Here is a 55,662-nt window from a genome sequence, read left to right on the forward strand (position 1 = left end):
CGGTGCCGGGTCCATGCTGGGATGGATCTCGGTGGTGCCCTTCCACACCAGGAACAGGCCACCGGCAATCAGGATCATGTCTTTCCAGGAAAACGCGTGGCCGAGAATCTCGATCACAGGATTGGTCAACTGGACGATGAACGCGATGGTGCTCAGCAAGCCCAGACGCAGGATCAACGCCATGCCGATACCGATGCGCCGTGCCCGCTGTCGATTGTGCAAGGGCAGCTTGTTGGTCAGGATCGAGATGAAGATCAGGTTATCGATGCCGAGCACGATCTCCATCACGATCAGGGTGGCAAGGGCGACCCAGGCGGTGGGGCTGGCGGCAAGTTGTAAAAGGTAGTCCATGGGTCTGTCCTGACTCGTTGTAATACGGTTTAGATTTCCTGGGAGGAAGATTCGGTTTTTTCCGAGTCTTTTTCCGATGATTCTTTCTTGCTGATCAACCCGCTGGTGGCGTCATTGAGTGCTTGCTCGGCGGCCTTGTGGGTATCGTCAATCGCCTGCTTGGCGCTTTCGGCAGCCTTGCCCATCAATTGTTGCGCGCTTTTCTCGGCCTGGTCGCAACCGGCCAGTACCAGTAAAGACGTGATCAGCAATGCCGTGGCTTTAAGCTTCATGATGCTTTCCTCGATAGAACGAACGGGACCTAAACGATGGCCCGTTGATAGCGATGCATTCTAGGGAAGTGAATACTTCAGTAAAATTCGTATTTTCAGCGGCTATACTTCGGTTTTTACGAACTGTAGATCGCCATGCTCAACTATCGGCAATTGCATTACTTCTGGGTGGTGGCCAAGACCGGCAGCATCGTGCGCGCCTGTGAGCAGCTCAATCTCACGCCACAAACCATCAGTGGGCAGATTTCATTACTGGAACAGACCTTTGGCATCGAGTTGTTTCGGCGTGTCGGACGGCAACTCGAACTCACCGAGGCCGGCCGGCAGGCACTGCCCTACGCCGAACAAATGTTCCAGCTGGGTGGCGAACTGGAACTGATGCTGCGGGCACAACCCAATGAGCAGCAGATCCTGTTTCGCGTCGGCGTGGCTGACGTGGTGCCCAAGTCCATCGTCTATCGCCTGATTGCACCGACCATGGAGCTGAGCGAACCGCTGCGCATCACTTGTCGCGAAGACAAGCTTGAACGTTTGTTGGCCGACCTGGCGATCCAGCGCCTGGACCTGGTGATATCCGACAGCCCGATGCCATCGCACCTGGACATCAAGGGCTACAGCCAGAAACTTGGTGAGTGCGGGATCAGCTTCTTCGCCACCCCAGAGCTGGCGGCCCGTTACGGCCACGACTTTCCGCGCAACCTGCACGGTGCGCCGCTATTGATTCCCGGGCCGGAAACCGTGGTGCGCAGCCGTTTGCAACGGTGGTTTGCCGAGCAGCAGATCCAGCCGCAAATTGTCGGCGAGTTCGACGACAGCGCCCTGATGCAGGCCTTCGGCCAATCCGGCAGCGGGATCTTCATCGGCCCGAGCGTGATTGCCGATGAGGTGCGACGCCAATATGGCGTGCAGGTGATCGGCCAGACCGACGCGGTGAGCGAGTCGTTCTATGCCATCTCAGTGGAACGCAAGGTCAAGCACCCCGGCATTGTCGCCATTACCGAAGGTGCCCGACGCGAGCTGTTTACCGAGTTTTAGGACACTCAGGCGCAGACTTCCCGGGGTTTGAAGGTCATCAGCGCAATGGCCAGCAGGATCGAGGCGAGAATGAACGCCGCCGCGGCGAAGCCAAGGCCTTGCAGCCCGACGCTGTCGATTACCCGGCCACCGATCATCGCGCCCAGACCGATACCGAGGTTGGCCCCGGCGATGTTCAGCGAAGCGGCGAACGCTGGCGCCTCGGGCGCCGCTTTCATCAGGCGCACATGGCTGACCAGGAACAACGCTGCCTGGGTCACGCCCCAGATGCCCATCGCTGCTGCCAGACCCAGCGGCGAGTGGATGTTCGGCACCAGCGCCACCAGGCCGGCAATCATGAACGCACAGAACATCATAGACGCCATCAGCGGATGACGATCCACCGCACGGCCACCCAGTGAGTTGCCGATCAGCCCGACCGCGCCAAAGCCCATCAGGCACCAGCCGACCACGGTGCCGTTGAAACCGGCCAGACGCTCAAGGATGTCCGCCAGATAGGTGTACGCGGTGAACATGCCGCTGAACACAATCACCGACAGCAGCACGTGACCGAGCATCAGCGGGCTGCGCAGGATCTTGAACTGCGACCGCAAGCTCACCTGATGCTGGTGCAGGTTGGTCTTCGGCAGATAGATAAACAGCAGCAGCGCCTTGGCAAAGGCGATGACCGCCAGAATCGCAAAGGCACTGCGCCAGCCGAACGCATCGGAAATCAGCGTGCCCACGGGAATGCCGAACACCGTGGCGCAAACGATGCCGAAGCCGATCTTGGCGATGGCGCGACCGGCGTAATCCGGCCCGACGATGTCCACCGCCGTTTCGCTGGCCAAGGCCCAGAACACTGGCAACCCCAGCGCCGGGATCAAGCGGGCAAACGCCATCACCCAGATGTTCGGCGCCAGCGCCGCGACCGTGTTGGCCAGGCCAAACATGATCAGCACCGAGATGAACAACTTGCGACGCTCGAAGCGGGCGAAATACGCCGTCAGGAACGGCCCGAACGCGGCCACGGTGAAGGCGAACAGGGTCACCAGCAAACCGGCCTGCGGGATGCTGACCTCCAGGTCCCTGGCGATAGCCGGCAACAGGCCAACAATGATGAATTCCGTGGTCAGCACCGTGAAGCCGGCGGCGGACAACAGAAGAATGGGCAGCAGCATGCAAAACTCCAGAAAACGAAAACACCAGCGATAGCCCGAAGGCCCACTGGCAGACATGAAAATGAGGATGGCGAATCTTAACAGAGTGTTTTCGGATGCGGTTGCACGAACCTGCAATTCGCGTTGAAGACCAGGGTGGCAGTTCGTCACAGGTCTGAAAGATCGTTCCTGCGCTGTGATAAAGTCCGCGCCCTGAAAAACGTACACCCTGTGATCAATGCCGATCATTTAAGGGGCAAAACCTGTGGGAGCGAGCTTGCTCGCGATGGCGGACCGTCAGACAACGCAAGTGTCGACTGTGCCAGCGTCATCGCGAGCAAGCTCGCTCCCACAAGGAATGCGGTGTTCTACACCCTGTATTCCCCTCCCGGTTTCCCGTCTGCGGCCTGCCCTGCTTGTTGCTGCAACTGCGACGAAACCATGCACTTATAAAAATTCAGAGATGCCGTTTTATGACAGCTTCATCCCCTTCTCTATTGCAACGCCTTAAACGCCTGAGCCTGGTCACACAGATCGTGATCGGCCTGATCGCCGGTATTGCCCTGGCGCTGATCGCCCCCGACATGGCGAAGTCCACGGCGTTCATCGGCAAAGTGTTTGTCTCTGCGCTCAAAGCCGTCGCGCCGATTCTGGTGTTCGTGCTGGTCATGGCGTCGATTGCCAACCACAAGCACGGCCAGGAAACCCATATCCGGCCGATTCTGTTCCTGTATCTGCTGGGCACTTTCGCCGCGGCCGTCGTGGCGGTGGTTGCCAGCATGACGTTCCCGTCGAGCCTGGTGCTGTCGACCCAGGACGTCGCGGTCACAGCGCCTGGCGGGATTGGCGAAGTGTTGCAAAGCCTGTTGCTGAGCGTGGTCGATAATCCGGTCAGCGCCCTGATGAATGCCAATTTCATCGGCATCCTGGCGTGGGCCATCGGTATGGGTATTGCCATCCGCCACGCCGGCGACACCACCCGTGAAGTGCTGGGCGACCTGTCCAACGGCGTGACGGTGATCGTGCGCCTGGTGATCAGCTTCGCCCCGCTGGGCATCTTCGGCCTGGTGGCCTCGACCCTCGCCACTTCCGGCTTCGGTGCCTTGATCGGCTACGCGCAGCTGCTGGCCGTGCTGTTGGGCTGCATGCTGTTCGTGGCGCTGGTGATGAACCCGCTCATCGTGTTCTGGAAACTGCGCCGCAACCCGTACCCGCTGGTGCTGACCTGCCTGCGCGAGAGCGGTATCACGGCGTTCTTCACCCGCAGCTCGGCGGCGAACATTCCGGTCAACCTGGAGTTGAGCAAGCGTCTGGGCCTGCACGAAGACACCTACTCGGTATCGATCCCGCTGGGTGCGACCATCAACATGGCGGGTGCTGCGATCACCATCACCGTACTGACCCTGGCGGCCGTGCACACCCTCGGCATCACCGTGGACGTTCCGACGGCGATCCTGCTGAGCGTCGTCGCGGCGATCTGCGCCTGCGGTGCTTCCGGTGTAGCCGGTGGTTCGCTGTTGCTGATTCCACTGGCGTGCAGCCTGTTCGGCATCCCGAGCGAAATCGCCATGCAGGTGGTGGCGGTCGGTTTCATCATCGGCGTGTTGCAGGACTCGGCGGAAACCGCGCTCAACTCGTCCACCGATGTGCTGTTCACCGCGGCGGCTTGCCTGGGCGAAGAGCAAAAAGCCGAGCGTTTGGCGTAACGCCGCCACCCCATGTGGGAGCGGGCTTGCTCGCGAAGGGGCCGTCAGCTTCAACATTAGCGTTGGCTGACACACCGCTTTCGCGAGCAAGCCCGCTCCCACAGGATTTGTGGTGTAGCTGAAGACTGGGTACCCATGAAAAAGCCCCCGCAGCCAAAGGCTCCGGGGGCTTTTTTGTACCCGGACGGTTTAGAACGCGCCCATGTAGTCGCGCTTGCCCACTTCCACGCCGTTATGGCGCAGCAGTGCGTAAGTGGTGGTGACGTGGAAGAAGAACTGCGGCAGGCCGTAGGTCAGCAGGTAGGACTGGCCGCTGAAGCGCTTCTCTTTAGGCGTGCCCGGACGGGTGACGATCTCGATGCCTTCCTTGCCGTTGATCTGCTCGGGCTTGATCGAGCCGATGAAGGCCAGTGCCTTGGCAATCAACGCTTGCAGTTCGGCGAAGGTGGTTTCGCTGTCGTCGTACTTCGGCAGCTCGACTTCAGCCAGACGACCGGTAACACCCTTGCTGAAATCAACGGCGATCTGCACCTGACGCACCAGAGGGAACATGTCCGGGAACAGGCGCGCTTGCAGGAACGCGTTAGGGTCGATGTTTTTTTCGGTGGCGTGAGCCTCGGCCTTTTTCAGTACATCGCTCAGGGCGTTGAGCATTTGCTGGAAAACAGGCACGGAAGCGTCGTACAGGGAAATGGTCATGGCAGGTCTCGTGTGGTGACTGGAGGGATCGCAGGTAACCTGTAGGAGCGAGCTTGCTCGCGATGGACGTGAACGATAAAGCGTTCTGTCTGAATAAACGCGTAGCGCTGGAGTCCATCGCGAGCGAGCTCGCTCCTACAGGTGATCAGCGTTGGAACGTGGGCCGATTATAGCCATGCACAGGCCTCCCGAAACCGGTCTTTTTCAGCTGCCGTAAACTTTGGCCGCAGGAACCGCTTGCGTCATCAGTTGAGCGACGGCATCGCCCATCTCGCCGACCGCCCAGCGGCCCTGGCGATCCAGTTGCGGACCACGGCGCCAGCCGTCGGCAATCGACAACTTGCCGCCCTCGACTTCGAACATCTGCCCGGTCACCTCGGCGGAAGCCTCCGACCCGAGCCACACCACCAGCGGCGCAACGTTTTCCGGGGCGAAGTAGTCAAAGCCCTCTTCAGGCTTTTTCATGGTGTCGGCGAACACTTGCTCGGTCATCCCGGTGCGCGCGGCCGGCGCCAGGGCGTTGGCGGTGATCCCGTAGCGGCGCAGTTCAGCCGCCTGCACCAGCGTCAGCGAAGCAATACCGCCCTTGGCCGCCGCGTAGTTGGACTGACCGATGGAGCCCTGCAAACCGGCGCCGGAGCTGGTGTTGATGATCCGCGCATCGACCCTGGCGCCGCCCTTGACCTGCTCACGCCAGTACTTCACGGCGTGGCTGGAAATGCAGAAATGGCCCTTGAGGTGCACGGCCACCACGGCATCCCAGTCGGCTTCGCTGAGGCTGGCGAACATGCGGTCGCGGCAGATGCCGGCGTTGTTGACCACCACGTTCAGGTCGCCGAAGGTTTCGATGGCCTGGCGCACGATCAACCCCGCCGAGTCATAGCGGGTAATGTCATCGCTGTTGGCCACGGCGCTGCCGCCCTGGCCGAGGATTTCGCCGACCACGGCCAACGCCGCTTCACGATTGATATCGTTGACCACCACTTTTGCACCTTCGGCGGCGAAGGCCAACGCGTAGGCACGGCCCAGACCACCGCCGGCACCGGTGATGATCACGACACGGTTTTCACAGATTTTCATGTTGCTCATCCTTCAAATTCATCACTCGTTGCCACAATCCCTGTGGGCATCTTGAAATCACAGGCGTTCGATAATCGTCACGTTGGCCTGACCGCCGCCTTCGCACATGGTCTGCATGCCGAAGCGTCCGCCGCTGCGCTCCAGTTCATGCAGCAAGGTGCACATCAAGCGGGTGCCGGTGGCGCCCAATGGATGTCCGAGGGCAATCGCGCCGCCATTGACGTTGGTCTGTTCGTGGGGGTAGCCGGTCTCTTTCAACCAGGCCATGGCCACCGAGGCGAAGGCTTCGTTGATCTCCACCCGGTCAATGTCTTCGAGCTTCATGCCGGCGCGCTTGAGTGCGTAAGCGGTGGCCGGGATCGGCGCGGTGAGCATCCAGATCGGGTCTTCGGCGCGCACGCTCAGGTGATGGATGCGTGCCCGTGGCGTCAGGCCATAACGTTTGAGCGCCGCCTCCGAGACGATCAGCATCGCACTGGCCGCGTCGCAGGTCTGGCTCGACACCGCGGCGGTGACCCGGTCACAGCCAAACAGGAATTCCAGCTCGGCCATTTTTTCCAGGCTGGTCTGGCGCGGGGTTTCGTCATGCAGCACACCGGCCAGCGGCACGATCTCGCGGTTGAAGCGGCCTTGCTCGATGGCCTGCAAGGCACGTCGATGGGACTCAAGCGAATAGGCTTCAAGTTGTGCCCGGGACAGGTCCCACTTTTCGGCGATCATCTGCGCCGAACGGAACTGCGTCGGTGGTTGCGCGCCATAGCGCCGCACCCAGCCTTCGGAACCGCTGAACGGATCAGTGAAACCCAAGGGCTCGGCGGCGATCATCGCCGAGGAAATCGGGATCTGGGTCATGGTCTGCACGCCACCGGCGATGACCACGTCCTGAGTCCCGCTCATCACCGCCTGGGCGGCGAAGTGCACCGCTTGCTGGGACGAGCCGCACTGGCGATCGATGGTGGTGCCCGGCACCGATTGCGACAGGCCGGCCGCCAGCCAACTGGTGCGGGCGATGTCACCGGCCAGCGGGCCGATGGTGTCGACACAGCCGAAGATCACGTCGTCGTAATCCTCGTCGGGAATGGCATTGCGCTCGACCAGCGCGCGCAATACGTGGGCGCCCAGGTCGGCGGCGTGGATCTGGCTCAGACCACCCTTGCGCCGCCCGGTGGGCGTACGCAGGGCGTCGACTATGTAGGCTTCAGGCATGGTCTACCTCGGAATCAGTTGAAGTCAGGCACATTCGCCAATACCCGTCAGTAGGAGCGCCGCACTACCTGGGGGAGCGGGCTTGCTCGCGAAGGCGGCATGGCAGGCAACATCAATTTTGAATGTGCCGGCCTCTTCGCGAGCAAGCCCGCTCCCACAGGTTTCACGGCACCTTACTGACCGGTATCAGCCACAGTTGCCGTCAGAAAGTACTGCCAGCACCCAGCGCAGTTTCGCCGCCAAACAAAGCCGCACGAATCCGCCCCTTGTGCACACCGCGATCGCCCCAGACCTTGTCCAGGGCCCAGGCGCGCTTCATGAACAGATGCAAGTCGACTTCCCAGGTGTACCCCATGGCGCCGTGGGCCTGGATGGTGTTCTTCGCCGCAAGCATGGCCGCTTCCGCCGTTGCCAACTTGGCGTGGGAGACGAATACGTCCTGATCTGCCTGCTGCTCCGCGAGAGCATAGGCGGCGCGATACAGCGGGCCTTTAGCGAACTCGATCTGCACCGCGACGTTAGCCATCAGATGCTTGACCGCCTGGAACGACCCCACCGGTTTGCCGAACTGCTTGCGCTCGAAGGTGTAGTCCACCGCCAGGTCGACCATGCGCTTGGCCAGCCCGAGCAATTGCGCGGCACTGGCGAGGGCGCCACGGTTGAAGGCTGCGGCCCACAAACGTCGGCCCTGTTCACCGCTGGCAACACAGGTGTCCGGTGTAGGCGTCCACTCGACCTGGTACAACTGACGGCTCGGGTCGACCGACTCGTTGCGGGTCAGGCGCACGGCATCACGCTCCAGCGCATGCACTTCATCGCCATGGGCCAGCAACAGCAGATCGGCGACATGGGCATCGCTGACCAGTGGGTTGCCCGGCTCGGAAACCGCGAGACGCGCGCGGCCCTCGGCCACTCGCGACAGCCATTTTTGTTTGAGCGGGGCGTGTTGCTCATCCAGGGCGGCGAGCAACGGCACGCCGACCAGCATGGTGTCCACCAGCGGCTCAGGCAGACCGGCGTAACCGCATTCCTGGGCAATCAGCACGAAGTCCAGCTCATTCATGCCCATGCCGTCCTGTGCCTCGGGCACGGTCAGGGCGGTCAGGCCCAGTTCCACCAATTGCGCCCAGAGTTGCTCACTGCGCCCGCTGTCGCTCTGCCACAGTTCGCGAATGCGTTCCGGGGTGACTTCGTTGATCAGAAAGCTGCGGACGTTGTCCTGAAACAGCAGTTGGTCGCGGCTGAAACTAAAGTCCATGGTCTATTCCTCAGGCACGCGGCATGCCGAGCATGCGTTCGGCAATGATGTTGCGCTGGATCTCGTTGGTGCCGGCGTAGATCGGCCCGGCCTGGGCAAACAGGAAACCTTCCAGCCAATGGCCGACGTCACCGGCGGCAGGGGCATGCGGCAGCAGTTCGCCACGCAAACCGAGAATGCTCATGGCGGTGTCGTGCATGCGCTGGTCGAGTTCGGACCAGAAGATCTTGTTGGTCGACGATTCCGGCCCGATCTTGCCGCCCTGCACCAGCTGCGAGGCGGTCATGTAGGTGCCCAGGGTGTAGGCCTCGGCATCGAGCCAGGCGCGCATCACTGCTTCGCCAATGGCCGGGTCGCGGTCGGCCTGCTCGCGGTTGGCCAGGTACAACTGCACCAGGCGCCTGGCGGTTTCCTGGAAACGCGCAGGCGAGCGCAGCAACAAACCGCGCTCGAAACCGGCGGTGGACATCGCCACGTGCCAGCCCATGCCTTCACCACCGAGGGCGTTCTCCACCGGCACCTTGACGTCGTCGAAGAAAATCTCGGCGAAACCCGGCAAGCCGTTGAGCTGCGGAATCGGCCGCACGGTGATCCCCGGCGTGTTCAGCGGCAGCAGGATGAACGTCAGGCCGTGATGGCGCTGGGACTGCGGGTCGGTGCGGAAAATACCGAACGCCCAGTCAGCCCACACCGCGCGGGTCGACCAGGTTTTCTGGCCGTTGATCACGTAGTGGTCGCCCACCCGCTCAGCCTTGGAGCGGATCGCCGCCATGTCGGAACCGGCACCCGGCTCGGACCAGGCCTGGGCCCAGATGTCTTCGCCGGTGGCCATGCGCGGCAGGAATCGCGCTTTCTGCTCTTCGCTGCCGTACTCCATCAGGGTCGGGCCGAGCAGGAAGATGCCGTTCTGGTTGACCCGTGCCGGCGCCCCGGAACGGTAGTATTCCTCTTCGAAAATCAGCCACTCGATCAGGTCGCAACCACGGCCGCCGAGTTCGGTCGGCCAGGTGACCATGCCCCAACGGCCTTCATTGAGCTTGGCTTCCCAAGCGCGGTGCTCGGCAAAACCTTGCTCGGTGTCGAACGATTGCAGCGGTTCACTCGGTACATTGGCCGCCAGCCAGGTCCGCGCATCAAAGCGAAAGGCCTGCTGGGCCGGGGTATAGGTCAGGTCCATGGATATGCCTTCAGCCGTTGAATCGGGCATCGCGTTTCTCGACGAACGAGTCGCGTGCTTCCTGAGAGTCCAGTGAGCGGTAGGCTTCGAGGGTGAAGCCCTGCTCCCAGCGGTATTTGTCTTCCAGATTGCCGTCTTCGATGCCGCTCAGCGCTTCCTTGGCCAGGCTGATCATGCCCGGGCTCTTGGCGGCAATGGTGCGGGCGATCTGCAACGCGGCTTCGCGCAAGTCTTCGCGCTTGACCACCCGCTCCACCGCGCCCAGGCGGTAAGCTTCGGCGGCGTCGATGGCCTCGCCGGTGAAGTACATGTGGCGGACTTTCTGCACCGGGAACAACCGCTGCAAATGCGCACCGCCGCCCATGGCCCCGCGATCCACTTCCGGCACGCCGAAGGTGGCGCACTCGGACGCGACGATGATGTCGGCGGCGCCGCAGATACCGATGCCGCCACCGAGCACGAAGCCGTGCACGGCGACGATCACCGGTTTCGGATTGCGGTGGATCGCCTTGAAACTGTCGTAGTTGCCCTTGTTCACCGCGACGATCAGGTTGCCGTCGGCGGCCAGTTCCTTGATGTCGACCCCGGCGCAGAAGCCGCGCCCTTCGGCCCGGATCAGGATCACCCGCACCTCGGCATTGCGCCCCAGGCTTTCGATTTCGCTGGCGATGTCGGCCCAGCCCTGGCAGTTGAAGGCGTTGACCGGTGGCCGGTTGAAGACCAGTTCGGCAATGCCGTTATCGATGCTGACGCTAAATGGTTTCATGGTTTCCTTCCTTCACAATACATGGCCCCTTCACGACACACGGCGGCACAGTTCGCCCAGGCGCGCTTCGGCGTCGCGGACGATCTGTTCAATCAATTGGGCGCAGCTTGGCAAGCTGTCGATGGAGGCGGCGATCTGCCCGGCGGGCAAGACGCCCGCGGCCGGTTGCCCGTCGACCATGGCTTTCTGGATCACCATCGGCGCGTTGGCGGCCATGATGCTTTGCGCGGCGGTCAGGTCCCCGCTGCCGCGCATCTTCAGCGCGCTGGTCAGCAGTTGCATCAGGCTCATGCCGGTGTGGCGGCGGTAGGCCAGGCCACTCTGCAATGCCAGCAACAGGCGCTTGAGGCCGCCGCTGTTTTCCAGTTGGTTGAGCAATTCGTTGCGGATCATCCGTTGCGGCATGCCGTCGATGGCGCGGCTGATGATGATCGCCGCCGGGTCCTTGACCGCCAGGTAACGCGCCAGGGTCGCTTGCGGCACCGGGCTGTCGGCGCACATCAGGAAACGCGTGCCCATGGCGATGCCCTCGGCGCCGTAGGCCAGGGCCGAAACCAGGCCCCTGCCGTCCTTGAAACCGCCGGCCGCCACCACGGGCACCGACACCGCATTGACCACTTGATCCAGCAGCATCGAGGTCGGCACGGAGCCGGTATGCCCACCGCCCTCGCCGCCTTGCACGGTCACCGCATCCGCGCCCATTTCCACGGCTTTCTGTGCATGTTTGAGCGCGCCCACCGTGGGAATGCACACCACGCCGGCGTCCTTCAGGCGGCTGATCATCTGCTTGCCCGGCGAACGGCTGTAGCTCACCGCCCGGACTTTATGGCGCAACACCAGTTCGACGATCTCGCTGGCATTGGCCTGGTACATGTGGAAGTTCACCCCGAACGGCTGATCGGTCAGGCGCCGGGTTTCGATGATCGCCGCTTCCATCTGCTGCGGTTCGATGGTCGCCCCGGCGAGAAAGCCGAAACCACCGGCATTGCCCGTGGCCGCCACCAGTTTCGGGTCGGCGACCCAGCCCATGGCGGTCTGGATGATCGGATAACGGCAACCGAGCAGTTCGGTCAATCGGGTATTCAACGAGATCGCCATGCTCACGCCTCGCCCGTTTTGCGTTGGGAACTGGCCATGGCCTTGGCGTCGTAGCCACCGAGGCGGTCGCCGGACACCAGTTCGTTGTGGGCATGGGCGAAGTGATGCAGGCCGAACACCATGTCCATGGTCGCGCGCTTGCCCATCAGGTCTTCGGCGTTGTTCACCGCCTGCTTGCTCAGCTGCAGGCCCAGGCGCGGCATCTGTGCGATGCGCCCGGCGATGTCGAGGGTCTGTTGTTCCAGCTCGTCGCGAGCAACCACCCGATTGAGCATGCCCATCTGATAGGCACGCGGTGCCGGCATGCGCTCGCCGAGGAACAGGAACTCCTTGGCGATGCGCGGATTGAGTTCATGCACGTGGGCGAAATACTCGACCCCGGGAATGCCCATGCGCACCACCGGATCCGCGAAGTAAGCATCCTCGCTGGCCACGATCAGGTCGCAGACCCAGGCCAGCATCAACCCACCGGCAATGCACGCGCCCTGGACCATGGCGATGGTCGGCTTGGGCATCTCGCGCCAACGGCGGCACATGCCCAGATAGACTTCCTGCTCACGGGCATACAAAAACTCGCCGCCCGGTTTGTTCACATGGTCGTACCACAGGCTGGCGCGGTCGAACGTCTTGTCGACGTCGCGGCCCGGGGTGCCGATGTCATGCCCGGCGGAGAAATGCTTGCCGGCGCCACGCAACACAATGACCTTCACTTCATCGTCATCGCAGGCCCGGCGAAACGCCGCGTCCAGCGCATAGGTCATCTGCGAGTTCTGCGCGTTGTGGAACTCGGGGCGGTTCATGGTGACCAGGGCCACCGCGCCACGCACCTCGTACAGCACCACCTCGGCCTGATTGTTATCGTTATGTTCAGCCATCACTTTTCTCCGCAACGCGTTGCTCAGCGTTGGCCTGGCGGGTTGTCTTTGAGTTGCAGGGCGCGCAGGTTGTGCGGGTCCAGACGCTGGATCAGCTGCAACTGCTCGGCCGTCGGCGCGGCTGTGGTCGGGCAATCGTCCGGCACGTGCAGCTCGAAGCCGGTGTTGTCCTGGACTTGCGCCGCCGTCACGCCGGGGTGCAGCGAACGGATGCGCATCTGCCGTTGCGGGCCCTGGAAATCCAGCACGCAGAGGTCGGTGATGATCAGGCGGATGTCGATGTCGTTCAGCGACCAGCCCCGTGCCAGTCGGGCCGGGTTGTAACCGACCGAGGCGACCATATCGACCTCGCCTTCGACGAATACCCGGCGGTTGTGGCTCGGCACGCAAAACGAGTTGGCGTGGCTGATCGAGTTGCCGGGAAAACCGCGTACACCGAGCATCTGCGCCTTGGGTCTGGCGTAGTCGCCGATGCAGGAAATGTTGGCCTGACCAAAACGGTCGATCTGGGTCGGGCCCACCAGGGCATGGCGCTTGCCGCCCCAGACGTTGTCGAAAATCCGCGAGAAACCCATCCAGCTGTCGCGCTTGGGTTCATAGCCTTTGCGCGCGCCCAACGGCACCGGCTCGGCGACCATGTAGGCTTCGGAGTCGGTCATCAGCAGTTGCGGGTTGCTGGTCAGCATGGCCAGCGAAGCGGCCAGACGCGGGATCACGCCGATGCCGGAAGCCAATACTTCGCCGTCTTCGCGCCAGGCTTCGGAGGCCGCGCAGATCATCAGTTCGGCGAGGCTGTAATCAGTAGTGCTCATCGGAAGGTTCCCTTAGAAAATCGGCAACGGCAGTTCACGGATCGCAGCCAGGCCGCCGACCTTTTCCAGATACTGTTCGTGGGTGCAGTCGACGTAGTCGCGCACGTAGCCCTGCCAGCCATCGGCCGCCTGGACCGTGGCGTTGTAGGCCTTGAAGTGCGAGACGTCGAAACCGTACAGCGGCGCGCACGAAGACGGATGCGCCCCGCCCGGCACATGGGCCACGGCGGTGGTCAGGTTGCGTTCCCAGAACACTTGATGCGCGTGGGCGCTGTCCTGATGGAAATACTCGCTGTCGACCAGTTCATCGCAGGTCACGTAGCTGTGGGTCGCGGCCCGCACGAACAGGTCGTCCATGTAGTGATCCGGACCGCTGATCTGGCACACCCCGCGTTTATCGGCACGGTCGACGTGCACCAGCGCCGCGTCGAGCTTGAGCGCCGGCATCGCCACCCAGTCCTTGCCATCGGCATAAGGCGAGGCAATCAACTTGATCTGGCGGTTGTGGCGCAGCACATCGGTGCCCAGGCCCACCGCCGTCGGAATGAACGGCACATTCATCGCCGCCGCGCGCAGACCGAGCAGCAGCATGCCTTCGTCGATCTCCATCACTTCCAGCGCCGCTTCCTGGCGCGCCTTGCGGAAGTATGGTTCCAGCGGAATAAAGTCCAGGGAAACGAAGGCGAACACCAGTTTCTTGATCTTGCCGGCCGCGCAGAGCATGCCGACATCGGCACCGCCGTAGGCAACCACGGTCAGGTCCTTGAGGTCCGAGCGCAGGATCTCTCGCACCAGCGCCATCGGCTTGCGCCGCGGGCCCCAGCCACCGATACCGATGGTCATGCCGTCACGCAGTTGGCCGACAATCTCGGCGGTGCTCATTTGCTTGTCCATCGTCATGTTCCTCATTGGCGACCGACACTGAAGTCGTGGCCCCAGTGGCTGACCACGGTGCTTTCGAACGGCGTGTGGCGGTCCCAGTCGACCACCAGGCCATCGCAGCCGTATTCCAGGTCAAACCCGGACGGGGTCTTGATATAGAAAGAAATCATCTGGTCGTTGGTGTGCTGACCGAGGGTGGCCGACAGCTTCACGCCATTGGCGTGGACGCGGTCCAGGGCGCGGCCGACTTCGTCCAGCGCGTTGACCTCGACCATCATGTGCACGCAGCCGTGGGGCATCGGGCACTCGAAAATCGCCAGCGAGTGGTGGCGGCCGTTGTTGCAGTGCAGGAAGTGGATACGCTTTTGCGGCTCGGCCGGGTCCGGGGTGAAGCGGACTTTCATCAGGTCCGACAGGCCAAAACCCAGCACCTGTTCGTAGAAGTCGCGGCAGCGCTCGAAGGCAGGTGCCGGCAGCACTACGTGGCCCATGCCCAGTTCGTTGGTAACGAACCCTTTGACGCCCACCGGCGAGACGAAACGGGCGAAGTCCTGCAACGGGCCCCAGAAGATTTCGTGACGGTTGCCATCCGGGTCGCTGAAATGCACCAGCTCCTGGACCTTGCGCAGCTCGGCCTCGGCCGCGGTACCACGGGTCACTTGCACATCGGCCTGTTGCAACTCGCTGACCGCCTGTTCCAGCGCCGCCTTGCCGGCCACTTCCCAGCCGCAGGCACCGAAGCCGTTCTCGGCGTTCTTCTGCACCAGGATGCGGTAGTGGCGCTCGTCCATCTTCAGGTACAGGTGCGCGTCGTCATCAGAGCCGATGACCATCATGCCCAGCACCTGGCTTGCGTAGTGGCGCCATTGCGCCAGGTCGCTGGATAACAGGGTGACGTAACCCAGACCACGGATATCCATGGATGCACTCCTCGTTTTTCTCAGGCGGTGCCGCCCTTCGGCGACTGCCGGGGGAGACTTTATGTAGGGCCTATTCAAACGGGTTCGGGCAGGGGCAACATCGTCCAATGGGACTAGCGGAAATGATGGCGCGGAACATGAAAAACCTGTGGGAGCGAGCCTGCTCGCGATGGTCGCCAACGATAACGCTGCAAGCCTGGCACCCCGTGGCGTTCTCCGGTTTATCGCGAGCAGGCTCGCTCCTACAAGGGGTATGCGGTGTTCAATCTTATTCGGCAAGCATAAAAAAACGGGCCTTGGGGACCCGTTGGAAAGTTGGCCTGACGTCCGTGCCAGGCCTGAAATGCGTTCAACTGTAGGAGCGAGCCTGCTCGCGATGGTCGCCAACGATAACGCTGCAAGCCTGACACCCCGCGGCGCTCTCCGGTTTATCGCGAGCAGGCTCGCTCCTACAAGGGGTATGCGGTGTTCAATCTTGTTCGGCAGGCATAAAAAAACAGGCCTTGGGGACCCGTTGGAAAGTTGGCCTGACGTCCGTGCCAGGCCTGAAATGCGTTCAACTGTAGGAGCGAGCCTGCTCGCGATGGTCGCCAACGATAACGCTGCAAGCCTGACACCCCGTGGCGTTCTCCGGTTTATCGCGAGCAGGCTCGCTCCTACAAGGGGTATGCGGTGTTCAATCTTGTTCGGCAGGCATAAAAAAACGGGCCTTGGGGACCCGTTGGAAAGTGGGCCTGACGTCCGTGCCATGCCTGAAATGCGTTCAACTGTAGGAGCGAGCCTGCTCGCGATGGTCGCCAACGATAACGCTGCAAGCCTGGCACCCCGCAGCGTTCTCAGGTTTATCGCGAGCAGGCTCGCTCCTACAAGGGGTATGCGGTGTTCATGCGTTTAGCGTCAACTATCACGCCTTGCGGAAATGCGGAATCACCTTCTCGCCAATGTTCTTCAAGGTCTCCAGCTGCGCCCACTGCGGCACTGTGCCCATCTGGCAGATGAACAGGATTTCGTCGGCGCCGGCATCGATCAGGCGCTGCACGTAGCCGATGCAATCTTCGACGGTGCCGTAGGCGTGGTTCGGGTTCATCATGGCCATGGTCGGGTCGGAGAAGTCGACACTGACTTCTTCAGAAGCGAAGCGCGACTTGATTACGCTCTGGCCATTGCCATCGACGAAGGTGTCGTCCTTCCACTTCTCCGGATCCGGACGCTCGCCACCGCCGTACCAGTAGCCCAGCGACTCCATGAAGTAACGCTGGCCACGGATACCGATGCGGCGCGCTTCTGCGTTGTCGTCCAGCACGATGGCCGGGCACAGCGCAGCGATGTGGCGGTTAGGGCGGAAGCCCACTTGCTTCTTCTCATCGCGATTGTCGTAGGCCGTGTGATACACCTCAACCTTCTTGGCGATCTCTTCCGGGCCACCGAAGCCCAGCACCAGCGCGCCCATGCCACGACCGCCGGCATTTTTCAGCGACTCGGTGTTGGTGCACGCCAGGTACATCGGCGGGTGCGGGTCCTGATACGGCTTTGGATGGATCGGACGCTTGGGGATCTGCACGAAGTCGCCGTTGTGCTCGATCTCGTCCTGCACGAACATTTTCGGGATCAGGTACATCATCTCGTCGATCTGCGGCTGCAAGGTTGCCAGGTCGTAGCCGAAGGTGCCGGCTTCCTGCTGGGTACCGCCCTTGCCCACGCCAAAGTGCACACGCCCCTTGGACAGCAGGTCGAGGGTGGCGATGCGCTCGGCGACCTTGACCGGGTGGTTCATCGCCGGAGGCAGGCAGACCACGCCGTGGCCGATACCGATGCGCTCGGTTTTACCGGCCACGAAAGCCAGCATGGTTTCCGGCGCGGACATGTGCGAGTAGTTGCTCAGCGCCGTGTGTTCCACGCACCAGAAGGTGTCAAAACCCAGCTTGTCGGCCAGCACGGCCTGCTCGACGGTGTCTTCGAAAATCTTGCGGTCGCCTTCGCGGCTGGAGTCCACCGTCTGGGCTTCGTAAATCAGGGAAAATTTCATGGTTGATCCTTGTGCTTATTTGGATGCGCAGTCGGCGCCGTAGACCTTCGCCTTGCCGCCAATGCTCGGGCATCGGCGGGGCGCTCGAATCACGCAAACGGACTAGCCCGATTCATAGAAAAGAGCTGTACGCCAGCGTCAGAGGAAAAAGTCGCTGCTGTCCTGCCCCATGCTGACCCCGCCGAGGTTCCAGGCGTACTTGGCCGGGCTGTTGGCGACGTGGGCGCGACCGGTGTGAATATCACGGAACGCTCGGTTGATCGGGTGGCTGCGGAAGATCGTCGAAGCACCGCTGTTGAACATCAGGTCACCAGCGGCCTTGGCGCACTTGTCGGCCACCAGCGCCGAGTCGTAACGCATCTTCACCCGCTCGGGCATGCTCAACGGCTCACCCTTCTGCGCGCGCTCCAGCATCAGGGCGAAGTTGCGATGCAGCACGGTCTTGCACTCGTCGACGCAGACCATGGCGTTGGCCAGCGCCGATTGCGCGGCCGGGTCCTGGACCATCTTGCGACCGTCATTGACCCCGACCCGGGCGCGGTTGTGCTCGACAAACTGATCCACCGCGCCTTGCAGCGCACCGATGGCGGACGACGAAACGGCACGCACGAAAATCTGCCCGAACGGCAAACGGAACAACGGCGCGGTGTTCACGGCGTTGCCCGGACTGTTCTGCATGAAACCGTCGAGCGCGCGATGGGTGCGGTATTCGGGAACGAAGGCGTTTTCCACCAGAATGTCGTGGGAGCCAGTGGCTTCCAGGCCCATGACGTTCCAGTTGTCGAGAATCTGATAGTCGCTGCGCGGCACCAGGAACGTCCGATAATCCGGCGCCCCGCCCGCCTCTGCCGGCGGCACCAGCGCACCGAGGAACGCCCACTCGCAATGCTTGCTGCCGGAGGAAAAGCCCCAGCGACCGCTCAACTTGAAACCACCCTCGACCCGCTCGACCTTGCCCACCGGCATATAGGAAGAGGAGATCAGCACGCTGGAATCACTGCCCCAGACATCCTGCGCGGCGCGGTCGTCAAACAGCGCCAGTTGCCAGTTGTGGATCGCTACCACCCCCAGTACCCAGGCCGAGGACATGCAGCCTTCGGCAAGGGTCATCTGTACGTCGAAGAAATCCTTGGGCTCCAGCTCATAGCCTTCCCAACGGGACGGTTGCAGGATGCGAAAGAATCCGGCGTCCTGGAAATCCTTCAGGGTTTCTTCGGGCAACTGGCCTGCTTGCGCGGCATTCAGGGCACGTTCACGCAGGATCGGCACCAACTCGCGGGCACGTTGGCTCAGACGCTGGCGAATCAGGTCTTGGTTGAGCATTTTTATTGTTCTCCTTTGTTCACCCCATCCGCCGGGGCGCGCGTGCAACGGGGCGGGTGTAGCGCCCCTACACTGGCATTCAAGCAATGCGCAACAGAGTGGACATCCCTCAAACGGACCATGTGGGATTGGGGAACAGGTATCTGGGGGGGGTGTATCAGAAAGGAATGTGTTGCTTGGCAGGCTGCCATCGCGAGCAGGCTCGCTCTCAGGTCTCCGCTTTTACTCGGGACTTGTGGCCACTGAAGATCCCTGTGGGAGCGAGCTTGCTCGCGATGGCTATATGGCAGGCGACATGGATTTTTGAGGGTGTACATATCCATTGCTGCGGTAACGGCCACTCAGGGTTCCGCCCTTACGGCGGGTCACTTGGAAAAGCCCCAAGTAACCAAGGGCTCTTGCCCCTTTCGTTCGGTGCCTCGCCTAGGCTCGGCATGCCCTCGCTCCGGTCCTGCTCCGTGGGCCCGCCGCCATCGGCCATCCATGGCCGGGGGCGGCTAACCCGGCATCCATGCCGGGTTGCCCACTGCGCAGAACCTCCACTCGGCCTCACGAGGGGGCAAGAAGATCAAAAGCCAAAGCCAAAGCCAAAGCGAGGCGGCCTGATCGCAATTGAACGCGTTTCCCTGTAGGAGCGAGCTTGCTCGCGAAAAACGCCAGGACAACGCGGGCATTCAGGCAGCACGCGTTATCGTTGACGTCCATCGCGAGCAAGCTCGCTCCCACAGAAGAGCAGAGCAAAAGCAGGGCCGCGTACCCCCACGCTCTTCACCACTCATCAGGCCGAGCGTTAGCTCGCCTGCAGCTTTTGATCTTGATCCACCCGCCCCCTCGGCAGGCTGAGCGGAGGTGTTCATCCGGGGATTGGCGCGCAGCGCCGTTCGACGCAGTCGAACTCATTGCATGTAGGTCGAAGCGAAGCCGACCGGAGGGCAATGCCCCCGGATGAATGCCGCAGCGAAGGAACCCCGAGCCTCAGCGAGGGGCCGTACGTAAGGGGCGAGACTTTTTGGTTCCTTTTGTGTCGTTTGACAAAAGGGACTCGCCGTAAGGGCGAAACCGCCAGCCGCCATTACCGCAGAAACGGATATGTACTCAATCAACCAAGAGCCTGGTCGGCCCAGAGGCCGCCAAGGCCTAGTCCCCTCGGACGATGCTCCAGACAAGAGCCAGAGCAAGAATCCATCGCACCCAACCCCCAACAAAAAAAGGCCCAGTGCGATGAACGACGTCAATCTCAAAGCCGACATGCTCCAGGCCATGCGCCGCCTGGCCAAGTCAGTCACCATTATCAGCACCAGCAACGGCACCGAACGCTTCGCCATGGCCGCCACGGCCGTCGACTCGCTGAGCACCGAGCCTCCCTCGCTGCTGATCTGCGTCAACAAGACCGCCTCGCCCCACGCCGCACTGGCGACCGGCGCCGACTTCTGCGTCAACATCCTCGGCGTCGAACAACAAGACCTGGCCAACCTGTGCAGCGGCGCAATCAAGGGCGAAGCACGTTTCGACCGCGGCAACTGGCTGACCAGCCCCGGCGGCATTCCATACCTGGGTGACGCACAGTCGGCGATCCTCTGCCGCCAGGACGGCCACTTCAGCTACGGCACCCACACCGTGTTCATCGGACGCATCCTGCAGATCCACACCACCGCCGAAATCACCCCGCTGGTCTACCTCGACGGCAGCTACACCACCACCGCCAAACCCGCACCCTCTCTCGCTGCTGCTGGCTGAGGCCCGAACATGGACAGCCTGAACGGGTTGACGGCGTTGCGAGTGAACAGCGCCGACCAGTTGCCATGGGATGACCGTTGCGACTTGCTGATCGTCGGGTTTGGCGGTGCCGGCGCCTGTGCCGCCATCGAAGCCAGCACTCGCGGCCTGTCAGTGCTCGCACTGGATCGCTTCGAAGGCGGCGGCGCCACGGCGCTCAGTGGTGGCGTGGTGTACGCCGGTGGTGGCACGTCGTATCAGCGTCAGGCCGGCTATGAAGACACCAGCGAAGCCATGTTCAATTACCTGCGTCAGGAAGTCGGCGAAGCCGTCAGCCACGCGACATTGCGCAATTTCTGCGACGGCAGCCGCGAACAACTGGCCTGGCTGGAGCGACAGGGCGCGGCGTTCGAGGCCAGCGTGCCGCCGCATAAAACCTCGTACCCGAGTGACCAGTACTACCTCTATTACTCCGGCAACGAAGCCGTGCCGGCCTATGCCGCCAGCGCCAAACCGGCACCCCGTGGCCACCGCACCAAAGGTCCGGGCATGTCCGGCGCCAGCCTGTTCGCCCCGCTCAAGGCCAGCGCCTTGCGTCACGGTGCGCGCCTGCGCAGCCAGTGCGAAGTGCGGCGACTGGTGCTCGACCTCGACGACAAGGTCATCGGCGTCGAAGCCTGGCAGTTGCCTTCCGGCAGTCGCGCAGCCCGACAACATGCGCGTCTGTCGCGCTGGGCCGCCGCCATTCATATGTACGCCCCCGCATTGGCTGACCGCTTGCGCGCCCGTCAGCGTCGCATCGAGCAGACCAGCGCCATTCGGCAATTGATTCGCGCCGAACAGGCGGTGCTATTGAGCAGCGGCGGTTTTATCTTCAATCGCGGCCTGGTGCGCCAACACGCGCCGCAGTACCTGGCCGGGTTGCCCCTGGGCGCCACCGGGTGCAATGGCAGCGGCATCGCCCTGGGCCAGAGCGCCGGTGGCAGCGTGGCGCGGATGGACAAGATCAGCGCTTGGCGCTTCATCAATCCGCCACTGGCCTGGGCCCGCGGGCTGATCGTCAATGCCCGCGGACAGCGTTACGCCAACGAAGAAATCTACGGCGCGACCCTCGGCCACGCCATGGTCGAAGAACAAGACGGTCGCGCGATCCTGGTGCTCAACCGTGAGCTGATGCGCGAAGCGTTGCGTCAGGTGGGCCCGGGCAAGGTGTGGAATTTCCAGCGCCTGCCGGTGCTGCTCAATCTGTTGTTCAACGCCAAACGCAGTAGCAGCCTGGCCGGGTTGGCCAAACGCTGCAATCTGCCGCCGGAACTGCTGCGCCAGAGTGTCGAACGCTATTCCCGGGCGGCACGCGGTGAGGTCGCCGACGAGTTCGGCAAGTCCTCGGCGATGCTCGCCAATCTCGAACAAGGCCCGTGGTACGCCCTCGACCTGTCGTTCACCAGCCGCCTGTTCCCCTGCCCGGTCATCACCCTTGGCGGGTTGAAGGTCTGCGAGGGCAGCGGTCGGGTGCTGGACCACGCCGGTCAACCGATCCAGGGCCTGTACAGCGCCGGTCGCAATGCGGTCGGGGTCGCTTCCAACCTGTATGTCTCCGGCCTGTCCCTGGCCGATTGCATTTATTCCGGTCGCCGGGCTGCCGCCCACGTGGCCGACCAATTCGCACTTCAAACCGCACGATCAGGAGAACAACAATGCAACGTGTAGAAGGCAAAGTCTGCCTCATCACCGGCGCCGCCAGCGGCATCGGTCGCGAAGACGCCCTGCTGCTGGCCCGCGAAGGCGCCAAAGTAGTACTGACCGACCTCAACGAAGAGGCCGGTCGCCAGGTGGCTGCAGAAATCGGCGCCAACGCGCTGTTCATCCGCCACGACATCGCCAGCGAAAGCGATTGGCAACAGGTGATCAAGACCACCGTCGAACATTTCGGCCGTCTCGACGTACTGGTCAACAACGCCGCGATCCTGGCCCTGGGCAGCATTGAAGACACCACGCTGGAGCTGTGGCAGAAGGTGCAGAAGATCAACGGCGAAGGCTACTTCCTCGGCTGCAAGTACGCGATCCAGGCGATGAAGGAAACCGGTGGCGGGTCGATCATCAACATGTCGTCGGTGGCCGCGTTGGGCGCGATGCCGATGTTCTGCGCTTATTCGGCGTCCAAAGGCGCGGTCGCGGCGATGACCCGTTCGATTGCCCTGCACTGCAAGCAGCAGGGTTACCGCATCCGCTGCAACAGCGTGCACCCCGATGGCGTGAACACGCCGATGACCCAGGCCCTGGCCGGTGGTCAGCCGATCCCGCAGGAAGCGCTGGACCAGGACCCGATGAACCGCATGGCCGCGCCACGGGACATTGCCAACGTGGTGCTGTTCCTGGCCACCGACGAGTCGCGATTCGTCAACGGTGCCGAGATTCGCGTCGACAACGCCCAACTGATCAGCAGTCTCTGAGGTCGAGGTGAACATGGGCACGCAACAACAGAACCTGACCCCGGCCGAGCACACGACGGCAAGCGTCTCATTGCAAGTGTGCGCGGTGATCGACGAGACCCTGGATGCGCGCTCGCTGGTGCTGGACGTACCGCCAGCCCTGCGTGAGCGCTTTCGCTACAAACCGGGCCAGTTCCTGAGTTTTCGCGTGCCCTTGGCCGGCAAACTGTTGACCCGCTGCTACTCCATGGCCAGCTCGCCCCTCGCGGACGCGCTGCCCAAGGTCACGGTGAAACGGGTCGACGGTGGCCGGGTGTCGAACTGGATGAACGAAGTGCAGGTCGGCGACTGGCTGGAAGTGCTGCCACCGGCCGGGCATTTCTGCCTGGACCCGCAGGCGGACACCGAAAAGCCCCTGGTCTTGTTCGGGGGCGGCTCGGGCATCACCCCGGTGTTTTCCATTCTCAAATCGGTGCTGCACAGCAGTCGGCGACCGATCAAGTTGATCTACGCCAACCGCGATGAGGCGTCGGTGATTTTCAAGGACGAGCTGTGCCAGTTGATCAAGGCGCATCCTGATCAACTGCACGTGGTGCACGTCCTCGATTCGGTGCAGGGTTTTTTGACGGACCATCAGGTCCGTCATCTGCTGCGCGGATCGGCCGGCGGCGACTACTTCATCTGTGGGCCGGGACCGTTCATGGACACCGTGGAGCGCACGCTGCTGGCAGTGGGCGAAGCGGCCGAGCGGATCCATGTCGAACGCTTCGTCTCGCCGCCGGACCCCGATGAACTGCTGGCCGAAGAGGCCGTGGCACGAGCGGCGGCCATGGATTCGCAATGCGAAGCGCTGATCGTCGAGCTCGATGGTCAGCAACACGAAATTGCCTGCAAACCCGGCGACACCCTGCTGCAAAGCTGCAAGGCCGCCGGTCTGGACGTGCCGTCGTCCTGTGAAGAAGGTTTTTGCGGGGCCTGCATGTGCGTGGTCCAGGAAGGCCAGACCCAACTGGCCCGCAACGACGTGCTGACCCCCAAGGAGCTCGCCGACGGCTGGACGCTGGCCTGCCAGAGCCGCCCGACGGGTGCCCGGGTACGCCTTAAATTCCCGGATTGAGGTTACGCTCCTACGGGGGAATACGGTCAATTGTGGGAGCGGGCTTGCTCGCGAAGGCGGTGTGTCAGACAACGATGATGTCAAGTTTGCCGCCCCCTTCGCGAGCAAGCCCGCTCCCACAGTTGAATTGTGCACGCCGGAGGATCTGTTGCTTAGTCTCAACGGACGATCACTCGGGCCCGGTCTGCGGTTAGACTCGACCACAGCATTAGCCCACAACAATAAAGAGGTGCAGTTATGGCTCGTTTGCAGAATAAGGTCGCGGTGGTCACCGGCGGCGCTTCGGGTATCGGTCTGGCCTGCGTGCGCCGTTTCGCGGCCGAAGGCGCGCAAGTGATTGGGCTGGACATCGGCAGCGCACCGGCAGACTTTCCCGGCCTGTTCATGACCCTGGACGTGCGCGACGAAGCGCAGGTGCAGCAGGTCATGCAAGAAGTCATCAGCCGCTTCGGGCGCATCGACGTACTGGTCAACGCCGCCGGCGTCGCCGACCAGGGCAGCGTGACCCAGACCACCACCGCCAACTGGCAACGGGTGATGGACATCAACCTGACCGGCAGCATGCTCACCAGCAAATACGCGCTGGCGTCGATGGTTGAACAACGCAATGGCTCGATCATCAACGTCGGTTCGATCTTCGGCCTGCAAGGCTGCGACGGCAACGTGGCCTATAACGTGTCCAAGGGCGGCATCAACCAGCTGACCCGCTCGATGGCCATCGACTACGGCTACGCCAACATTCGCGTCAACGGTCTGTGCCCCGGCCTGATCGAAACGCCGATGACCAGCATGGTCCGTGACAATGACGCGTTCCACGCCTTCTTCGCCTCGCAGCACATGCTCAGCCGCTCCGGACAACCGGAAGAAGTGGCCAACGTTGCGCTGTTCCTGGCGTCCGACGAAGCCTCCTTTGTCAGCGGCCAGATGATCGCCGTGGACGGTGGTTTCTCCGCCGGTCGCCGTTTCGCCCCGCCCGCCCAGTAATTCGCAATCCGGCCGGGCGCCCTGCCCGGCCTACTCCCTTTTTCGTACTTGTCTTCTAACCGGGGAGGCCCCATGCCGCCTGTCGCCACCGCACTGACCATCGCTCAACTGTTCGCCAACGCGGCCCAGGCCTACGGCGACCGCCCGGCCATCGAGGACGCGGGCCACACCATCACCTACCGACAACTGGACCAACTGCGCCGCCAGGCTGCCCGCGCACTGCTGGCCCTCGACGTACAGGTCGGGGACCGCGTGGCGATCTGGGCGCCGAACGTGTGGGAGTGGATCGTTGCGGCTGGCGCCCTGCAAAGTGTCGGCGCCGCCCTGGTGCCGCTCAATACCCGGATGAAGGGCAGCGAGGCCGGCTACATCCTGCGCGAAAGCGGCGCCTGCGTACTGTTTGCCATCGGCGAATTCCTCGGCGCGGACTACCCCGGCATGCTGACGTCGGAAGACCTGCCAGCCCTGCGCCACATCGTCAGCGTGCGTGGTGCCAATTCGGGCACCCTGGCGTGGAATCGGTTTATGGATCTGGCGGCCGATGTGCCGCAACTGGCCTTGCGCACCCGCGAACAGAGCGTTGGTCCGCAGGCCTTGTCCGACGTGTTGTTCACCTCGGGCACCACTGGTAAACCCAAAGGCGTGATGACCAGCCACGGCCAGAACCTGCGAATCGTGCGCGACTGGAGCGATATCGTCGGTTTGCGCGAGAGCGATCGCTACCTGATCGTCAATCCGTTCTTCCATTCCTTCGGCTACAAGGCCGGCTGGCTGGCAGCGCTGATGCGTGGCTGCACCCTCCTGCCGCAGCAGGTGTTCGACGTGCAGGCCGTGCTCGAATGCGTGCAGCGTGAACGCATCACCGTGTTGCCCGGGCCACCGACGCTGTATCAATCGTTGCTTGCCCATCCGCAACGCAACGAATTCGACCTGAGCTCCTTGCGCGTGGCGGTGACCGGGGCGGCAGCGATTCCGGTGGAGATGATCCACCGCATGCGCGACGAACTGGGCTTTGCCACCATCGTCACCGCGTATGGCCTGACGGAAGTCTGCGGGTTCGCCACGATCTGCCGGTCCGGCGACTCGGCGGAACTGGTCGCCAACACCAGTGGCCGGGCGATGCCGGGGGTGCAAGTGCGCTGTGTCGGCAACAGCGGTCGCAGCCAGCCGGCCAACATTCCCGGTGAAGTGCAGATTCGCGGCTACAACCTGATGCAGGGCTATCTCAACAACCCCGAAGCCAGCCAGGAAATTCTCGACGCCGACGGCTGGCTGCACACCGGCGACATCGGCATGCTCGACGAACAGGGTTACCTGCGCATCACCGACCGCCTCAAGGACATGTTCATCACCGGTGGCTTCAATGTGTACCCGGCGGAGATCGAACAGTGTTTGCTGACCTATCCGGGCGTGGCCCAGGCAGCGGTGATCGGGATTCCCGACGAACGCTTGGGCGAAGTGGCGATGGCGTTTCTGCTGCCTGCTCCAGGTATGGAAATCGAGCAGACCCGATTCCTCGCCTGGTGCCGCGAGCAGATGGCCAACTACAAGGTTCCGCGTCGGGTGCAGGTGCTGCAGAAGATGCCGATCAATGCGGCGGGGAAAGTGACCAAGAATGTGCTGCGCGAGTGGGCATTGCAGCCAGTCGACTAAACACAATCCCTGTAGGAGCGAGCCTGCTCGCGAGGGTGTGTCAGTCGACATCAATGCAACTGATAGACCATCGCGAGCAGGCTCGCTCCTACAATGTTCGAGGGTGTACACAAATTTCCCGCTCGACACAGTTCAACTGTGGGAGCGGGCTTGCTCGCGATGGTGTGTCAGTCGACGTCAATGCAACTGATAGACCATCGCGAGCAAGCTCGCTCCTACAATGTTCGGGGGTGTACACAAATTTCGCGTCCGACACAGTTCAACTGTAGGAGCGAGCCTGCTCGCGATGGTGTGTCAGTCGACGTCAATGCAACTGATAGACCATCGCGAGCAAGCTCGCTCCTACAGGGCTTTGTGTTTTAGCGATCTAAACCACCCGCGCCGGATGCTGCTTACGCGGGTCGCCGAGCATGGCGCGGTGGGACGGCGGCTGGCGGCCTTCGGCTTCGCTGATGCCGTAGCCAGGGGCAATTTCGGCGGTGATCAGGGTCTGCCCGGACAACGCCATCAACTGCGGATCATTGAGCAAGGCATGAATCACGCGCCCGTTGAATTGCGGGGTTTCGGCGTGGGCCAGGAATGCCTGGTACTGCTCGCCATGCTGTTCGCCGGCAATCTTCGTACGTTCGGTCAGTTGCGGGCCGAGCCACAGCGACAATGCCGCCACGCCCTGTCCTTCGAAATCAATCGCCATGTCCGCCGCCAGCTTGTCGACGCCGGCCTTTTGCGCGCCGTACGCCGGGCCATGCATGTAGCACCCGGCACCGAACGACGAAGTGAAACAAATCAGCCCTTGTGCACTTTTGAGCAACAGCGGCGCGGCATAGAAGCTGGCGATGTAGGCCGAGCGCAGGCCGACATCGAGAATGCGCACCAGGTCCAGCGGTTTAGCCCAGAACGGCCCTGGTTCGATCAACTGGTCATGGATGAACGCGGCGTTGTTCACCAGCAGATCCAGATGCCCGCACTCATTTTCCACACGGGTAAACAGCGCCTGAACCTGCGCGTCATCGGCGTGATCACAGACCACCGCGATACCGCGCCCACCGGCGTCGGTGATCGCGGCGGCGGTGTCCTCCAGCGAGCCGCGCAAGGCATGCCCGTACAAATTCGACCCGCCCTGCGCCGGGGCGCGACCGGTGACATACACCGTCATGCCCGCTGCCCCAAGGGCCAGGGCAATGCCCTGCCCGACTCCGCGACTGGCGCCGGTCACTACGGCGATCTGTGGACGCTGGTTGTTCATTCGACACTCCCGAACAAGGTTTTCGCCGAAGCGGTTTCGCTCTGGCGCTTGATGTGATTGGCGGCCAGGTAACCGAAGGTCATGGCCGGGCCGATGGTCGAACCGGCACCCGGATAGGTGCGGCCCATCATCGAGGCAGCGCTGTTGCCGATGGCGTACAGGCCGTTGATCGGTTCGCCGTCTTCATGCAACACGCGGGCGTGCACGTCGGTCAGCAGCCCCCCCTTGGTGCCGATGTCGCCGGCGTCGATGCGCACGGCGTAGAACGGCCCTTTGAGCAACGGCGCCAGGCACGGATTGGGTTGCACGTTGGGGTCGCCGTAGTAGCGGTCGAACAGCGATTCGCCCTTGTGGAAATCCTCGTCGACGCCCTGCACGGCCATGCCGTTGAAACGCTGCACGGTGCGCACCAGCCCGCCAGCGTCGACGCCGATTTTCGTCGCCAGTTCTTCCAGGCTCGACGCCTTGTGGAAGTAATCACGCAAATGCTCGGGCAATTGCCAATCGCGCTGGGCATAGCCCGGCAACAAGGCGCCGCACGGGTATTTGCGGCGGAACTCGGCGTCGAACACCATCCAGCACGGCACGCTCGCGGCGCCTTCGCGGTTGTTGGCGTACATCGCGTAAACGATATCGGTATAGGGCGCGGCTTCGTTGACGAAACGCTCCCCCGCCGCGTTGACCATCACACACCCCGGCAAGGTGCGTTCAACGAACAGCGCCCGCTGTTTTTCTTCGCCCTTGACGTAAGTGGTCGGCGCCCACCAGCTGTGCTCCATCAACGCGGTCCGAGCACCGATGGCCTGGCCGGCGCGAATACCGTCGCCGGTATTGTTGGGTGGCGTGGCACTCCAGTTGGCCCTGGACGGCTGCGGCAGGTACTGCTCACGCATTGCCTGGTTACGCTCGAAACCACCGGCGGCGATGATCACCCCGTAGCGCGCCTTGACGTTGAGCAACTGACCGTTGCGATTGACCCGCGCCCCGCCGACCCGGTCGCCGACCAGCAGCAGCTCTTCGAGTGCACAGTTGAGCCACAGCGACTTGCCGCGATCCTGCAACGAACAGCGCAAGGCACCGATCAAGGCATTGCCCAGGGTCAGGAAACGGTCGCGACGGGATAAACGCCGCCCCTCGCGATCACGCCAATAGCGCCACATCACCCGCAGGGTCAGGCGCAACCAGCCGGGGCCACGGCACAGCAGCACTTGCGCCTCTTTCATGGTCATCGCCATGCGCCCCATCATCAGGGTGCCGGGGGACGGTGCGCGCATGCGCAAAAATTCTTCGCCGAGTTCGGCGGCATCGAACGGTTGCGGATCCATCGAACGATAGCCCGGTTTTCCGCCCTCGACTTCCGGGTAGTAATCGGCGTAGCGCGGTTGCGCCTCGAAGCGCACGCGGGTGTGTTTTTCCAGGTACTCGACCATCTCCCGGCCGTGTTCGACATAGGCTTCGACGCGCCCGTCGTCGATCTCGCCATGGGTCACGGCGCGGATGTAGGCAATCGCTTCGGCCGCCGAATCACTGCCGCCGATGGCGTTGATCCGGTGATTGTTGGGGATCCAGATGCCGCCGCCGGACACCGCCGAGGTGCCGCCGTACTCGCCGCTCTTTTCGATCAGCAACGCATTCAGGCCCAGGTCGTGGGCGCGCAGCGCTGCGGTCATGCCCCCGGCTCCCGAGCCAATCACCAACACATCACAGCACTCGTCCCATTTGATCCCGGCAGCGTTCATGCGATCACCCTTGTTCAGCGCCCATCAGGCAGAAACCGCCACCGCCGGATCTTCGCCCGGTGCAGTCGGTCTCGGGATTGTTCGCCCCGTGCGCCGGGTGTTCATCGTCCGATAAGACTAAGGCCAGGACTGCGCCCGCCCCGTACAAATCGCTTAGTCCGCTTGGACGATGTTGCGCGCAAGTCGTGACTCCATAGTCGCCCACAGCACCAATCACTCCCCTGAAATGCAGGTCGGGCAGGTCTGACCTGGGCCATGAGGACGACATGATAAAAACAATAATCGCCCCACCAACACAGCACCCTCGCACACAGCTTGTTCTATTGATGCTGGCTGGTGGACTTAGCGCTCACGTTAACGCCATGAGCTTTCAGCCAAGCGAAGACTTGAGCATCGACTGGGACACCACTCTGACCTACAGCCTCGCCTGGCGGACCGAGTCTCGCGATCACAAGCTGACCGCCAATGCCAATGGCAACGACGGCGACAACGCGTTCGACAAAGGCAGCCTGATCAACAACCGCAGCGGCTTTCTCACCGAAGCCAACATCAAGTGGCAAGACGACTACGGCGTGTTCGTCCGGGCGACGGGCTTCTACGACAACGTCTACGATCAGGACAACGACAACACCACCGGCACTTCCAACTGCTTCGCCGGCGGCCATTGCAGCAAACCCGACCGTTTCTCCCAGGACACCATCGACCAGCATCGCAATGAGTTGCGCATGCTCGACTACTACGCCTATGGCACCTGGGACGTGAGCGGCCATGCCCTCAACGCGCGCCTGGGTAATCAGGTGGTGAGCTGGGGTGAAAGTCTGTTCTATCCGGGTATTTCCGCGGCCCAGAGCCCGGTGGACGCGACCAAGGCGACCACCCCGGGCGTCGAGGTCAAGGAAATCCTGCTGCCGGTCGGCCAACTGTTCACCCAGTTCGCCCTGACCGAAAGCCTGGGTATCCAGGCCTACTACCAATACAAGTGGGAGAAAACCGAGCTGTTCGGCGTGGGTAGTTACTTCTCCACCACCGACTTCATCGACGAGGGCGGCTTCAACGACGCTTCCGGTTTCGTCACCCGCCTCAAGGACGACAAGCCGAGCGACAGCGGCCAGTACGGTGTGGCCTTCACCTACGCCGCCGAGTCACTGAACAACACCGAGTTCGGCCTCTTCTACTCGCGCTATCACGACAAGACGCCGTCGCTGGACTTTGCGACGAACCTGGGCCGCTACCAGGTGCGCTACTTCGACAACATCGACCTGTTCGGTGCGAGTTTCGCCACGGTGCTGGGCGATGTCAGCTGGGCCGGTGAAGTCAGCTACCGCGACGGCACGCCAGTGATGGTCGACAACGGTTTCTCCAGCCCCGTGCGCGGCAAGACCATACAAGCGCAAACGTCGATGATCTACGTGCTCGGCCCGACCTCCTTCGCCGACAACACCAGCCTGACCGGCGAGCTGGTCTACAACACCGTGGTCAGCAACGACGAGTCGCAGCCAGTGACCCTGGCCCCTGGTTTCGCGCTGCCGGGCACCGACAGCCTGGTCTATGACCGCGATGCCTGGGGCTACACGGTGCAGGCGAACTTTGACTACAACGACGTGTTCAGCGGATGGGACATGTCGGTGCCTGTCACCTTCAGCGCCGCCGCCCACGGCGACAGCTCGATGGTCGGTTCGATCAACGCCGGCCAGAACGATAACCGCGCCAGCATCGGCAGTTCGTGGCGCTACTTGGGCAACTTCACCGTCGAGGCCCGCTACAACGCCTACCTCGGCAGCGCCAACAACAGCCCGTTGGCCGACCGCGACAACGTCGCGCTCAACTTCAAGTACCGGTTCTGATTCCCCTGTCGGAGGAGCACAGCATGTCCAGATTCACCCAAACATTATTGAGCACTGCGCTGACCGTCGGCCTGCTCGGCAGTGGCCTGGCCTACGCCAAGGTCAGCCCCGAAGAAGCCGCCCGCCTGGGCCAGGACCTGACCCCGATGGGCGCCGAAAAAGCCGGCAACGCCGACGGCAGCATCCCGGCCTGGTCCGGCAAATGGCGCGGCCTGCCGCCAGGACTCAAATACGCTGGCCCCGGCACGCCGTACCCGGATCCGTACGCCGCGGAAAAACCGCTGTTCGTGATCGATTCGAAGAACATGGACAAGTACGCCGACAACCTGACCGATGGCCAGAAGGCGCTGTTCAAGCGATACCCGGATACTTTCAAGATCCCGGTCTACCCGAGCCACCGCGACTTCCGCCTTGATCAGCGCCTGGAAGACCAGATCAAGAAAAACGCCGTCACTGCCGAACTCGAGAATGACAACAACGACACCAAAAACGCCTGGGGTGCCTCGCCGTTCCCGATCCCGAAGAACGGCAGCGAGTTGATGTTCAACCATACCTTGCAAGGGCGCGCCAACACTGAAGAGGCCAACTACGGCCAGGCGGTGGTGTACTCCAACAAGGAAAAGGTGCTGGAAGAGGTCAACTACAAGATCTTCTCGATCTGGTCGAGCCCGGACAAAACCCTGGAGGCCGCGAACGGTGTATCCACCCACTTCCTGCTCACCACCCTGGAACCGGTGCGCAAGAAAGGCGAGATCGTGGTCGGTCACGAGTTCATCAATCCGACCGCCTCCCCGCGCCAGGCTTGGCAATACAGCCCGGGCCAACGCCGGGTTCGTCGCGCACCGACCGTGGGTTATGACTCGCCGACCGGCGCGGGAGGTTTTCGCGTGTACGACGAAGACCGCTTGTTCAATGGTGCGCCAGACCGCTACAACTGGACCATCGTCGGTAAGAAGGAAATCTACATTCCGTACCACAACTACAAGATCGACGACCCGAGCGTAACGGCCGACCAGATCCTGGACACCACCGGCCACGTCGATCCGCAGTACATGCGCTACGAGAAACACCGCGTCTGGGTGTTGCAGGCCAACCTCAAGGAAGGTGCCCGCCACGTATACGCCAAGCGCGTGCTGTACCTGGACGAGGACACCTGGTCCGCGACCATGGCCGACAACTACGACAGTCGTGGCCAGTTGTGGCGCACCAACATGCAGACCTCGATCTACGCCTATGAGATGCAGCGCTACCACGCTCGCCTTGGCATCTACCACGACCTGATCGCCGGCTCTTACCTGGTTGACCGCATGCTGATCGATCAAAAGCCGGCCAAGCTCAACGCCACCGCCTTCACTGAAGACGAATTCACCCCTGGCAACCTGCGCAAACTCGGCACCCGCTAAACTCACCGCGCCCCGACCGAATCATTCGGTCGGGGCGTTGTGCTTTGTAAAATCCGCTGCGCCCACGGAAGACTTCGCCATGAACAAACTCCTCACCGGCATCATCGCCATGGCCAGCGTTGGCCTGTCGATGCAAGCCAACGCCCTGAACATCCTGCTGACCAACGACGATGGCTGCCGCGCGCCCGGCATCGATGCGATGTACCGGGCGCTGACCGCCGCCGGGCACAAGGTCACCCTGGTCGGCCCGTTGAACGACAGCAGCGGCATCAGCGCCGCCAGCGTGGTCGTACCCGGCCAGGCCCTGGCGGTGACCGAACTGGCGCCAGGCAAATTTTGCGTCGGGCCGCCGCAGGACTACACCCCGCCCGCTGGCAAGACCTCCGCCATCGGCACGCCGGTGGATGCTGTCAACGTCGGCCTCGACGTGATCCTCAAGGATTCGCCGCCAGACCTGGTGGTGTCAGGCAGCAACTTCGGCGAAAACGTCGGCCCGCTTACGCAGATGTCCGGCACCCTCAACGCCGCCGTTCGCGCGATGTTCAAGGGAATTCCGGCGGTGGCGGTGTCCACGGGTATCGACATGGACCTGATCATCCGCGACCAGCAGGCCGGTTACCGCAAGACCCTCGGCGCCATGGACGACACGGCGCGCTTTGCCGTGAAGGTCATCGAACAGGCGGGCCTGGCCGGTACAGACGCCAAACAGGCCTGCGCAAGGAACAAACATCAGTGTGATCTGAACGTGCTCGGCCTGCCGGGTGTCAGCGGCCTGAACCTCAACTACCCGCCCCTCAAACCCGATGAAGTCAAAGGCGTGAGCTTTGCGCCGATCGGCAATTGGGATCGGGTCAACTTCACCTCCCAGCGCGGCGCCGACGGCGTGATCCACGTCAACCTGGCCGCCCCGTCGACACCGACCGAAACCCAGCAAAAGGCCGATGCCTATCAACTGTGGCAAGGCCACGCGGTGATCACCGTGATCGACGGCAACATGACCGCGCCAGAGGCGATGCAGGATCAGGCGAAGAAGATATTGCGCGGGGTCAAGCCTTAAGCAAGCACGGAACGGTGTTAATCACAAAACCATTGCTCGCGATGAGACCGACACATTCAACATCGATGTCGACTGACACTCCGCCATCGCGAGCAAGCTCGCTCCCACAGGGTTAGCGGTTGTACGCAACATCTGCGGCTATCCAAAAATCATTGTGGGAGCGAGCTTGCTCGCGATGAGGCCGGCCCAGTCAACATCAATCTCACCTGACAGACCGCCATCGCGGGCAAGCCCGCTCCCACAGGGTTAGCGGGTGTACGCAACATCTGCGGCTATCCAAAAATCATTGTGGGAGCGAGCTTGCTCGCGATGAGGCCGGTACATTCAATATCAATCTCGCCTGACAGTCCGCCATCGCGAGCAAGCTCGCTCCCACAGGGTTAGCGGGTGTGCACAACATCTGCGGTTAACCAAAAATCATTGTGGGAGCGAGCTTGCTCGCGATGAGGCCGGCCCAGTCAACATCAAACTCGCCTTGCTGTCCGCCATCGCGAGCAAGCTCGCTCCCACAGGGGTACCGGGTGTGCGCAACATCTGCGGCTATCCAAAAATCATTGTGGGAGCGAGCTTGCTCGCGATGAGGTCGGCCCAGTCCACATCAATCTCGCCTGACAGACCGCCATCGCGAGCAAGCCCGCTCCCACAGGGTTAGCGGGTGTGCACAACATCTGCGGATAACCAAAAACCAGTGTGGGAGCGAGCTTGCTCGCGATGAGGCCGGTACATTCAATATCAATCTCGCCTGACTGTCCGCCATCGCGAGCAAGCTCGCTCCCACAGGGTTAGCGGGTGTGCACAACATCTGCGGCTATCCAAAAATCATTGTGGGAGCGAGCTTGCTCGCGATGAGGCCGGCCCAGTCAACATCAAACTCGCCTGACTGTCCGCCATCGCGAGCAAGCTCGCTCCCACAGGGGTACCGGGTGTGCGCAACATCTGCGGCTATCCAAAAATCATTGTGGGAGCGAGCTTGCTCGCGATGAGGTCGGCCCAGTCCACATCAATCTCGCCTGACAGACCGCCATCGCGAGCAAGCTCGCGATGGTGGCTACGCGGTTACGGATCAAACCCAGATCGCATCCCACAACGGATAGTCGCCAAGCTTCTCAACCAGCCCAGCCCGCAACGGGTTCGCGACAACATATCGAGCAAGCTTGACCAGGTCCTCATCCCGCCTCAACGCCCGATCGTGATAGCCCTGCTGCCATAGACTGCCTTTACGTCCGACGGACATGTTCACGGCCCGCGTACTCAATGATTTGGTTTTTTGCATCAGCTGACTGAGTGAGCACTGCTGCAACTCGATCAACCAATGAAAATGATCGGGCATGACGACCCACGCTAAAGAGTTCGCCCAGTATTGTTCCTGTGCATATTGAAATTGCTTGACGACCAGCCTGCCCAAACCGAAATCCTTGAAAACCGGTTCTCGATCCAGCGTGTTGCTCGTCAACAGGTAAACCCTGTTTGGCTCGGCATAGCGGCCGATGCGCAGACGAAATGAAGCAGGTAAATCAGGCATTCCTTTGCCCTCTCCGTAGTGAATTCAGGAGCAAGGCTAGACCGGTGGATGCTTCGGCGTTGGGTCAACCTTTGACCGGATGTGACCAATCGATAGCTATCGCGAGCAAGCTCGCTCCCACAGGGTTAGTCGGTGTACGCAACATCTGCGGGTATCCAAAAACCATTGTGGGAGCAAGCTCGCTCCCACTGGGCTTTGTGTTGGCTTCAGACTGCCGGCTGAAACGGCACAAACTCCGTCACTTCCAGATCAAACCCGGACACGGCGGTGTACGGCACCGGCGAACTCATCAGCCGCATTTTGCGCACGTTCTGGTCGCGCAGGATCTGCGCGCCAATGCCCAAAGTCCGTTGCGGAAACTGTGGCGCCCGGTGCTTGCCGCCGCTGCGCTGACGCAGTTGCTCAAGCACGCCTTCGGCGGATTCCTTTTGCGCCAGCAGCACCAGCACACCGCTACCGGCCGCAGCGATACTGGCCAGCGAACGCTCCAGCGTCCACTGTTGCGGCCCGCCTTCGCTTTCACACCCCAGCACGTCACGCAATGTCTCGATGCTTTGCACCCGCACCAACACCGGTTGCGTGCTGTCGATCCGGCCCTTGACCAGCGCCAGGTGCAGCGAGCCCTGGTAGGTGTCCTGATAGGTGGTCACCTGGAACTCACCGTGGCGGGTATGCAGCGGATACTCGCCGCCGCGCTCGATCGTGCCTTCATGCAGGATGCGGTAGTGAATCAGGTCGGCAATGGTGCCGATCCGCAAGCCATGACGTTGGGCGAACTCATGCAACTCGGCACCACGGGCCAGTTCGCCGTCCTCGTTGAGTATGCCCACCAGGGTTGCCGCCGGTTGCAGCCCCGCCAGTCGCGTCAGGTCGCAAGCGGCCTCGACATGTCCGGCCCGCTGCATCACGCCACCGGGCAAGGCCTGCACCGGGAAGATATGCCCCGGTTGCACCAGGTCCGTCGGAACGCTGGCCGGGTCGACCGCCACCTGGATCGACCGCGCCCGGTCCGCCGCCGAGATACCCGTGGACACCCCGGTGGCGGCTTCGATCGAGCGGGTAAAACCCACGCCATGTTGCGCCCGGGAGTTGGGCACCATCAGGTCCAGGCCCAGAGCGCGACAGCGCTGCTCGGTCAGGGCCAGGCAAATCAGTCCGCGTGCCTGCACCGCCATGAAGGTGACGGCTTCGGCCCCGGCCTGTTCGGCGGCCATCAGCAACGAGCCTTCGCCGTTGTGTTCGTCGTCGGTGATCACCACCATCCGACCGGCGCCGATGGCCTCGATCAGTTGCGGTACCGTATTGAAAGCCAGGCCGTTCATTTGAGCGCCCCGCGCAGGTCGGCTGCCGCATCGGACAAGGCATGTGCCGCCCCTTCGACAAATGGCGCCATGCTGATAAAGCCGTGGATCATGCCGTCACAACGCTGTACGCGCACAGGCACGCCGGCCTCGCGCAGACATTCGGCCATTGCCTCGCCCTCATCGCGCAACGGGTCGAATTCGGCAGTCATCAGGGTCGTTGGCGGAAATCCCGCCAGGCTCTCGGCACGCAACGGCGAGGCCAGTGGGTCATCCGCCTGCCCGACGTCTTGCAGATACTGCTGCCAGAACCAGCGCATCATTGCGGCGGAAAGCAGATAGCTCTCGGCAAAGTCTTCGAAGGACTGACTGTCGCAGCCTGCGTCAGTGACCGGGTAAAACAGGCACTGATAGCTGATCTTCGGCCCTTGGCGTCGTGCCGCCAACTGACTGACCGCCAGCGCCAGATTGCCCCCGGCGCTGTCTCCGGCCACAGCCAGCCGGCTGCCATCGACGCGCAGTTCAGCCGCGTGCTCGACCAGCCAGCAGGTGGCCGCATAACAATCGAGAGGCGCAGCGGGGAACTTGCTTTCCGGCGCCAGTCGGTAGGCGACCGACACCACCACCGCTTCGGTCTGGCGGGCCAGCGAGCGGCAGAGATTGTCGTGGGTCTCGAGATTGCCCATGACAAACCCGCCACCATGGAAAAACACCAGCAACGGCAGGTCGGGTTCTTCCGATGGCCGGTACAGCCGTGCGTCCAGTTCGCCGTCCGCGCCGGCCACCCGCAAGTCGCGCACTTCGCTCATCGGATCGCCGGGGATGGCCGGCAGCAGGTTGTCGGAGAACTGCCGGTACTGAGCGGCATCGACCTGGCTGAAATCGGGCTCGGGGATGTCGCGAAATTGCTGGAGCACCCCAGCGATCTGCTTATCGAGCGGCATGGGCATCGTCCTCTACGTCGGCCATTTGAAACTGCGGATTGGTCTCGCCCAGGATGCTTTGTACCCGGCGCTCAAGGGCCGGCTTGAAACCCTTGTGGGGCAGGATCCAGAAGCGTTTTTGCGCGATGGCGGCGAACACTTGCGCGGCCAGTTCCGCCGGGGTCATGCCCTGGCGAATGGTGCTGTCGAGCAGTTGGCTGAAGTCGGATCCGGCGGTGTCCACCACCTGGTTCGACGCCATGATTTCACTGGCCACCGGCCCCGGGCACAGCACCGAAACCGATACCGGCGCACCGATCATGGCGAGTTCGTAATGCAGGGTTTCCGAAAGCGCGACCACCGCCTGCTTGGTCACGTTGTACGGTGCCATCAGCGGACTGCTGACCAGCCCGGCAAGGGATGCGGTGTTGATCACATGGGCTGCCCGGCCCTGACTGAGCAGCAACGGCACAAAGGTGCGAATGCCGTTGATAACGCCGTTGAGGTTGACGTCCAGCATGCGCTGCCATTGCGCCTCGGTGATTTCCCAGCTGAAGCCGGTTTGCATCACCCCGGCGTTGTTGAACAGCAGGTCGACCCCGCCAAAGTGCTCGACAGCCCGGTCACGCAAGCGCTCGACCTGTTTCACATCACCGACATCGGTGACGCAGGCAATCGCTTGCACACCGCCGGCCTTCATTTCGTCGCACAGGGCCTGCAGGCCCGCTGCATCCCGATCCGCCAGCACCAGGCGCATGCCCAGTGTCGCCGCGTGTTCGGCCAGGCCACGGCCAATACCACTGGCGGCCCCGGTAATCACCGCTACCGGCCCTTGTTCATTACTCATCGCCAACTCCTGCCATGGGTCCAATGGCGCCAGTAGAGCGGGCCTACTTAAAGCAGCCATCGTCCATTCAGACGATGCCCGCTTTTACAGGGGCGGCAGAATCCGTTACATGCGCCAACCCCGTGATCCCTTGGGAGAATAATAAGATGAGTACCCTGCACCGCATCGAAGCCAAACTGCTGGAAGACCGCTACGCCCGCGGCTGGCATTGCCTGGGCCTGGCCGCGCAATACCGCGACGGCAAGGCCCATCGCCTGGAGGTGTTCGGCACCCGTCTGGTGGCGTTCCAGGGTGAAGACGGCGAGCTGCATATTCTTGATGGCTACTGCCCGCACATGGGTGCCGACCTGAGCACCGGTTGCGTTGAAGGCAACTCGATTCGCTGCCCCTTCCACGCCTGGCGTTGGGGCGCCGATGGCGTGTGCGATGACATCCCCTACGCCAAGCGCATCCCGCCTCGGGCCAAAATCAAAAGCTGGCCTATCATGGAAGAGAACCAGTTGCTGTTCGTCTGGAATGACCCCGAAGGCAACCCCCCGCTGCCGGAACAACGCATTCCGCGCATCGACGCCTGCTACAGCGACGAATGGGCGGCGTGGGAAGTCGCTGAGCTGCAGATTGACACCAACTGCCGCGAACTGATCGACAACATCGCCGATATGGCGCACTTCGGCACCGTCCATGGCGCGCCGGTCGACGAGTTCATCAACATTTTCCAGGGCCACCTGGCCACCCAGATCATGCGCGCCCGCAGTGAGCGCCTGTCCGGTGACAGCGTGCTGACCACCGAGGCCACCTATTTCGGCCCGGCCTATCAGATCACCGAGATGAACGGTGCCATGAACGGCCAGCCGATCCACTCGATCCTGCTCAACTGCCATGTGCCGGTCGACCTCGACAGTTTCACCCTGCGCTACGGCGTGCTGGTGAAGAAGATCCCGGGCTTGAGCGAAGAGCAGAACCAGGCGATGGCCAAGGCCTACGTGGCGCAGGCGCAGGCAGCCTTCTACGAAGACGTGGCCATCTGGCACAGCAAGACCCGCGTCGATAACCCGCTGTTGTGTGACGGCGACGGTCCGGTCTATCAGCTGCGCCGTTGGTACGAGCAGTTCTACACCGACGTCGAGGCGCTGTCGGCGGACGTTGCCGAACACAAGAAGTTTGTCGTGCGCGCCAGCGAACGGGTCTGACGCCAGCGGCTTTTCGCCCGCCATGGGCCTGTTCGGCAGCCGCCGGTCAGGCCCTGAGCCCGAGCGTTGCAAGGAGTCGATACCGGCGCTTATTCTCGGCCACCGCCAACGCTAATAATAAAAACGGTTTTTCCCTATGCAGCAGAGCCTCAGCCTCGATACGTTCAGTGATTTGATCGGCAACCTCTATCAGGGTCCGCTGGAAACCATTCCCTGGGCTACTTTTCTCAATCAGCTCAATGTGCATCTGAACAGCAAGTACGTGACCTTCATCCTGCGTCCGCCCAGCGCCCACGTGGACGGCTTGATGGTCAACACCACCGGCACCTCGACCGAGGCGACCGCGTCGTACAACAAACACTTTTTCAGCCTCGATCCGTTTGTCGACCTGCCCAACCGCCAGGTGGTGACCCTCGCCGAGTTCGTCTCCAACGACGACTGGCAGAATTCCGAGTTCTACAAGAACTTCCTTGAACCGGTGGACGTGTTCCACATCCTCGGTGCCGACATCAACACCGTCGACGGCGCCCAGTGCCGCATTCGCATCAGCCGCGGGCGTGACGACAAGCCGTTCGGCAACGAAGAAAAGGCCATGCTCACGCATTTCATTGCGCACCTGGAACGTTCGATCAAGATCCACATGCAGCTCAACCGCATCGAGGCCGAACGCAATCTGTACGCCGGCGCGGTGAACCAGATGGCGGTCGGCACGATCATCCTCGATGAGGCCGGCAAGGTACTGCAGACCAATCAGGTCGCCGACCGGCTGATCCAGGAAAAGGACGGCATCAAACTGGTCAACGATGGGCTGCAGGTCGGTACGGCCCGGGACACCCAGGAGTTCCGTCGCCTGGTCAAGCAGTCGCTGCTGTCGCAAAAAAGCAGCAACCCGTCGGTGGTCGAAGCCCTGCGTGTGCAGCGGCCGTCCGGCAAAGCGGACCTGGGGATCATCGTGCGCTCGGTGCCATTGACCGACTGGAGCGAAGGCAAGCAGTGCCCGACCGTGGTGATTTTCATCAGCGACCCGGAACAACAATCCACCGCACCGCAGGAAATCGTTCGCGCGCTGTTCGACTTCACCCCGGCGGAAACCCAGCTGGCGATGTTGCTTGCCAACGGCTTGACCCTCGACGAAGCGTCGGAAGAGCTGGGCATCAGCCGCAACACCTCGCGGGCACACCTGCGCTCGACCTTCTCCAAGACCGGCGTGACCCGCCAGACCATGCTGGTGCGCCTGATCCTGCGCAGCGTGGCGACCCTCGGTTAGCCCTCATTGCCGCCCTCGTCCGCTCGGACGATGGCGGCTCCCGTTGCACAGCGCACAGTGTCTTTATCCCAAACAGGGGACTGCCCCATGCGCAACTGCCCAACCATCCTAAAGACCGAACTGCTGGCGCAAAGCGGCCACTTTCAGATCGAAGCCCTGCACCTGCAATTCAGCAACGGCCAGCAGCGGGTCTACGAACGCCTGCGCGGCACCGGTTATCGCTCGGTGATGCTGGTGGCGATGCCCGATCCAGAGCATGTGCTGCTGGTGCGCGAATACGCGGTCGGTGTGGAAAAAACCATTCTCGGCCTGCCCAAGGGCGGCGCCGAGCCCAATGAAGACTACTTGCAGGCGGCGCAGCGCGAGCTGAGCGAAGAAGTCGGCATGCGCGCCGAACGCCTCACTGAACTGGGCGAGCTGACCCTGGCACCGGGGCACTTGTGCCACCGCTACCGGGTCGTACTGGCCGAACAACTGAGCCCCTGCCAACTCGAAGGCGACGAACCCGAACCCCTGGAATGCCTGCGGGTACCGCTGGCGCAAATCCCCGAACTGGTGGCCCGCGGTGAACTCCACGAGGCCAGGGCGATTGCGGCGCTGTTCATGGCAATAGGCGCCCTCGCCCGACGGGTCTGACACCACACAATACCTGTGGGAGCGGGCTTGCTCGCGAAGAGGCCGGCACAGCCGACATCTCCATCGCCTGACACTCCGCTTTCGCGAGCAAGCCCGCTCCCACAGGGGGTTTCGCAGTTCTCAAGTCATCAACTAGTCCATTCGGACGAAGCCACTCGCGCGCCGCCGCCATAACCTGTCTCTACAACAATAAAACCGTGTCGAGACCCATCATGCGCAAAACGACTTGTGCTCTGTTCATCATCCTCTGTGCGGGTGCTTCCACCAGTCTGTGCCAGCTGTTCAAGAACGAAGCCTACCGACCGACCACGGCTTACTTCAGCTGTTCGAGCTCGGCCATCAACTGCTACCCGCCCGTGGTGCGCAATCTGCTGCCTTGAGCACGGTTTCCACCGGCCATAAAAAAACCACCGGATCGGTGGTTTTTTCGTTGCCGCATTAATCAGGTCGGCAGTACACCCCTGGCCCGCGACAGGGTCAACGCCAGGTCTTCGATCATGTCTTCCTGACCGCCCACCGTGCCACGTCGTCCCAGCTCCACCAGCAGTTCGCGAGCAGCGATGCCGTACTTCTGCTCGGCACGTTTGGCGAACAACAGGAACGAGCTGTAGACCCCGGCGTAACCGAGTGTCAGGGCATCGCGGTCGAGGCGGATCGGCTGGTCCATCATCGGCACCACCAGGTCTTCGGCCACGTCCATGATCTTGTACAGGTCGACGCCACTGTTGACGCCCATGCGCTCCAGCACCGCGACGAACACTTCCAGCGGCGTATTGCCCGCCCCCGCGCCAAGACCCGCGACCGAGCCGTCGATCCGTGCAGCACCGGCCTCGATGGCAGCCAGGGAGTTGGCGATGGCCATGCCCATGTTGTGGTGGCCGTGGAAACCGACTTCGGTCCCGGCGTTCAGTCCCGCACGCAGGGCCCCGATCTTTTGCGTCACTTCATCGGGCAGCATGTAGCCGGCCGAGTCAGTGCAATAGATGCAATTGGCGCCGTAGCTTTCCATCAACCGCGCCTGCTCCAGCAGTTTTTCCGGGCTGACCATGTGCGCCATCATCAGGAAGCCAACGGTGTCCAGGCCCATCTTCGCCGACATGCCGATGTGCTGGCCGGACACGTCCGCCTCGGTGCAGTGGGTCGCCACACGAATGGTCGATACGCCGTGTTCGTGGGCCATTTTCAGGTGGTCGAGGGTACCGATCCCCGGCAACAACAGGGCCGAAACCTTGGCCTGTTTCATCTTCGGAATCACCGCAGAGAAGTATTCCTCGTCGCTGTGGGCCGGGAAACCGTAGTTCAGCGAAGCACCGCCCAGGCCATCGCCGTGGGTGATTTCGATCAGCGGCACACCGGCCGCATCGAGACCGGTGGCCACCGAGACCATTTGTTCGATACTGATCTGGTGCTGTTTGGCGTGCATGCCGTCGCGCAGGCTCATGTCATGCAGACGGACGCTCTTACCTTGCAAATTCATAGCGATTCTCCACTCAACGGGCAGGCAATTGCAGGGTGCCCTTGTGGGCTTCTTCGGCGAACATCTCGGCCGTGCGCAAACCGGCGGCGGTCATGATGTCGAGGTTGCCGGCGGACTTGGGCAGGAAATCGCCGAGGCCTTCGACCTCGATGAAAATCGACACCTTGCGCCCGTCGAACACCGGCCCGTTGATCAGCTTGTAGCCGGGCACATAGCGCTGCACTTCACGGACCATGTCCAGCACCGAGGTGCGGATTGCATCCTGGTTCGGCTCGTCATCGGTCAGGCAATGGATGGTGTCGCGCATCATCAGCGGCGGCTCGGCCGGGTTGATCACGATGATCGCCTTGCCGCGTCGGGCGCCGCCGATCTTCTCCACCGCACCAGCGGTGGTTCGGGTGAACTCGTCGATGTTCTGCCGCGTGCCCGGGCCCACCGAACCGGAAGAGACCGTGGCGACGATTTCGCCGTAGCTCACTGGCTGCACCCGCGACACCGCCGCCACCATCGGGATGGTCGCCTGGCCACCGCAAGTGACCATGTTGACGTTCATCGCCAGGCTCGACGCGTGCTCCTTGAGGTTGACCGGCGGCACGCAGTACGGACCGATGGCCGCCGGCGTGAGGTCGATCATGATCACCCCGAGTTCGTTGAGCTTGCGGCTGTTTTCCGCATGCACGTAGGCCGATGTGGCATCGAAGGCAATGCGAATGTCATCGTCGAGGACGTGAGGCAGCAAGCCATCGACACCACCGGCGGTGGTTTTGATGCCCATTTCCCGGGCACGTTTCAGGCCTTCGGATTCAGGGTCGACGCCAACCATCCACACCGGCTCGATCCATTGCGATCGGCACATTTTCATCAGCAGATCGGTGCCGATGTTGCCCGGGCCGATAATGGCCGCTCTGAGTTTTTTGCTCATGGGGTCAAACTCCAAAAGTCAGGCGCAGAAAGACACCCGGGCACTGCCCAGGCCATCAATGGTCAGTTCAAAACGGTCGCCGGCACGGGCCGGTTCCAGCGGTACCAGCGAGCCGGACAGGATGATTTCCCCGGCCTTGAACGGAATGCCGAAGGCGCCCAGGGTATTGGCCAGCCACGCCACCGCCGTCAACGGGTTGCCCTGCACCGCCGAACCCAGGCCTTCACTCAGGGGCTCTGCGTTTTTGAACACACGCATGCGCAAATTCGGCAGGTCCAGTTCGCGCGGATCCACCTTGCTGTCGCCCAACACAAACACTCCGCAAGAAGCGTTGTCTGCGACCGTGTCCTGGATGCGGATACGCCAGTCGTGAATCCGCGAGTCGACGATCTCGAAACACGGCATCACGTATTCGGTGGCGGCCAGCACGTCGGCTTCGGTGATGCCGGGGCCGACCAGGTCATGCTTGAGCTTGAAGGCGATCTCGCCCTCGGCACGGGGCTGGATCAGTTTGTTGGCGGACAGGGAAATTTGCGCATCGTCATCGAACGACATCTGCCGCGTGATGAAGCCGAAATCCGGCTGATGCACGTTAAGCATTTGCTGGACCGCCGCCGAGGTCACGCCGATTTTCTTGCCGACGATCTGGTCACCGGCCGCCACCCGACGCTCAATGGCGTACAGGGAAATGTGATAGGCGTCTTCGATGCTGATCGACGGCCAGCGCTCGGTCAGCGGCGCCAGGGTGGAGCCGCTGAGCAGCGCCTGATAAAGCTCTTCGCCGAACTCACGGCGCAATTGCACGCTCATCCACGGGCCTCCTGAAAAAACGCCAGGCACTGACGGTTGAAAAAGTCACGGTGCTCGACCTGGACCCAATGCCCGCACTCGCTGAGCATCACGAAACGTATTTGGGTGCAGTGTTCAAGCATGGTCTGGGCACCGGAGGACGGGCAGAACTTGTCGTTCATGCCCCAGAAACCGAGGATCGGGCACTGCAATTCACCCAGGCGCGACGTCATGTTCGGCACCTGCATGGTCGACAGCACGCACACCGGTTGCTGTTGCACCACGGCCACGCGCTCGTTGACCGTTTCGTCGCTGATCAGGGTTTCGTCGAACAGTTGCAGGGCCAACAGGCGACGCATGCCCGCCGCATCGTTCAGCTCACCCTTGGCGAAAGCCGCGCCCATTTTCTGGATGCCTTCCATCTGCAGGTAATACTGTTCTTTTTCCATCAGGCCACCGGGCGCCATCAGCACCAGACGGCTGATACGCTGCGGTTGGTCGAGGGCCAGTTTGATCGCGATCGCGCCGCCCAGGGAGTTGCCGACCAGCACGCAACGCTGGATGTCGAGGGCATCGAGCAAACCGCTGAGGGCGGCGACAAAGAAGTCCAGGGTGTAGAGGGTGTCGGGCTTGTCCGAAGCGCCGTAGCCGGGCAAATCCGGGACGATCACCCGGTAACCGGCTTCGGCGAACAGCGGGTAGTTCTGCTTGAAGTTGCTGTGACCGCTGGCGCCCGGCCCGCTGCCATGGATGAAAATCACCGGTTCGCCGTTGCCGGTGTCTTTGTAGTGCAGCTGCAAACCATCCGGCAGCGTAACGAAGTGCCCTTGCGCTGAAGCGCCCATAAGGTGTCCTCCCGGCCTGTTGTTGTCGCCGGATTATTCCGAGGGCCCGGACAATCAACATCGTCCGACAGGACTACGCACCTGCACTGTGTAGGAGCGAGCTCGCTCGCGATGATCGCCAACGATGACGCTGGATACCTGACACCCCGCGGTGTTCTCAGGTCCATCGCGAGCAGGCTCGCTCCTACAGACAATCTCTAGTCCCTTTGGACGTTGGCCTGCCGGGGTTGCAGACCTAGCATCGGTTACATTCCCGAGCGACAGAACGAGACACCCCATGCTTGATCCAATGGACTTTCGCGGCAAAGTGGTACTGGTCACCGGAGGTGGCAAAGGTGTGGGTCGCGGCATCAGCCAGCGCTTTCTGGACTGTGGCGCCGAGGTGGTGATTTGCGGTCGCGAAGCACCACAAACCTTGCCGGCCAGCGCCGGGCGCGAGGCGGTGTTCGTGGCCTGCGACCTGCGGGATGTCGAGCAGTCCGGGCGCTTGATTACGCAGATCGTCGAGCGCTTCGGCCGCCTTGATGTGCTGGTCAACAACGCCGGCGGTTCGCCGAATGCCGACGCCGCCACGGCTTCGCCGCGCTTCAGCGAGGCAATCATCCGCCTGAACCTGATTGCGCCACTGAACCTGTGCCAGCAGGCCAACCAGGTGATGCAGGCCCAGGCCGACGGTGGCGCGATCATCAACATCTGCAGCGTCAGCGCCACCCGCCCTTCCCCCGGCACCGCCGCTTATGGTGCGGCCAAGGCCGGCTTGCTCAACCTGACGACCTCGCTGGCGGTGGAATGGGCGCCCAAGGTGCGGGTCAACGCCGTGACCGCCGGACTGATTCTCACCGAGCAGGCGGCCATGCATTATGGTGACGACGCGGGCATTGCCAGGGTGGCGGCGACCATTCCGTTGCAACGCCTGGCGACCCCGGAGGATATTGGCGATACCTGCCTGTACTTGGCATCGACATTGGCCCGTTACGTCAGCGGCACGGACATCGCGGTGCATGGCGCGGGCGAACGCCCGGCATTTCTCGATGCGGCTCAATCCCATCCATAAGAGGACTTTCGACATGCCCGTAGCCAGCCACAGCGTTGTGCTGAACCTCACGCGACAAGCCGCCTGGACCAGACTACGCGACCTGAGCCTTGCCCCGCACTACGTACCAGGCCTGACCGGTTGCCAGTTTCATCCTGGCGCAACGGAAGGTATCGGCGCCAGTCGCCGGGTGTTGCGCAAGGGCGGTCAGTATCTGGATGAAAGCGTGGTGCAGTGGCAGGAAGGCACGGGGTTCGTGCTGCGGTTGCACAAGGGCGGCAATGACTCGCCCTTTCCGTTTCGCCAGGCGAGTTTCAGTTATGCCTTGCAAGCCGAAGGCAACGCGACCCGCATCACTCTGCAAATGAGTTACAGCCTGCGCGGTGGCAAGCTGATTGAAGGGTTGCTGGCCAAGGCCTTCAACAAGGTCGTTCGGCAGATTGCCGAGAACCTCAAGGCCTACTACGAAACCGGCCGAACGCAGAATCCGGATATGGCTGTCAGCACATCCAATATCAATGCTGCCTGATACACCGCCATCGCGATCAAGCTCGCTCCCACAGGGGATTAAGGTGTACTCGCAATGCCGGCGTCACCACAAAAACTGTGGGAGCGAGCTTGCTCGCGATGAGGTCGGCACATTCAACATTGATGTTGCCTGACATGCCGCCTTCGCGAGCAAGCCCGCTCCCACAGGAGATTGGGGGTGCTCGCAATGCCGGCGTCAACACAAAAACTGTGGGAGCGAGCTTGCTCGCGATGAGGTCGGCACATTCAACATTGATGTTGCCTGACATGCCGCCATCGCGAGCAGGCTCGTGCCTACAGGGGCCACCTCTGGAGTGAGCAACCTTCAGGAACGCGCCACTTCCGAGTGAGCGGTAAAGCGGGTGGCGACGATCTTCCATTGTCCGGCGATACGCTGATAACGGTCCTGATAGAACCCACCCAACTGCCGCGTCGCCCCGCTCTCACCATCCAGGTTGAAATACCACAGAGCCCAACGGCCCTGGGCTTCATCTTCGCTTAGCACATCGATTTCCGGGTTGGCGCCGTGATGCAGGTCGATCACCCGCTCATGACAGGCCAGTTCGCGGTACAGCGCGACAAAACTGTTGCGCTCACGAAAGATCCCCAGCGGGCCGTAATCGATCAGCACTTCACCTTCGGCGAAGCAGTCGGCAATCACCTCGACCTGCTTGAGATCGCAGGCGTTGAGGTAGCGATGCTTGAGCTGGCGAATATCCTCCAGCGCTTCCAGGCGGGCGATCCGCTGCTCCAGGTTCATGCTGCACCTCGCGCGATTACGTTAACTTCACTCCAGTAGGCTTTCATCGAGCGGACCTTGCCGTCGGTATCGAATTCCATCACGTCGATCACATGCAGCGAGCACGGTTGCCCGCCCCACTCCATGTCGACCCGGAACGGCATCGCGCCGCAACCGTTGAGCGTCGCACGCACCGGGCCGGTCCGGGTCGCGCAGACCTTCATTGCCCCCAGTCCTTCACGGTAAAAGCGCGCGATGGCGTCGATGCCCTGCAACGGCGCCTGGCCGACCGGGTCTTCAACGGTGGCGTCTTTGGCGTAGAGCGCGAGGATGCCGTCGATGTCGCCGGCATCCACCAATTCCACGTAACGCGCCATTGTCGTCTGGATATGTTGTGCGCTGATCATTCAGACCACCTCGAACAAAGCAGCAGCGCCCATGCCGCCACCGATGCACATGCTCACCACCACGTAACGTAAACCGCGACGCTGGCCTTCGACCAACGCGTGGCCAACCATCCGCGCCCCGGACATGCCGAACGGATGGCCGATGGCGATCGCCCCGCCGTTGACGTTCAGGCGCTCGGCCGGAATGCCCAGGGTGTCGCGGCAGTACAGCACCTGGCAGGCGAACGCTTCGTTCAACTCCCAGAGGCCGATGTGGTCCATGGTCAGGCCATGACGCTTGAGCAGTTTCGGAATCGCGTAGATCGGACCGATGCCCATCTCGTCGGAATTGCAGCCGGCGACGGCCATGCCGCGATAGATCCCCAGCGGTTCCAGGCCACGTTTCTCGGCCATTTTCGCGCTCATCAACACCGAGGCCGACGCACCGTCGGACAACTGCGAGGCGTTGCCGGCGGTGATGAAACGACCCTTGTCGCTCCACTGACCGCCCGGCCACACTGGCTCCAGCGCCTTCAGGCTCTGGAGAGTGGTGTCGATGCGGTTGCACTCATCGCGCAGCAAGGTGACGGTTTCATAACTGGTTTCGCCGGTGGCCTTGTCGAACAGTGCCTTGCGGCTGGTCAGCGGCGCGAGCTCCCGGTCGAAGCGTCCGGCGCTCTGGGCCTGTGCGGTACGCAGTTGGCTCTGGTAGCTGTATTCGTCCTGCTCGTCGCGGGAGATGCCGTAGCGCGCGGAGACAATTTCGGCGGTTTCGATCATCGGGATATAGGCGTGCGGGTCCAGCTCGATCACCGAACCCGACTGATTGCGATACAGGTTCTTGTGCTTGTTCTGCACCAGGGAAATCGACTCCAGGCCACCGGCCACGGCGATGTCGATTTCGTCGCACATGATGCCCTTGGCGGCCATGGCGATACTCATCAGGCCCGACGAGCACTGGCGCTCGACGGCCATCCCGGCAACCGATGCCGGCAAGCCACCGGCAATCGCACACAGGCGCCCCAGGTTGTAGGACTGCGTACCCTGCTGCGCGGCGGCGCCGATGATCACGTCGTCCACTTCACCCGGTTCGATACCGGCACGGCGCACGGCTTCGCGCACCACATGTCCGCCCAGTTGCGGCGCTTCGGTGTCATTGAACGCACCGCGAAAGGCTTTGCCGATCGGAGTGCGGGCGGTGGAAACGATGACGGCTTCTTTCATGCTGGATTCCTCGAAAATGCTGTTGAAGGTCAGGCCGGGTAATAACGACTGATGGTGTCGACCACGCAGCCGGGACGCTCCTCGCCATCGATTTCGACGCTGACGCGGATGGTCGCCTGTACGCCGCCCTTCACTTCCTCGACCGCGATCAGTTGCGCACTGCCGCGCACCCGCGAGCCGACGCGCACCACCGAGGGGAAGCGCACCCGCTCACAGCCGTAATTGACGCCCATGGCCAGGCCACGGACCTCGACGATCTGCGGCAAGAACAGATTGACCAGCGACAGGCTCAGGTAGCCGTGGGCAATGCAGGCGCCAAACGGGCCGTTGGCGGCCTTGAGCGGATCGACGTGAATCCACTGGTGATCGCCGGTGGCGTCGGCAAACAGATTGATTCGGTCCTGACCCAGCAGCAGCCATTCGCTGACACCGAGCTCCTGGCCCACGGCGTCGAACAAGGCCATCGGCGTGTCGAAAATACGTGGCATGGTCACGCCCTCTGGCTCGACACCGACAACACTTCGCCGGTCATGTAGGAGCTGTAGTCGCTGGCCAGGAACATCATCACGTTGGCCACCTCCCAGACTTCGGCGGCGCGGCCGAACGCTTCGTTGGCGGCCAGTTGATCGAGCACTGCCTGGGGCGCGGATTTGCGCAGGAAATCGTGCAGGGCAATGCTCGGGCTGACCGCGTTGATGCGGATGCCGTAGTCAGCCGCCTCAACCGCTGCGCAGCGGGTCAGCGCCATCACGCCAGCCTTGGCGGCGGCGTAGTGCGCCTGTTCTTTCTGCGCGCGCCAGCCCAGCACCGAGGCGTTGTTGACGATCACTCCGGCACGCCGCTCCATCATTTTCGGCAGCATGGCGCGGGTCATGCGCATGGTGCCGGTGAGCGTCACGTCGATGACCCGATTCCACTCTTCATCGGCCATGTCCACCAGCAACCGCGAGCCGCCAAGCCCGGCGTTGTTGATCAACACGTCGACGCCTTGCAGGTCACGCTCGGCGCAGGCGATCAGCTGCTGTACCTGGGCTTCGTCGGCAACGTTGCAGACCTGGCCGAACACGTGTTGCAGCCCGGTGGTTTCGCGGATTTTCAGCACCGCTTCGGCCAACCGGCCTTCATGGATATCGCTGATCATCAGCGCACGGCAGCCTTCTTCGGCGGCACGCACGGCGGCGGAAAAACCGATCCCGGCGCCTGCGGCGGCGGTGATCAGCACCGACTTGCCGCGCAGCAGGCCGCGACCTTCAACATATTGAGGTACAGACATGAACTCTCTCCTTTCAGGCGCGCGGACGCGGCTCTTTGGGCATGCCCAAGGCACGCTCGGCGATGATGTTGCGCTGGATTTCGTTGCTGCCGCCGTACAGGGTGTCGGCGCGGCTGAACAGGTACAGCGACTGCAAACGGGTCAACTGGTAAGGCGCGGCTTCGAGCAATTCCGCCTCGGCGCCGAGGACGTCCATCGCCAACTTGCCGAGGCTGGCGTGCCAGGTCGACCAGAACAGCTTGTAGATGGTCGCCTCTTTGCGCAGCGAACCGTCCTGGCTACCCGAGAGCATGCGCAGCGAGTTGTAGCGCATGATCCGCAGCCCGCTCCAGGCCTCGGCCAGGCGCTGACGCAGGATCGGATCGCGGTCGGCGCCATTGGACTTGGCGATGGCGATGATTTCGTTGAGTTCGTTCTGGAACTGCATCTGCTGGCCGAGGGTCGACACACCCCGCTCGAAGCCCAGCAGCGCCATGGCGATCTTCCAGCCTTCGCCCGGCGCGCCAATGATATTGGTGGCGTCGGTGCGGGCATCGTCGAAGAACACTTCGTTGAATTCCGAGGTGCCGGTGAGTTGCTCGATGGGTCGCACGGTTATTTCTGTCTGGGCCATGGGCACCAGCAGGAACGACAGACCGCGATGGCCGACGCTACCCGGTTCGGTGCGGGCGATGACAAAGCACCAGTCCGATTCGTGGGCCAGGGAGGTCCAGACTTTCTGGCCATTGATGATCCAACTGCCGGTGGCTTCGTCCAGCGTTGCGCGGGTCTTGACGTTGGCCAGGTCGGAACCGGCGCCCGGCTCTGAATAGCCCTGGCACCAGAACGACGTACCGCTGACGATCCCCGGCAAAAAACGCTGTTGCTGTTCGACCGTGCCGAATGCGGCGATGGTCGGCCCGGCCAGCCCTTCGCCGATATGCCCCATGCGGCCGGGGCCACCGGCGCGGGCGTACTCTTCGTTGAAGATCACCTGCTGGGTGATCGACAGGCCGCGCCCGCCATGCTCCGGCGCCCAGCCGACGCAGGTCCAGCCGCCTTCGGCAAGCTTGCGCTCCCAGGCTTTGCGCTCTTCGGGAAACATGTGCTCATCGCCTGGACCACCGCGAAAACGCAGGGCTTCGAATTCGCCGCAGAGGTTGGCGCTCATCCAGTCGGCGACTTCCCGACGGAAGCGTTCGTCCTGCTCGCTGAAACTGATTTTCATGGCTGCTCTCCCAGAATCACCGAAGCAATGCGCTCGCGATGCCAGGCCGGTAGCCCGAGGAAGCTCTCGCTGGCGCGGGCGCGCTTGAAGTAGAGGTGCGGGTCGTACTCCCAGGTGAAACCGACGCCGCCGTGTAGCTGGATCGATTCGGACGCGCAAGAGAAGTAGGTCTCGGAGCACTGCGCCTTGGCCAGCGCCGCCGCCAGTGGCAGTTCGGCCGCGACCTGCGGATCACCCTGGGGATCGAGGACTTCCTGGGCCACGCACGCGGCGTAATAACTGGCCGAACGGGCGCATTCGACTTGCAGCATCATGTCGGCGGCACGGTGTTTGAGGGCCTGGAAACTGGCAATCGGGCGACCGAACTGCTGGCGCTCCTGCATGTAGGCCACGCTGAGGTCGAGCACCTGCTGCGCGCCGCCGGTCTGCTCGGCAGCCAGGCCGATGCAGGCCAGTTGCAGGACTCGCTCAAGGTGCGACCAGCCGTTCCCGAGCTCACCCAGCAGGCAGTCGGCTTCAAGGTACAGGCCCTTGAGCTGGATCCGCGCCTGGCGCCGGGTCTGGTCCATGGTCGGCAGCATTTGCCGTTCGATACCTGCGCATACGGCGTTCACGGCAAACAGGCTGATGCCCTTTTCGCCAGTGGTTCCGGGTTGCCGTGCGGCAATGATCAACAGGTCAGCGCCATGGCCATCGAGTACATGCTTGAGGGTGCCGTCGAGGACGAACCCGTCGCCCTCAGCCACCACCGTTGCCTGGACATCGTCGGCGGACCAGCCGTTGGCACTGCTGAACGCCAGGGTCGCGGTCACGCTGCCATCGGCAATCGACGGCAACCAGCGCTGCTTCTGTTCATCATTGGCCGCCAGCAACAGCGCAGGGGTGGCCATGCAGGCGGTGGCGAAAAATGGCGAGCACAGCAAACGCCGGCCCATCTGTTCCAGCAGGATCGTCAGCTCGACAAAGCCGAGGCCCAGGCCGCCATAGGTTTCGGGGATATGAATGGCCGGCCAGTACATTTCCTGGCACAGACGCTGCCAGAGGGCTTCGTCGAAACCCCGTTCGCTGACCATTGCCGCGCGCACGGCGGCAGAATCCGAGACATCGGCGAGGAAACCCTCGGCCGATGCGCGGATCATTTCCTGTTCGTCGCTGAATGCAAACTCCATCGCGGCGCCTTCTGCTCGTTTGGCGGGGCGCGCGTGGCGCAACACCCCTTTGAGCATGAAGTTTGGCGCCGCCCGGACGCGGCAGAATCGTTAGCCTTGCCTAGTCCGAACGGGCGATGTCAAAGTGCGCCTACGCAAGTGAAAAACATGAATCGGCTAAGGATGCAGAACCATGAGCACTGAGCAAGAGACGACTTTCGACGAGCCACGGCTCAGCAGCACGGAAATCCGCATTCTGGGTTCGTTGATCGAGAAACAGGCCACCAGCCCGGAAACCTATCCCCTGACCCTCAATGCCCTGGTGATTGCCTGCAACCAGAAAACCAGCCGCGAGCCAGTGATGAACCTGACGCCGGGCCAGGTCGGTCAGAGCCTGCGCGCCCTCGAAGGACGCGGCTTCGCCAGACTGGTGATGGGCAGCCGCGCCGACCGCTGGGAACACAAGGTCGACAAGGCCCTGGAACTGGTACCGGCGCAGGTCATCCTGACCGGGCTGATGTTTCTGCGCGGCCCGCAGACCGTCAATGAACTGCTAACCCGCAGCGGCCGCATGCATGAATTCGAAGACACCGAACAGGTGGTGCATCAACTCGAACGCCTGATTGCCCGGGGTCTGGCCGTGCTGATTCCGCGTCAGGCCGGCCAGCGCGAAGACCGCTACACCCACGCCCTGGGCGACCCGGCGGATATCGAAGCGATCATGGCGGCACGGCAAAACCCGGCCGAGCGTGGCGGCAGCGGGGTTTCGGTTGAACGGATCGAAGAACTGGAAGCGCGAATTGCGGCGCTGGAAGAAAGACTTGCCCGGCTCGAATAACCTGGATGTTTACCTGACACAACACTCCCACAATGGATCGTGGACCGACGGACATGTGTGATTGACACAAGACTTGTAGGAGCGAGCCTGCTCGCGAAAAACGTCCAGACGACGCGCTCATTCAGACAGCACGCGTCATCGTTGACGTCCATCGCGAGCAGGTTCGCTCCTACAGTGGTTTGACGGTGCCTGTGGTTACTCGCCGTCCCAGTAATCCACCCCGTCCGCCTGCCGGGCCACCGCAACAAAGCCTGACGCATTACCCTCGGCATCCACCTTGAAGTCATCCATCACGGCGTATTTACCGGAATCCGGGTATTCACAGATTTCCGGTGATTGCTGGGTGCTGACGGCCAGGTAGCGCAACTCGCCGTTACTGGTATTGATGATCTGATGGGCCTTTTCAGGCCCGCCCGGTGGACAGGCGATCACATCACCGGCACGGATTGGAAAGCGTTCGGATCCCAGGCGAACCTGCCCTTCCCCGGCCACCACGTAGAACATTTCCTCATTGACCCGATGACTGTGGAGCGGGCTGCCGCGCATGCCCGGCTCCAGCACATACAGGCGATAACCCAGCTTTTGCGCCCCCAGTTGCTGACCGACACGGGCCTGGCGCTGTTGATAGCGACCGGCGGTTTCACCGGTCGGCGCAAACGCTTCGGGTAGCGGCTCAAGTTCGACCGAATCCAGATTGAGAATGGGGGGATGCATGGACACCTCCTAGCTGCGGGCAAACGCTACGGCCTTCTGGAATTGCTCGTCCGTCGGCCGTACACCGGTATAGAGCACAAATTGCTCCAGTGCCTGGATCGCGATCACTTCCAGCCCGGTGATGACCCGTTTGCCTTCGGCACGGGCACGCACGATCAGCGGTGTTTCCGAGGGTATCGCCACCACATCGAACACAGTTTCCGCTTTTTCGATCACATCAGGCTCAAAGGCCAGTTGATCGGCCTCCGGTCCTCCCGTCATGCCGATCGGGGTGACGTTGACCAGCATCTGCGGGCGACGCCTCCCCAGCTCGGCCTGCCACTCATACCCCAAAGACTGCGCCAGCGCCTGCCCGGCGCGCTCGTTGCGGGCCACGATCAGGCCGTTTTCATAGCCGCCATCGCGCAAGGCACTCGCCACGGCCTTGGCCATGCCGCCGCTGCCGCGCAAGGCAAAGGTCGAGTCCTTGGGCACCTGGTGTTTTTCCAGCAACTGGGCAACGGCGATGTAGTCGGTGTTGTAGGCCTTGAGATGCCCGTCGGTGTTGACGATGGTGTTGATCGATTGAATGGCGGCGGCAGATGCGTCGAGTTCATCCACCAGGGCAATGCAGGCTTCCTTGAACGGCATCGACACGCCACAACCACGAATCCGCAGGGCGCGAATGCCGGCAACAGCACCCGTCAGGTCCTGGCTGGCAAAGGCCTTGTAGTAAAAATTCAGGCCCAGTTGTTCATACAGATGATTGTGAAAACGCAGGCCAAAGTTCCCGGGGCGTCCTGAAAGGGACATGCACAACTGGGTGTCTTTGTTGGGGTTCATCTGCATGGGCAAGCTCCTTCAAATGCACTTTTCAGATGGACGGGATTAGCCCTCCATCGGGTTCTGATCGATCATGTAAGTGTGTTCGCACGGGCCTACACGGGTCGGTAAGAAAGTCGGTACAGACCTTACACAAAATTTACCTCGCGGCCGTGCTGTTTTTCAGAAAAACGCTGTCTTAGAAGTATCCCCGCGACAATCCTTGGGTCTATTGC

The 55,662-nt window shown here is 62.3% G+C and carries 53 protein-coding genes and 1 pseudogene; 19 read left to right on the top strand and 35 right to left on the bottom strand.

The window, feature by feature from the left end; translation table 11 throughout:
• Positions 1-351: TerC family protein (locus KGA98_RS20080; RefSeq protein WP_411736673.1), on the bottom strand; the 351-nt coding region annotated here is incomplete at its 3' end.
• Between the two features lie 29 nt (positions 352-380).
• Complete coding sequence (locus KGA98_RS20085; protein ID WP_150812569.1) at positions 381-623, bottom strand: hypothetical protein; 243 nt, start codon at positions 621-623, stop codon at positions 381-383.
• Between the two features lie 135 nt (positions 624-758).
• Between KGA98_RS20085 and nhaR the strand changes: the two genes are divergently transcribed.
• Positions 759-1,658 carry a transcriptional activator NhaR gene (nhaR, locus tag KGA98_RS20090; RefSeq protein ID WP_057714085.1) on the top strand — a complete coding sequence of 300 codons (900 nt, stop codon included), beginning with the start codon at positions 759-761 and terminating at the stop codon, positions 1,656-1,658.
• Positions 1,659-1,663: 5 nt separating this feature from the next.
• Here the strand turns inward: nhaR and KGA98_RS20095 are convergent, their stop codons facing one another.
• Complete coding sequence (locus KGA98_RS20095) at positions 1,664-2,818, bottom strand: MFS transporter (protein WP_057714084.1); 1,155 nt, start codon at positions 2,816-2,818, stop codon at positions 1,664-1,666.
• Between the two features lie 452 nt (positions 2,819-3,270).
• Here KGA98_RS20095 and sstT point away from each other — a divergent pair, with 452 nt between their 5' ends.
• On the top strand, positions 3,271-4,503 hold the full coding sequence (gene sstT / locus KGA98_RS20100) for a serine/threonine transporter SstT (protein WP_223503368.1): 1,233 nt from the start codon (positions 3,271-3,273) through the stop codon (positions 4,501-4,503).
• 189 nt (positions 4,504-4,692) lie between these two features.
• Here the strand turns inward: sstT and KGA98_RS20105 are convergent, their stop codons facing one another.
• The 11 genes from KGA98_RS20105 to KGA98_RS20155 all read right to left on the bottom strand — a co-directional run bounded on the left by KGA98_RS20105 (position 4,693) and on the right by KGA98_RS20155 (position 15,276).
• Positions 4,693-5,202 carry a DUF1993 family protein gene (locus tag KGA98_RS20105; protein WP_154861387.1) on the bottom strand — a complete coding sequence of 170 codons (510 nt, stop codon included), beginning with the start codon at positions 5,200-5,202 and terminating at the stop codon, positions 4,693-4,695.
• A 204-nt stretch (positions 5,203-5,406) separates the two neighbouring features.
• Complete coding sequence (locus tag KGA98_RS20110; RefSeq protein WP_223503370.1) at positions 5,407-6,282, bottom strand: SDR family oxidoreductase; 876 nt, start codon at positions 6,280-6,282, stop codon at positions 5,407-5,409.
• Between the two features lie 57 nt (positions 6,283-6,339).
• Positions 6,340-7,488 (bottom strand): acetyl-CoA C-acetyltransferase, encoded by a 1,149-nt coding sequence (locus tag KGA98_RS20115; RefSeq protein WP_057714080.1) that lies wholly within the window; start codon positions 7,486-7,488, stop codon positions 6,340-6,342.
• Positions 7,489-7,690: 202 nt separating this feature from the next.
• Complete coding sequence (locus KGA98_RS20120) at positions 7,691-8,746, bottom strand: acyl-CoA dehydrogenase family protein (RefSeq protein WP_223503372.1); 1,056 nt, start codon at positions 8,744-8,746, stop codon at positions 7,691-7,693.
• A gap of 10 nt (positions 8,747-8,756) precedes the next feature.
• Positions 8,757-9,923 (bottom strand): acyl-CoA dehydrogenase family protein, encoded by a 1,167-nt coding sequence (locus tag KGA98_RS20125; protein WP_223503451.1) that lies wholly within the window; start codon positions 9,921-9,923, stop codon positions 8,757-8,759.
• Positions 9,924-9,933: 10 nt separating this feature from the next.
• Positions 9,934-10,689: an enoyl-CoA hydratase family protein gene (locus tag KGA98_RS20130; protein ID WP_057714077.1), complete on the bottom strand. Its 756-nt coding sequence runs from the start codon at positions 10,687-10,689 to the stop codon at positions 9,934-9,936.
• A 30-nt stretch (positions 10,690-10,719) separates the two neighbouring features.
• Positions 10,720-11,787, bottom strand: coding sequence for an NAD(P)H-dependent flavin oxidoreductase (locus KGA98_RS20135; RefSeq protein WP_223503374.1), 1,068 nt, complete (start codon positions 11,785-11,787; stop codon positions 10,720-10,722).
• 2 nt (positions 11,788-11,789) lie between these two features.
• On the bottom strand, positions 11,790-12,662 hold the full coding sequence (locus KGA98_RS20140) for an enoyl-CoA hydratase (RefSeq protein ID WP_046043072.1): 873 nt from the start codon (positions 12,660-12,662) through the stop codon (positions 11,790-11,792).
• A 23-nt stretch (positions 12,663-12,685) separates the two neighbouring features.
• Positions 12,686-13,474, bottom strand: coding sequence for a CoA-transferase subunit beta (locus tag KGA98_RS20145; protein ID WP_223503376.1), 789 nt, complete (start codon positions 13,472-13,474; stop codon positions 12,686-12,688).
• A gap of 12 nt (positions 13,475-13,486) precedes the next feature.
• Positions 13,487-14,368, bottom strand: coding sequence for a CoA transferase subunit A (locus KGA98_RS20150; RefSeq protein ID WP_223503378.1), 882 nt, complete (start codon positions 14,366-14,368; stop codon positions 13,487-13,489).
• A gap of 11 nt (positions 14,369-14,379) precedes the next feature.
• Positions 14,380-15,276: a VOC family protein gene (locus KGA98_RS20155; protein ID WP_223503380.1), complete on the bottom strand. Its 897-nt coding sequence runs from the start codon at positions 15,274-15,276 to the stop codon at positions 14,380-14,382.
• A gap of 343 nt (positions 15,277-15,619) precedes the next feature.
• Between KGA98_RS20155 and KGA98_RS28735 the strand changes: the two are divergent.
• A pseudogene (locus KGA98_RS28735) lies at positions 15,620-15,730 on the top strand (outer membrane lipoprotein carrier protein LolA); the annotation flags it as partial.
• A 450-nt stretch (positions 15,731-16,180) separates the two neighbouring features.
• Here the strand turns inward: KGA98_RS28735 and KGA98_RS20170 are convergent.
• Positions 16,181-17,302, bottom strand: coding sequence for an LLM class flavin-dependent oxidoreductase (locus KGA98_RS20170; RefSeq protein WP_102672755.1), 1,122 nt, complete (start codon positions 17,300-17,302; stop codon positions 16,181-16,183).
• Between the two features lie 138 nt (positions 17,303-17,440).
• Positions 17,441-18,625: a flavin-dependent monooxygenase gene (locus KGA98_RS20175; RefSeq protein ID WP_154908778.1), complete on the bottom strand. Its 1,185-nt coding sequence runs from the start codon at positions 18,623-18,625 to the stop codon at positions 17,441-17,443.
• 1,221 nt (positions 18,626-19,846) lie between these two features.
• Here KGA98_RS20175 and KGA98_RS20180 point away from each other — a divergent pair.
• From KGA98_RS20180 to KGA98_RS20205, 6 genes are all read left to right on the top strand, one after another.
• Entirely contained in the window at positions 19,847-20,362 is a 516-nt protein-coding gene (locus tag KGA98_RS20180) for a flavin reductase family protein (RefSeq protein ID WP_057714069.1), read from the top strand.
• A 9-nt stretch (positions 20,363-20,371) separates the two neighbouring features.
• Complete coding sequence (locus KGA98_RS20185; RefSeq protein ID WP_223503382.1) at positions 20,372-22,051, top strand: FAD-binding protein; 1,680 nt, start codon at positions 20,372-20,374, stop codon at positions 22,049-22,051.
• Positions 22,039-22,794 (top strand): glucose 1-dehydrogenase, encoded by a 756-nt coding sequence (locus tag KGA98_RS20190; protein WP_223503384.1) that lies wholly within the window; start codon positions 22,039-22,041, stop codon positions 22,792-22,794. Before KGA98_RS20185 ends, KGA98_RS20190 begins: the two co-directional genes overlap by 13 nt.
• A gap of 13 nt (positions 22,795-22,807) precedes the next feature.
• On the top strand, positions 22,808-23,890 hold the full coding sequence (locus KGA98_RS20195) for a ferredoxin--NADP reductase (RefSeq protein ID WP_154908779.1): 1,083 nt from the start codon (positions 22,808-22,810) through the stop codon (positions 23,888-23,890).
• A 237-nt stretch (positions 23,891-24,127) separates the two neighbouring features.
• Complete coding sequence (locus KGA98_RS20200; RefSeq protein ID WP_218496122.1) at positions 24,128-24,874, top strand: SDR family NAD(P)-dependent oxidoreductase; 747 nt, start codon at positions 24,128-24,130, stop codon at positions 24,872-24,874.
• Between the two features lie 72 nt (positions 24,875-24,946).
• Positions 24,947-26,527 (top strand): FadD3 family acyl-CoA ligase, encoded by a 1,581-nt coding sequence (locus tag KGA98_RS20205; RefSeq protein WP_223503386.1) that lies wholly within the window; start codon positions 24,947-24,949, stop codon positions 26,525-26,527.
• 367 nt (positions 26,528-26,894) lie between these two features.
• On the opposite strand, the gene KGA98_RS20210 is transcribed toward KGA98_RS20205, so the two are convergent.
• Both KGA98_RS20210 and KGA98_RS20215 read right to left on the bottom strand, forming a co-directional pair.
• A complete protein-coding gene (locus tag KGA98_RS20210; protein WP_223503388.1) occupies positions 26,895-27,773 on the bottom strand; it encodes an SDR family NAD(P)-dependent oxidoreductase in 879 nt (292 codons plus the stop codon).
• On the bottom strand, positions 27,770-29,512 hold the full coding sequence (locus KGA98_RS20215) for an FAD-binding protein (RefSeq protein ID WP_223503390.1): 1,743 nt from the start codon (positions 29,510-29,512) through the stop codon (positions 27,770-27,772). The genes KGA98_RS20210 and KGA98_RS20215 overlap by 4 nt, the downstream gene beginning before the upstream one ends.
• A 326-nt stretch (positions 29,513-29,838) precedes the next feature.
• On the opposite strand from KGA98_RS20215, the gene KGA98_RS20220 reads away from it, so the two are divergent.
• From KGA98_RS20220 to surE, 3 genes are all read left to right on the top strand, one after another.
• On the top strand, positions 29,839-31,356 hold the full coding sequence (locus tag KGA98_RS20220) for a DUF1302 domain-containing protein (protein WP_306345028.1): 1,518 nt from the start codon (positions 29,839-29,841) through the stop codon (positions 31,354-31,356).
• A gap of 23 nt (positions 31,357-31,379) precedes the next feature.
• The gene (locus tag KGA98_RS20225) at positions 31,380-32,759 is read left to right on the top strand and encodes a DUF1329 domain-containing protein (RefSeq protein WP_057714060.1); all 1,380 of its coding nucleotides are present in this window, start codon (positions 31,380-31,382) and stop codon (positions 32,757-32,759) included.
• A 79-nt stretch (positions 32,760-32,838) separates the two neighbouring features.
• Positions 32,839-33,816 (top strand): 5'/3'-nucleotidase SurE, encoded by a 978-nt coding sequence (surE, locus tag KGA98_RS20230; RefSeq protein ID WP_223503394.1) that lies wholly within the window; start codon positions 32,839-32,841, stop codon positions 33,814-33,816.
• 1,063 nt (positions 33,817-34,879) lie between these two features.
• Here surE and KGA98_RS20235 read toward each other — a convergent pair.
• The 4 genes from KGA98_RS20235 to KGA98_RS20250 all read right to left on the bottom strand — a co-directional run bounded on the left by KGA98_RS20235 (position 34,880) and on the right by KGA98_RS20250 (position 38,409).
• Complete coding sequence (locus KGA98_RS20235; protein ID WP_057714058.1) at positions 34,880-35,338, bottom strand: REP-associated tyrosine transposase; 459 nt, start codon at positions 35,336-35,338, stop codon at positions 34,880-34,882.
• Positions 35,339-35,544: 206 nt separating this feature from the next.
• Positions 35,545-36,660: a 3,4-dihydroxy-2-butanone-4-phosphate synthase gene (locus tag KGA98_RS20240; RefSeq protein WP_154861403.1), complete on the bottom strand. Its 1,116-nt coding sequence runs from the start codon at positions 36,658-36,660 to the stop codon at positions 35,545-35,547.
• Positions 36,657-37,583, bottom strand: coding sequence for an alpha/beta hydrolase (locus tag KGA98_RS20245; RefSeq protein WP_223503397.1), 927 nt, complete (start codon positions 37,581-37,583; stop codon positions 36,657-36,659). Before KGA98_RS20245 ends, KGA98_RS20240 begins: the two co-directional genes overlap by 4 nt.
• Positions 37,570-38,409, bottom strand: coding sequence for an SDR family NAD(P)-dependent oxidoreductase (locus tag KGA98_RS20250; protein WP_223503399.1), 840 nt, complete (start codon positions 38,407-38,409; stop codon positions 37,570-37,572). Before KGA98_RS20250 ends, KGA98_RS20245 begins: the two co-directional genes overlap by 14 nt.
• Positions 38,410-38,555: 146 nt before the next feature.
• Between KGA98_RS20250 and KGA98_RS20255 the strand changes: the two genes are divergently transcribed.
• From KGA98_RS20255 to KGA98_RS20270, 4 genes are all read left to right on the top strand, one after another.
• A complete protein-coding gene (locus KGA98_RS20255) occupies positions 38,556-39,599 on the top strand; it encodes a Rieske 2Fe-2S domain-containing protein (protein WP_057714054.1) in 1,044 nt (347 codons plus the stop codon).
• Between the two features lie 136 nt (positions 39,600-39,735).
• Complete coding sequence (locus KGA98_RS20260) at positions 39,736-40,866, top strand: helix-turn-helix transcriptional regulator (protein WP_057714053.1); 1,131 nt, start codon at positions 39,736-39,738, stop codon at positions 40,864-40,866.
• Between the two features lie 87 nt (positions 40,867-40,953).
• Positions 40,954-41,502: an ADP compounds hydrolase NudE gene (gene nudE / locus KGA98_RS20265; RefSeq protein ID WP_150814210.1), complete on the top strand. Its 549-nt coding sequence runs from the start codon at positions 40,954-40,956 to the stop codon at positions 41,500-41,502.
• 212 nt (positions 41,503-41,714) lie between these two features.
• Entirely contained in the window at positions 41,715-41,882 is a 168-nt protein-coding gene (locus KGA98_RS20270) for a hypothetical protein (RefSeq protein ID WP_167362873.1), read from the top strand.
• Positions 41,883-41,944: 62 nt separating this feature from the next.
• Here KGA98_RS20270 and dmpG read toward each other — a convergent pair whose 3' ends face one another.
• The 4 genes from dmpG to KGA98_RS20290 are packed head-to-tail and all read right to left on the bottom strand — an operon-like array spanning position 41,945 to position 45,535.
• The gene (gene dmpG, locus KGA98_RS20275) at positions 41,945-42,979 is read right to left on the bottom strand and encodes a 4-hydroxy-2-oxovalerate aldolase (protein ID WP_057714051.1); all 1,035 of its coding nucleotides are present in this window, start codon (positions 42,977-42,979) and stop codon (positions 41,945-41,947) included.
• Positions 42,980-42,992: 13 nt separating this feature from the next.
• Positions 42,993-43,901, bottom strand: a complete 909-nt coding sequence (locus KGA98_RS20280) for an acetaldehyde dehydrogenase (acetylating) (protein WP_223503401.1) — start codon at positions 43,899-43,901, stop codon at positions 42,993-42,995.
• Positions 43,902-43,919: 18 nt separating this feature from the next.
• Complete coding sequence (locus tag KGA98_RS20285) at positions 43,920-44,711, bottom strand: fumarylacetoacetate hydrolase family protein (RefSeq protein ID WP_057714049.1); 792 nt, start codon at positions 44,709-44,711, stop codon at positions 43,920-43,922.
• Positions 44,708-45,535, bottom strand: coding sequence for an alpha/beta fold hydrolase (locus KGA98_RS20290; protein WP_223503403.1), 828 nt, complete (start codon positions 45,533-45,535; stop codon positions 44,708-44,710). The genes KGA98_RS20285 and KGA98_RS20290 overlap by 4 nt, the downstream gene beginning before the upstream one ends.
• Before the next feature lie 277 nt (positions 45,536-45,812).
• On the opposite strand from KGA98_RS20290, the gene KGA98_RS20300 reads away from it, so the two are divergent.
• Entirely contained in the window at positions 45,813-46,589 is a 777-nt protein-coding gene (locus KGA98_RS20300; RefSeq protein ID WP_223503405.1) for an SDR family oxidoreductase, read from the top strand.
• A gap of 13 nt (positions 46,590-46,602) precedes the next feature.
• Entirely contained in the window at positions 46,603-47,097 is a 495-nt protein-coding gene (locus KGA98_RS20305; protein WP_223503408.1) for an SRPBCC family protein, read from the top strand.
• A gap of 324 nt (positions 47,098-47,421) precedes the next feature.
• On the opposite strand, the gene KGA98_RS20315 is transcribed toward KGA98_RS20305, so the two are convergent.
• Genes KGA98_RS20315 through KGA98_RS20345 form a run of 7 tightly spaced genes read right to left on the bottom strand, consistent with a single transcriptional unit; the run spans position 47,422 to position 53,094 of the window.
• Entirely contained in the window at positions 47,422-47,856 is a 435-nt protein-coding gene (locus KGA98_RS20315) for a nuclear transport factor 2 family protein (RefSeq protein ID WP_223503410.1), read from the bottom strand.
• The gene (locus KGA98_RS20320; protein WP_223503412.1) at positions 47,853-48,242 is read right to left on the bottom strand and encodes a steroid Delta-isomerase; all 390 of its coding nucleotides are present in this window, start codon (positions 48,240-48,242) and stop codon (positions 47,853-47,855) included. The genes KGA98_RS20315 and KGA98_RS20320 overlap by 4 nt, the downstream gene beginning before the upstream one ends.
• On the bottom strand, positions 48,243-49,445 hold the full coding sequence (locus tag KGA98_RS20325) for an acetyl-CoA C-acyltransferase (protein WP_223503414.1): 1,203 nt from the start codon (positions 49,443-49,445) through the stop codon (positions 48,243-48,245).
• A 29-nt stretch (positions 49,446-49,474) separates the two neighbouring features.
• Entirely contained in the window at positions 49,475-49,933 is a 459-nt protein-coding gene (locus KGA98_RS20330; RefSeq protein ID WP_057714042.1) for a MaoC family dehydratase, read from the bottom strand.
• Positions 49,934-49,935: 2 nt separating this feature from the next.
• Positions 49,936-50,718, bottom strand: a complete 783-nt coding sequence (locus tag KGA98_RS20335; RefSeq protein WP_057714041.1) for an SDR family oxidoreductase — start codon at positions 50,716-50,718, stop codon at positions 49,936-49,938.
• 13 nt (positions 50,719-50,731) lie between these two features.
• The gene (locus tag KGA98_RS20340) at positions 50,732-51,925 is read right to left on the bottom strand and encodes an acyl-CoA dehydrogenase family protein (protein WP_223503416.1); all 1,194 of its coding nucleotides are present in this window, start codon (positions 51,923-51,925) and stop codon (positions 50,732-50,734) included.
• Positions 51,922-53,094, bottom strand: coding sequence for an acyl-CoA dehydrogenase family protein (locus KGA98_RS20345; RefSeq protein ID WP_223503418.1), 1,173 nt, complete (start codon positions 53,092-53,094; stop codon positions 51,922-51,924). Before KGA98_RS20345 ends, KGA98_RS20340 begins: the two co-directional genes overlap by 4 nt.
• A gap of 172 nt (positions 53,095-53,266) precedes the next feature.
• On the opposite strand from KGA98_RS20345, the gene KGA98_RS20350 reads away from it, so the two are divergent.
• On the top strand, positions 53,267-53,911 hold the full coding sequence (locus KGA98_RS20350; protein WP_057714038.1) for a YceH family protein: 645 nt from the start codon (positions 53,267-53,269) through the stop codon (positions 53,909-53,911).
• A 195-nt stretch (positions 53,912-54,106) separates the two neighbouring features.
• Here the strand turns inward: KGA98_RS20350 and KGA98_RS20355 are convergent, their stop codons facing one another.
• On the bottom strand, positions 54,107-54,625 hold the full coding sequence (locus KGA98_RS20355; protein ID WP_223503420.1) for a cupin domain-containing protein: 519 nt from the start codon (positions 54,623-54,625) through the stop codon (positions 54,107-54,109).
• Positions 54,626-54,634: 9 nt separating this feature from the next.
• Positions 54,635-55,453: a shikimate 5-dehydrogenase gene (locus KGA98_RS20360; RefSeq protein ID WP_223503423.1), complete on the bottom strand. Its 819-nt coding sequence runs from the start codon at positions 55,451-55,453 to the stop codon at positions 54,635-54,637.
• Positions 55,454-55,662: the final 209 nt, after the last annotated feature.

Origin of the sequence: Pseudomonas sp. BF-R-24 (assembly GCF_019947335.1) — a bacterium.
In the GTDB taxonomy this organism is placed as follows: Bacteria; Pseudomonadota; Gammaproteobacteria; order Pseudomonadales; family Pseudomonadaceae; genus Aquipseudomonas; species Aquipseudomonas jessenii.

What these genes read in the sequence shown, in the direction of transcription:
- KGA98_RS20300 (WP_223503405.1), top strand. Translation starts at nt 45,813, where the DNA reads ATGCTTGATCCAATGGACTTTCGCGGCAAAGTGGTACTGGTCACCGGA.
- KGA98_RS20140 (WP_046043072.1), bottom strand. Translation starts at nt 12,662, where the DNA reads ATGGCTGAACATAACGATAACAATCAGGCCGAGGTGGTGCTGTACGAG.
- KGA98_RS20185 (WP_223503382.1), top strand. Translation starts at nt 20,372, where the DNA reads ATGGACAGCCTGAACGGGTTGACGGCGTTGCGAGTGAACAGCGCCGAC.
- KGA98_RS20095 (WP_057714084.1), bottom strand. Translation starts at nt 2,818, where the DNA reads ATGCTGCTGCCCATTCTTCTGTTGTCCGCCGCCGGCTTCACGGTGCTG.
- KGA98_RS20130 (WP_057714077.1), bottom strand. Translation starts at nt 10,689, where the DNA reads ATGAAACCATTTAGCGTCAGCATCGATAACGGCATTGCCGAACTGGTC.
- KGA98_RS20170 (WP_102672755.1), bottom strand. Translation starts at nt 17,302, where the DNA reads ATGAAATTTTCCCTGATTTACGAAGCCCAGACGGTGGACTCCAGCCGC.
- KGA98_RS20225 (WP_057714060.1), top strand. Translation starts at nt 31,380, where the DNA reads ATGTCCAGATTCACCCAAACATTATTGAGCACTGCGCTGACCGTCGGC.
- KGA98_RS20340 (WP_223503416.1), bottom strand. Translation starts at nt 51,925, where the DNA reads ATGAAAATCAGTTTCAGCGAGCAGGACGAACGCTTCCGTCGGGAAGTC.
- KGA98_RS20330 (WP_057714042.1), bottom strand. Translation starts at nt 49,933, where the DNA reads ATGCCACGTATTTTCGACACGCCGATGGCCTTGTTCGACGCCGTGGGC.
- KGA98_RS20110 (WP_223503370.1), bottom strand. Translation starts at nt 6,282, where the DNA reads ATGAAAATCTGTGAAAACCGTGTCGTGATCATCACCGGTGCCGGCGGT.
- KGA98_RS20205 (WP_223503386.1), top strand. Translation starts at nt 24,947, where the DNA reads ATGCCGCCTGTCGCCACCGCACTGACCATCGCTCAACTGTTCGCCAAC.
- KGA98_RS20320 (WP_223503412.1), bottom strand. Translation starts at nt 48,242, where the DNA reads ATGATCAGCGCACAACATATCCAGACGACAATGGCGCGTTACGTGGAA.
- KGA98_RS20155 (WP_223503380.1), bottom strand. Translation starts at nt 15,276, where the DNA reads ATGGATATCCGTGGTCTGGGTTACGTCACCCTGTTATCCAGCGACCTG.
- KGA98_RS20135 (WP_223503374.1), bottom strand. Translation starts at nt 11,787, where the DNA reads ATGGCGATCTCGTTGAATACCCGATTGACCGAACTGCTCGGTTGCCGT.
- surE (WP_223503394.1), top strand. Translation starts at nt 32,839, where the DNA reads ATGAACAAACTCCTCACCGGCATCATCGCCATGGCCAGCGTTGGCCTG.
- KGA98_RS20345 (WP_223503418.1), bottom strand. Translation starts at nt 53,094, where the DNA reads ATGGAGTTTGCATTCAGCGACGAACAGGAAATGATCCGCGCATCGGCC.
- KGA98_RS20210 (WP_223503388.1), bottom strand. Translation starts at nt 27,773, where the DNA reads ATGAACAACCAGCGTCCACAGATCGCCGTAGTGACCGGCGCCAGTCGC.
- nudE (WP_150814210.1), top strand. Translation starts at nt 40,954, where the DNA reads ATGCGCAACTGCCCAACCATCCTAAAGACCGAACTGCTGGCGCAAAGC.
- KGA98_RS20285 (WP_057714049.1), bottom strand. Translation starts at nt 44,711, where the DNA reads ATGAGCGTGCAATTGCGCCGTGAGTTCGGCGAAGAGCTTTATCAGGCG.
- dmpG (WP_057714051.1), bottom strand. Translation starts at nt 42,979, where the DNA reads ATGAATTTGCAAGGTAAGAGCGTCCGTCTGCATGACATGAGCCTGCGC.
- KGA98_RS20180 (WP_057714069.1), top strand. Translation starts at nt 19,847, where the DNA reads ATGAACGACGTCAATCTCAAAGCCGACATGCTCCAGGCCATGCGCCGC.
- KGA98_RS20150 (WP_223503378.1), bottom strand. Translation starts at nt 14,368, where the DNA reads ATGGACAAGCAAATGAGCACCGCCGAGATTGTCGGCCAACTGCGTGAC.
- KGA98_RS20280 (WP_223503401.1), bottom strand. Translation starts at nt 43,901, where the DNA reads ATGAGCAAAAAACTCAGAGCGGCCATTATCGGCCCGGGCAACATCGGC.
- KGA98_RS20335 (WP_057714041.1), bottom strand. Translation starts at nt 50,718, where the DNA reads ATGTCTGTACCTCAATATGTTGAAGGTCGCGGCCTGCTGCGCGGCAAG.
- KGA98_RS20355 (WP_223503420.1), bottom strand. Translation starts at nt 54,625, where the DNA reads ATGCATCCCCCCATTCTCAATCTGGATTCGGTCGAACTTGAGCCGCTA.
- KGA98_RS20360 (WP_223503423.1), bottom strand. Translation starts at nt 55,453, where the DNA reads ATGCAGATGAACCCCAACAAAGACACCCAGTTGTGCATGTCCCTTTCA.
- KGA98_RS20200 (WP_218496122.1), top strand. Translation starts at nt 24,128, where the DNA reads ATGGCTCGTTTGCAGAATAAGGTCGCGGTGGTCACCGGCGGCGCTTCG.
- KGA98_RS20125 (WP_223503451.1), bottom strand. Translation starts at nt 9,923, where the DNA reads ATGGACCTGACCTATACCCCGGCCCAGCAGGCCTTTCGCTTTGATGCG.
- sstT (WP_223503368.1), top strand. Translation starts at nt 3,271, where the DNA reads ATGACAGCTTCATCCCCTTCTCTATTGCAACGCCTTAAACGCCTGAGC.
- KGA98_RS20255 (WP_057714054.1), top strand. Translation starts at nt 38,556, where the DNA reads ATGAGTACCCTGCACCGCATCGAAGCCAAACTGCTGGAAGACCGCTAC.
- KGA98_RS20175 (WP_154908778.1), bottom strand. Translation starts at nt 18,625, where the DNA reads ATGCTCAACCAAGACCTGATTCGCCAGCGTCTGAGCCAACGTGCCCGC.
- KGA98_RS20290 (WP_223503403.1), bottom strand. Translation starts at nt 45,535, where the DNA reads ATGGGCGCTTCAGCGCAAGGGCACTTCGTTACGCTGCCGGATGGTTTG.
- nhaR (WP_057714085.1), top strand. Translation starts at nt 759, where the DNA reads ATGCTCAACTATCGGCAATTGCATTACTTCTGGGTGGTGGCCAAGACC.
- KGA98_RS20250 (WP_223503399.1), bottom strand. Translation starts at nt 38,409, where the DNA reads ATGAGTAATGAACAAGGGCCGGTAGCGGTGATTACCGGGGCCGCCAGT.
- KGA98_RS20220 (WP_306345028.1), top strand. Translation starts at nt 29,839, where the DNA reads ATGCTGGCTGGTGGACTTAGCGCTCACGTTAACGCCATGAGCTTTCAG.
- KGA98_RS20115 (WP_057714080.1), bottom strand. Translation starts at nt 7,488, where the DNA reads ATGCCTGAAGCCTACATAGTCGACGCCCTGCGTACGCCCACCGGGCGG.
- KGA98_RS20260 (WP_057714053.1), top strand. Translation starts at nt 39,736, where the DNA reads ATGCAGCAGAGCCTCAGCCTCGATACGTTCAGTGATTTGATCGGCAAC.
- KGA98_RS20105 (WP_154861387.1), bottom strand. Translation starts at nt 5,202, where the DNA reads ATGACCATTTCCCTGTACGACGCTTCCGTGCCTGTTTTCCAGCAAATG.
- KGA98_RS20325 (WP_223503414.1), bottom strand. Translation starts at nt 49,445, where the DNA reads ATGAAAGAAGCCGTCATCGTTTCCACCGCCCGCACTCCGATCGGCAAA.
- KGA98_RS20240 (WP_154861403.1), bottom strand. Translation starts at nt 36,660, where the DNA reads ATGAACGGCCTGGCTTTCAATACGGTACCGCAACTGATCGAGGCCATC.
- KGA98_RS20245 (WP_223503397.1), bottom strand. Translation starts at nt 37,583, where the DNA reads ATGCCGCTCGATAAGCAGATCGCTGGGGTGCTCCAGCAATTTCGCGAC.
- KGA98_RS20305 (WP_223503408.1), top strand. Translation starts at nt 46,603, where the DNA reads ATGCCCGTAGCCAGCCACAGCGTTGTGCTGAACCTCACGCGACAAGCC.
- KGA98_RS20270 (WP_167362873.1), top strand. Translation starts at nt 41,715, where the DNA reads ATGCGCAAAACGACTTGTGCTCTGTTCATCATCCTCTGTGCGGGTGCT.
- KGA98_RS20085 (WP_150812569.1), bottom strand. Translation starts at nt 623, where the DNA reads ATGAAGCTTAAAGCCACGGCATTGCTGATCACGTCTTTACTGGTACTG.
- KGA98_RS20350 (WP_057714038.1), top strand. Translation starts at nt 53,267, where the DNA reads ATGAGCACTGAGCAAGAGACGACTTTCGACGAGCCACGGCTCAGCAGC.
- KGA98_RS20145 (WP_223503376.1), bottom strand. Translation starts at nt 13,474, where the DNA reads ATGAGCACTACTGATTACAGCCTCGCCGAACTGATGATCTGCGCGGCC.
- KGA98_RS20190 (WP_223503384.1), top strand. Translation starts at nt 22,039, where the DNA reads ATGCAACGTGTAGAAGGCAAAGTCTGCCTCATCACCGGCGCCGCCAGC.
- KGA98_RS20215 (WP_223503390.1), bottom strand. Translation starts at nt 29,512, where the DNA reads ATGAACGCTGCCGGGATCAAATGGGACGAGTGCTGTGATGTGTTGGTG.
- KGA98_RS20120 (WP_223503372.1), bottom strand. Translation starts at nt 8,746, where the DNA reads ATGGACTTTAGTTTCAGCCGCGACCAACTGCTGTTTCAGGACAACGTC.
- KGA98_RS20195 (WP_154908779.1), top strand. Translation starts at nt 22,808, where the DNA reads ATGGGCACGCAACAACAGAACCTGACCCCGGCCGAGCACACGACGGCA.
- KGA98_RS20315 (WP_223503410.1), bottom strand. Translation starts at nt 47,856, where the DNA reads ATGAACCTGGAGCAGCGGATCGCCCGCCTGGAAGCGCTGGAGGATATT.
- KGA98_RS20235 (WP_057714058.1), bottom strand. Translation starts at nt 35,338, where the DNA reads ATGCCTGATTTACCTGCTTCATTTCGTCTGCGCATCGGCCGCTATGCC.